The sequence below is a fragment of the Actinoplanes sp. NPDC021490 genome, from assembly GCF_055562135.1.
On the sequence record NZ_JBVHFW010000006.1, the window covers coordinates 1 to 54434 of the forward strand.

The following is a 54434-nucleotide window of genomic DNA, read 5'->3' on the forward strand; positions in this document are numbered from 1 at the left end:
GTATTGAACGCCTTCGCCATCACTTTCGGTGACCGCTGGCCGGCCGCCGAGAACTACTGACCGAACGCCAGAAACACCGTTCGCGTTACGGACCCGATTCCGGCGGTGTGCTCGACGCGGTAGTGATGGTGGTGCCCTGTTTCGGCGAATCACCGCGCTCAGCGATGGCCGGGTCCTCTTGGATCCGGGTCCGCTGGATGGCACCGATCCGTACTGGCGGTTCTGATCCTGGACTGATTCGCCGAGGACTCGATCGCGGTAATGATGGTGGTGCCCTGTCCCGGCTAATCACTGCACTCAGCGCTGGCGGGGTCCTCTTGGATCTGACTCCGCTGGATGGCACCGATCCGTACGGGTGCTTCTGACCCGGACTGATTCGCCGAGGGTTCGATTTCGGCGGTGTGCTCGGCGCGGTAGTGATGGTGGTGCCCTGTGTCGGCGAATCACCGCACTCAGCGATAGCCGGATCCTCCTGGACCTGACTCCGCTGCAGGGCACCGAGCCGGACGAGCGCTTCTGACCCTGACTAAATTCGCCCAGGCCCCAACTCCGCCGCCTTTCTCAACGCGATAGCGGCGGGCCACTCATCGCCGCGTCAGCGCTGGCCGAGTCCTCCTGGACTTGACTCGGTCGCACGGCATCGACCGTTACGAGCGGGACTAATCCGCCCAGGGCCCGACACCGCCGACGTTCTCGACGCGATACCGAACGATGTACCCCGGCCCCTTCGGAGCGGGAAACGTCTGCCCCTCGCCCATATAGATCTTGGCCAGCGCGTCGAGCACGTCCCAGGCGTCGTCGCTGGGCTCGATCGTGGCGTGGGCGCGCACCACCGCGTACGGATTGAGGAAAACCCCGGGAGAGCGCGGCGCGTCGAACGACAGCACCACCCGCGGATCACGCGCGATGTTGCGCAGTTTCGCCTGTTGCCGCAGATGCGCACTGACCAGCCCGTCCCCGTCGGCGCCGACCCAGATGACGCTCACCTGTGGGCTGCCATCGGCATTGATCGTGCTGAGGTGACACATCGGTCCCGTGGCGAGCAACTCCCGCAGAGCGTCGGACAAAGCCATGTTCTGAACCTACCGACTGTCGTTCCTGGACGGGCACCCCATTCCAGTCCGGTGTCGTCTTGGCGCGTACTCGAGTTTCCGGCTCCAGCCGGTCGGGTGCCTTGGACCTGCACTCGCGTTCCGGTTCCAGTCGGAGGGGTGACGGAGGCCCGGGTGGTGCTGGGCCCGCTCGGTGTTGGCCGACCTGGTCGCTCACCCGCATTCCGGCTGCAGCCGGTCGGCGTCGGTCGGGTGACGAAGGCCCGGGTGGTGCTGGCGGTAGGTCCGCTTGGTGTTGGCCGACCTGGTCGCGCCCGGGCGTCCCCACCCGCCCAGCAGCTGACCCACACCCGCATCCGGTATGTCCCGACGGCATCGTCGCCGGCGGCCCTCAGGTGACGAACAAAATCACCGCTACGACCAGGGCGAACACCACGATCGTCCAGCGCAGCACCTCGGACGGCAGCCGCCGGGCGATTCGCGCGCCGATGACGCCGCCGACGATGGTGGCCGGGGCCAGCACCGCGACAATGGCCCAGTTCACCGGCCCGAAGACGCTGTAGGTGAGCACGGTCGTGACGCCGACGACGGCCGAGAATACGTTCTTCAGCGCACCGATCCGGCGCAGCGGCTCGTCCAGCACCAGCGCCAGCGCGGCGATCAGCAGCACGCCCATGGCCGCGTTGAAATAGCCGCCGTAGACCCCGCACAGGAAAACCGAGATTTGCACGTACGCCGTGGAGCCGCCACCCGCCCGATGCCCGGCCAGCGCCTTCAGCTTGTTCTGGAAGGCCATCATCGCGGCCGCGAGCAGCAACAGGAACGGCACCACGATGTCGAAGACCGACCGCGGCGTGAACAACAGCAGCGAACTGCCGCAGAGCGTGCCCACGACGATGGTCGGCACGATCGACCAGATGCGCCGCCCCTGCCCGGCCAGGTCGGGCCGGCTGGCCACGGCGCTGGCCGCATACCCGGGCGCCACCGACAGCGCGTTGCTCACGTTGGCCGCCACCCCCGGCAGCCCCAACCCGACCAGCAGCGGAAACGTGATCAGCGATCCACCGCCGGCGACGGCGTTGACCGTGCCCGCCGCCAGCCCGCCACCCAGCAGCGCGAACACTTCCCAGAGCTCCATTGAATGATCATGCTAGCTGCGCGTCAGTCCTCGTCGCCCTTCTTCTGGTCGCGCTCCAGCGCGAGGTCCAGCGCGAGCACCGACCCGATGATCAGCAGCGCCGGGACACCGGCCGCGACCTGCACCGCGTACGTGTCCCGGATGGTCAGCCACCGCTTCGAGACAACGGCGACTTCCTCCCCGCCGCGCTCGATCACGTATTCGTGGCCGAGCAGGTCACCCTTCATCTCCAGGTCATCGGGCCCCGGCACGTCGATGGTGAACTTCTCCCGGAACGGCGTGAACAGCTTCTTGCGCACCTCGGCCGCCTTCTCACCACCGATCCGGATCTCGTACGTCGGCCGCAGCGACACCAGATGCCGGTGCAGAGTCGCCACTTCCTGCCCCGACGGGTCCTCGATGACCACCTTGTTGCGGACGCTGAGCACCTTCCCGTCAACGTGGAACACCTTGGTGCCGTGCTCATCGAGCACATCGAAGTCGTCCCCGATGGAAAAGAACCGTTCCCTGATCACATACATGCCCCCGATTCTTCCGTGTCGCCCGCCGGACCGCAGACCATAGGACCGGCCGGACCGCAGACCGCAGGCCCACCGGACCGCTCGACGTGTACCCGCCGCCTGCGGTGACTTGCGCGGGACGCCCCTGTACAGCCGAACCGACTCCGACGCCGACGTGCTCGGCCTGCAGCAAGGAGGTACAGGGCTGCGGGTCATCCTGCGGGTCGCCCAACGCATGCCCGCCGCATTGCGTACCTGTCTGGGGGCCTGGCGCCAGCCGGGCGTCACCGCATTGCGTAACCGTCCAGGCCCCGGGGCGGGGCAACACAGGCGGACCTCACTGCGTCGCGTAACCGTCGGATGGCGGGGCCAAGGCAGCGCGACGTCACCGCGTTGCGTAACTGTTTGGAATCCGGCGCGCGACAAGATTGGCCGACTCGCCGCATCGCGTAGCCGCCCGGATCGGGGGCTGCCAGGGCCGGCCGGACGTCACCGCATCGCGCAACCGTCTGGCACCTGACGCGCGCCAAGATGGGCCGTCTCGCCGCAGCACATAACCGTCCGGACCCGGTGCGGCCAAAGGCCAACCGGACCTCGCCGAGTCGAGTAACCGTGCGAAACTCCGCGCGGCCCACCTGACCGATTGGTGCAACTTGCAACGCCTCAGTCCAGCCAAGATCGACCCGAAGTGGCGCTTTGCGGACTCGCGAGCTGTCGGGTACCTGCCTGTGATGGCGTCGATCACTACCTATCGTGACCCGAACTATCGTTAAGTCACGGGGGAGTGACCATGCCACGTCTGGGACACGGACGTTCCATCACCGAGAAGAACATCGACGTCGCCGAGGCCGGGCTGGCCGAGGCCGTCACCCGCGACCCGGCGGCGTTCGCGCTGGTCCGGCGGGTGGACAGCCAGGGGTTCGACTTTCTGTTCCCGGGGCTGCAGGACGACGAGGCCAACCTGCTGCCGCAGAACGCGAACACGCCCGAGCTGCTCAAGCGCCTGGGCAGCGCCATGGTGGACGCCGACGCGGCGGGCGAGGACAGCCCGATCCCGGCCGCGTACACGTATTTCGCCCAGTTCGTCGACCACGACATCACGCTGGAGATTCAGCAGGGGTTCGGCTCGGCGACGATGGAGCAACTGCTCGACCCGAACATGACGCCGCTGGGCGTGGCGGCCATCCGCAACGCGCTGCTCAACCAGCGCACGCCCGCGCTCGACCTGGACAGCGTCTACGGCCTGCCCGCCCCGCACGACCCGGCGGACGGCAACCGGATGCAGCTGGGCCGGGTCACGCTGCTCAACAACCCGCAGCCGCCGCTGGCCCGGCCCGCGGGCACGGAGGGCGACGACTTCCACGACCTGCCGCGCGAACCGGCCAGCCCGGGCAATATCGAGCACGATCGCGCAGCGGTGATCGGCGATCCGCGCAACGACGAGAACCTCATCGTCGCGCAACTGCATGTGGCGTTCCTGCGCGCGCACAATGCGCTCGTCGCTCAGGGGCTGCCGTTCGAGGCGGCGCGGCGGGTGCTGCGCCAGCACTACCAGCACGTCATCGTGCACGACTTCCTCAAGCGCCTGGCCGAGCCGGCGATCGTGGACGACATCGTGGCCAACGGCAACAAGTGGTTCGACCCGCTGTCCGAACCGGCGTTCATGCCGCTGGAGTTCTCGGTGGCCGGCTACCGGTTCGGACACACGATGGTGCGCGCCGAGTACGACTTCAACACCAACTTCGACGCGGCCAGCGGCATCCCGGCCACGCTCGAACTGCTTTTCACGTTCACCGCGCTCAGCGGCGAGGTCGGCGGCAGCCCGACCCTGCCCGAGAACTGGATCATTCAGTGGCACAACATCATCGGCGACGGCGCCGGAGTGATGAAGACCCGCCGGCTCGACCCGAACATCGCCGCGTTCAAGCAGAACGAGTTCCGGGCCTTGTTCGCGCTCAAGAACCTGCAGGGCGAGACCGAGACCCCGGATCTGGCCGCACGATTGGCCGTACGGAATCTGCTGCGGGGTTATCGCCTGCGGCTGCCCACCGGTCAGGCCGTCGCCCGGCACCTCGGTGTCCCGGCGCTCACAAACGAACAGGTTCTGGCCGCCGCGGGCAGTAACGAACAACGGGCCGCGCTCCAGGCCGGCGGTTTCGGATCCCGTACGCCGCTCTGGTATTACGTGCTTGCCGAGGCCAAGCACGTGCACAACGGCGCGCGTCTCGGACCGGTCGGCAGCACGCTGGTCGCCGAGGTGCTGCTGGGTCTCGTACGCCGTAGTCCCGACTCGATCCTGGCCCAGCCCGGATGGGCGCCGTCGCTGCCGTCGGCCCAGCCGGGCACGTTCGAACTGGCCGATCTGCTGCGCCTGGCCGGCGTGCTGCCCGGCGCGCAGAAGCCGCAGACGCACAAGGTGCAGGCGGGCGACACGCTCAGCAAGATCGCCGCGGCCAAGCTCGGTGACGCCAAGCGCTGGCCGCAGATCTACGCGCTCAACCAGGCGCTGATCCGCGACCCCGACCGCATCAACGTGGGCCAGGTGCTCCTGCTCCCGGCGAAGCAGCCGGTCGGCCCGATCCCGCGCCTGCACAAAGTCAAGCGAGGCGACACCTTGACGGCGATCGCCGCCGCCACCCTCGGCGACGGCAACCGCTGGCCGGAGATCTTCGCGCTCAACCGGGCCATTCTGTCCACCCCCGGGCGGATCATCCCCGGCCAGGTCCTGATCCTACCGACCCGCTGACGCCCAACCGCCGACCGGCCCGCGTGGGTGGGCCGGTCGGCGGTTGATGGTGGCGACCGACCGGGTTGCGCGAGCTGGATCGCTCAGTGGCCGATGGTGGCCGCCGACCGGCTCCAGCGAGTGGGCCGGCCAATGGCCGACGGCGATGGTCAGTCGGCTCCTGCGGATAACACGACGCTCGGTTCAATGCCCACCGTCGGCCCGCCTGCGCAAGTGGGCCGGCCGACGGTCAATGCTCACGTGCTCCCTCGTCGGAACGCTCAAGCGGAGGCACGACACAGGTCTGCGCGGGCGTGGCCTGGTGACCGCCCCCGGATCGGCCGCGGAGGGCGCCCAATCTCGGCAGCCCGCCGTGGTTCTAGGCTCGGCCCGCGTTCGTGGCGATGGCGTCGATGATCTGGGGCCACAGGGCCTGCGGCAGGTCGTGGCCCATGCCGGGGATGACCAGCAGTTCGGCCCCGGGGATGGCGGCCGCCGTGGCCCGGCCGCCGCTGACGCCGACCAGCGGGTCGGCCTCGCCGTGGATGACGACGGTCGGGACGTTCACCGAAGCCAGCGCGGCCGTGCGGTCGGGGGAGGCGATGATCGCGGCGTACTGACGTTGCGTGCCCTGCGGGCGGAAGCTGCGGTCGAACTTGGCCGCCGCGCGCTGCTGCAGCCACTCCTCCGAGGCTGGGTAGGCCGGGGAGCCGATCACCCGGGACGCCGCGACCGCGCCGGCCAGGATCTCCTCGCGCGTGGTGGCGGGCGGGCGCATGAGGGCGGCCGCCGCTTCCGGGGTCGGGTGTCCCACCGTACGGTCACCGGTCGTGGACATGATGGAGCAGAGCGAGGCCACCAGGTCGGGGTGGTCGATCGTCAGCTGCTGGGCCACCATGCCGCCCATCGAGGCCCCGACCACGTGCGCCCGTGCGATGCCGAGCGCCTTGAGCAGCCCCTCGGCGTCCGCGGCCATGTCGCTGAGCAGGTACGGAACCGTGGCCTTGTCGCCCGACATGATGGCGGCCGGGTCGGGCATGCCGAGGTCGTCGAAGGCGGTCGACAGCCCGGCGTCCCGATTGTCGAAGAGCACCAGGTAGAAGCCGCGTGCGGCCAGCTGTGCGCAGAAGTCGGCGGGCCAGTCGGTGAGGTGAGCCCCCAGCCCCATGACCAGGAGCATGGCCGGATCATCCGGGCTCCCCACCGTCTCGTAGCGCACATCGATCCCGTTGGCCCGTACGTCCGGCACCCTGGTTCTCCCTTCCTGGCCTTCACGCCAGCATGCCGCACGAAGGTGAACGACGCATCGGCGGAACCACCGACATTAGATCTAGCTTATATAAGCAGTGCCTGATAACGTACGGCTCGTGCACGCGTTCGATGTACTCGGGGATCCCGTACGGCGAAGGATCCTGGAACTGCTCGCCGAGGGTGAGCAAAGCTCCGGGGCCATCACCGGGGTGATCCGGGACCAATTCGGGATCTCGCAGCCGGCCGTGTCGCAGCACCTCAGGGTGTTGCGGGACAACGGCTTCGCAACCGTGCGCCCGCACGGGGCCCGCCGGCTCTATGCGGTCGACGACACCGCGCTGCGCGAGGCGGACGCCTGGCTTGGACGGTTCCGGCGCTTCTGGGCTCCTCACCTGGCCGCCTTGACCACCGAGGTGGCCCGCGGCAAAAGGCAGCGACGACTCGCAGACGAAGGAAGAACCGATGATTGACGTCGACACTCAGATCAGCCAGGTCCGCCGCGAGCTGGGCAGCCGCGCGCTCGAGGCGGGCGAGGCCCGCGTCTCCACGATCAGCCAGGTCTACCCGACCGACATCGACGATCTGTGGGAGGCGGTGACCAGCGGCGAGCGCATCGCCCGCTGGTTCATGCCGATCGAGGGTGAGCTCAAGGAAGGCGGCCACTTCCAGATTCCCGGAAACGCGAGCGGCACGATCACCCAATGCGACAAGCCCCGCTCGTACGCGGCCACGTGGGAATACGCCGGCCAGGTGAGCTGGATCGAGGTGCGCCTGACCCCCGACGGCGACGGCACCCGGTTCGAGCTCGAGCACGTGGCGCACGTGGCCGACGAATGGTGGGACCAGTTCGGCCCGGGCGCGACCGGCGTGGGCTGGGACATGGCACTCCTCGGCCTGGCCGGCCACCTCGCCGACCCGTCCTCGGCCATCGACCCGGCAGTGATGGCGACCTGGCACGAGACGCCGGAGGGCCAGTCGTTCCTGCGTCAGTCCAGCGACCTGTGGGTGCAGGCGTCGATCGCCGCGGGCACCGACCCGACCGCCGCGCGCGATGCCGGTGAGCGGACGTACGCGTTCTACACCGGAACCGGGCCCGGGGCCGAGGGTTAGAGGTAGTCGTCGACGGGGCCGGCAGTGAGCACGCCACTGCCGGCGCCGGCGATCTGACCCGCTGCAGGTTTGAGGGCTGATCGTGCACGTTCGAGCATTGGACGGTCGTTCACTTGTTGCGCGGCGCGCGCAACAAGTGCCCACATTGCTTCGGACAGCAGATCGGCCGGCGGTTCGGGCACTGCTCGCAGGGCGTCCCGCGCCGCGGCCCGATCGCCGCCGGCCAGCAGAAGGAGCGGACGGGCCCACGGCTCGTACGGGCCGAAGTCCTCGTCGACCGGCTGGTCCAGGCACAACAGGGCCAGCGGCAGCAGCCCGTCCTCCAGGCCCGGCATCCCGGCGCCCTCGAGGCGGGCCGCGGCCGCACGGTAAGCCGCTTCCGACGGGTTGCGCATCGCGCGGTACCAGCCGGTGAACACGGCCACGAGCGGAATCTCATGCTGCTCGGCCAGCCGGTCGGCCGCACGCGCATGCTCGTCCGCACCGTCGAAATCGCCCACCGCCGAGCGAGCCTGCATCCGGATCAGACGACCCAGCACCTCGTACGTGGTCAGCCCGTTCCGCCCGGCCAGGCCAACCAGCTCGGCACCGATCGTGTCCCGTTCCGGCGCCAGCCCGCACCGGTAACAGCTCTGCATGAACTGTCCGTTGAGTGCAAAAGCGAGCAGCCCCGGATCGTCCACTTCCCGCGCGATCGTGACCGCTTCTTGCGCGCTTTCCCTCCCGTACGCGTCCCCGCCGCCCCGGCTCTCCAGCGCAATCGTGGCCAGAAGCCGCGCGCGGGCCGCCCCCGACTGACCGCGCAGTGCCCGTCCGGCCGCCGCCACGACGAGCGCCGCTTGCGCGGGATCGTCCGAACGCGTCCAAATGGCCGGCACGTCATAGGCCCCGATCACGCGAGCGGTGAGCGCAAAGTCCCCGAGTTCCTCGGCCGCAGCGATGGCCGCCATCCGATGCCGCCGCGCTGCCTCCAGCCCACCGCCCCCGGTGACGGCCAGATTGCGAAGCAGCCCCACCGTCGACTCCAGCCGCGCCCGAGCCCCCGCCCCCACGATCCGGTCATAGTCAGCCGCCGCCGAAGCCCACACATGACCCGCCGTCAACCGCCCCGCCCCGCCCGCCACCGTTCCCGGCCCCGCACTCTGCGCCAAGGCCCGCAGGTGGCCTGCCGTCGACCGGGTCGTCCCGCCCGCAGTCGTTCCCAGTCCCGCGTTCTCCGTCGGGGCCGGCTGGTGGCCTGTCGTTGACCGGGTTGTCCCGTCCGCTGCCGTTTCCAGTCCCGCACTCTTCGCCGAAGCCGACAAGTGGTCTGTCGTTGACCGGGTTGTCCCGTCCGCCGTTGCTCTCGGCCCCGCGCTCTCGGTGGATGCCGACTCGTGGTCTGTCGTTGACCGGGTTGTCCCGTCCGCCGTTGCTCTCGGCCCCGCGCTCTCGGTGGATGCCGACTCGTGGTCTGTCGTCGATCGTGTTGTCCCGTGCGCCGTCGCTGCCAGTCCCGCGTTCTCCGTCGGGGCCGGCAGGTGGTCTGTCGTTGACCGGGTCGTCCCGTCCGCCGTCACCCCCAGCTCCGCACTCTCCGTCGAATCACGCGTGTCGTCGCGACCACCCGCGCGCCCGCCCGTTTGAGGGCCGCCATATCCGTGCACCTCGCCATGTTCGGCAGAGTGAGCGTTTGTTGTTCGTTTGTGGTCGGGGGCTGGCTGGTCGAGATGGTTAGCCCGGCGGAGGATGTCGGTTTCCAGCTGGGACAGGGCGGGGCCGGGGTCCAGGCCGAGCTGGGTCACGAGCTTTTCGCGGGCGCTGCGTAGCACGGCGAGGGCGTCGCCCTGGCGGTCGTCCCGGTAGAGCGCCAGCGCCAGTAAGCGCCAGGCTTCTTCGCGCCACGGGTGCTCGATGACGTGCGCGTCCAAGTCGGCGATTGCTTCGGCGTAGCGGGACTGCGCGAGGCGCTCATGGGCGAGCAGTTCGACTGTGCGCAGGCGCAGTTCGGTCAGACGTGAGCGTTCGGCGTGGGCCCACGGCTCGGTCGCGAAGTCGGCGTAGGCGGGGCCGCGCCACAGGTTGAGCGCTTCTTGCGCGTTCACGTGCATCAACTGCTCGAAGCGCCACGAGTCGACGTTCGTTGCGCGCAAGGCATAGCCGGGGCCCTCGGTGAGCAGCAGGGCCGGGGGAGTGCGGGGCGGGCGGTCGGGCTCGAGCGCCCGGCGCAGGGCGGCGACGAAAGTCCGTACGGCGGAGACGGCCCCGTCGGGCGGGACCGGCCACAGGTCGTCGACCAGGTAGCCGACCGGAACGACCCGGCCCCGGGCGATGATCAGGCGGGCCAGCACGGCGCGGTGGCGAGGGCCCTTGAGCGGGATCGGCTGTCCCTGCTCGGTCCAGGCCGTGACCGGGCCCAGCACCCCGAAACCGACCGTCACCGCGCAACCGTAACGCTCATCGGTTGCTCATTCGCTCAACGCATGCTCGTCACATGGTTGAGCAGCGCAGTGACAGGGTTGAAAAGCACAGTTACATGGTTCAAGAGCACGGCGACATTGTTGAACAGCACAGCGACAGGGTTGAACAGCACAGAGTGCGCGTGGATGACGACGTCGAACTGTTCGTGGAGGTGCGCGGTTCCGGCGATCCGATCGTCCTGCTGCACGGTTTTCCGCAGACGCACCTGATGTGGCGTCACGTGGCCGCCGACCTGGCCGCCAATCACACCGTGATCTGCCCGGACTTGCGCGGTTACGGCGCCAGCGACAAGCCGGCCGGCGACTACTCGAAGCGCACGATGGCGCGCGACATCGTTCGTCTCGCGCAGGCTCTGGGGCATGAGCGGTTCGCGCTGGCCGGTCATGACCGGGGCGCTCTGGTCGCCATCCGCGCGGGACTCGACCATCCCTCGCACGTCACGCATCTGGCCTCGCTCGACGTGCTGCCGACCCTGGACATGTGGAACGTCATGCGCGGCGAGTCCGCGGCGGTCGGTTTCCACCTGTACCTGATGGCGCAGCCGCCCGGCCTGCCCGAGCGCATGATCGCCGCCTCGGCCGACGACTTCTTCGGCTACTTCCTGGACCTGTGGGTCCGCGACCCGGCCGCGATCCCGCCCGGCATCCGCGCGCAGTACCTGGACGCCTGCCGGGCCGCGGTCCCTTCGATCGTGGCCGACTACCGGGCCTCGGCGGGCATCGACCTCGAACACGACCGCGAGGACCGCGCCGCCGGCCGCACCCTTTCCATGCCGGTGACCGTTCTCCAACAGGACTGGGGTGCGCAGCTGGGCTTCGACGCGGCCGCCCTGTGGCAAGCGTGGGCTCCCGACCTGCGACACGTTCCCGTGACGTGCGGCCACTTCATGGCCGAGGAGGCCCCCGACGTGGTGACCAAGGAGCTGAGGGCGTTGCTCGACCGCTGACCGCTCAGTAACGCCAACTCCTCTGCGCTGCTCACCCACGCGGGGCCGGGTCTGCGCGGGATTGGGTCTTCGTGGGGCGGCCTCGCGCGGGGCCCGGCTTCGCGCGCCGCTGGGCTTGCACCGGGCCGGGCTTGTGCCGGGCCGGGCCTGTGCCGGGCCAGGTCTGTGCGCGGCCCTGTCCAAGGGAGGCGGGTCTGCGCGCGGCCCGGTGCACGCATCGGCCCGGTCCACGCGAGGCGAGGGTGCGCGCGGGCGGGTCTGTACGGGCCGGTTCGCGCGCCGGCCTGGTCCACGTGAGGCGGGGGTGTGCGCGGGCGGGTTTGCACGGGCCGGTTCGCGCGCCGGCCTGGTCCACGTGAGGCGGGGGTGTGCGCGGGCGGGTCTGCACGGGCCGGTCCACGCATCGCGCGGTCTTGCGAGGCGGGGTTCACATGCGGCCGGGTTCTGGTGGCGGAGTCCGGCGAGCCGGGACGCACCGGCATCACCCTTATGCGCCCATTAGCGACAAATCGGATAGGGTGGCGGCCATGCTTCGTAGCTCCGCCTACTTCACTGCCCTCGTGACCGCAGCCCTTCCGGCTCTGCTTGCGCCCATGGCGCCCGCTCAGGCTTCCCCGCCGCTGGAGGAGAGGGTTGCCCCTGCGGCGGCCGCCGGCACCATCGGCGGCAGCGGGGTTCTGGGCCTGCAGTCCGTGGGCCGGGCAGCCGGTCTCCCGTTTGGCGGCGGTGCCTTGTTGAGGAGGTCGGGTGGGGGCGTCGTCCTCGAGGCTCCGGCTGACGACCAACGGGCGCCCGGCAGTGACGTGCTGGATGCGCCGGCTGGCGGCGTACGGGCGCTGGGCAGTGATACGCCGGGCGGCAAAGTCACTGGGCGGGCGGCCAACCCCATCGATCTGGTCGGGCTCGACTTTCAGCTGATCAACGCGGCCAGCAAGTGGTGCCTGACCGCTGGGCTCACCGAGCTTCCGTGTGCGACCTCCGACCCGTACCGGTGGCGTTTCCGGCCGGTTGGCGTCGCCGGGACCTTCGAGATCCTCAACGTCAAGGCCAACCGCTGCCTGAGCATGCCCGGGGGCACGGCGACAGCGGGGGCGCGGGCCGGTCTGGCGCCGTGCGCCGCGGATCCGTCGCGGCGCTGGGATCTCCGTGACTCGACCGGGGACACTGCCAAGGTCGTCAATGCCCGTACGGGGAAATGCCTGCAGATCGAGAGTGGCGTCGCGGTTCAGGACTCGTGTGCCGGCACGCAGGGCAACCGGCGCTGGACCGTGCGTGTGGTCGGTCTGCCCTTCTTCAGCAGGCAGTAAAGGCGAAAGCCATCCCGGGGCGCTAGCGGAGAGTGATCAAGTTGCGCCGGTGAGGGATTGTCGTCAGGGGGATGGATTCCACCGTGGTCTGTTTGGTTGGATGCCCTCTCACCCTTTGACGAGACGGGACGCCGATGCGCCGCGCTTTCACCGCCACGCTTGTTGTGGGCGTTCTCCTGCTCGCGGTGGGGCTGGTGGTCTCGCGGCCGGAGCGGCCCCGGGTGGCGATCGCCGCGGGTGCCGGTGGGGGCACGGCGCAGGCGCCGAGCGGGGAAGAGGCGGGCGCGGCCTTCGAGCAGGCGCTCAACGAGCACGCCAAGGCCCTGGTCAACGGGGACGAGCCGGGGTGGCTGGCCGCGGTCGACGCCCCGCTGCGGACGCGCTACCGCAACATGTTCCGCTCGCTGCGGGCGCTCGAGGTGACCCGCTTCGAGTACGAGACGGGGGTCGCGCACCCGGTCAAGGGCGACGCCACGGCTGTCACCTTCCGGTCCGAAGTCTTCTACTGCCTGGGCACCGACATGTGCCGGGAGCAGGCCGGCAACGACTGGCAGGGGCCGCCGCACATCGAGCAGCGCCTCACCATGCGCAAGCGGGCCGGGCGGTACGTGATCAGTGCCGCTGCGGCGGGGCCCAGTGAGGACCCGCGCCGGCCCGCGCCCTGGGAGAACGGCGAACTGGTGGCGCTGCGCGGCTCCCGGGTCACGCTGTTCGCCGCGCCGGCGCAGCGCCGCTATCTGACCCGGGTGCTGCCCCTGGCCGAGGCCGCGGCGAAGACCGACGACCGGTTTGCGGCGCTGGCCGGCACGCAGCAGTCCCGCTATCGGATCTATCTGGCCGGCGAGCCGCAGTGGCGTTCCTGGTACGGCGGCCAGGAGGACGACTGGGCGATCGGTCTGGCCATTCCGCTCAACATGTACGGCATCGACGTCATGCTGCGGATGAAGGAGCTCGAGGACAACCCGGTCATGCTGCGGGTGGCGCTGCAGCATGAGCTCGGCCACGTCGTGACGCTGTCGGGCGCCTACCGGGCCGACGCCGCCGAGGACACGTGGCTGAGCGAGGGCATCGCCGAGTACATCGGCTGGTCACCGATGAACGCGGCGAAGTCGCTGCGCCGGTTCAGTGTCCGCTGGGCGCTCAACCGCAAGAAGGCGACGTCGATGATTCCGGCCCAGCCGAGCCCGGACGCCGACGGGCGAGCGGGCGACGCGTTCTACGGGCTGAGCCACCTCGCGGTCGACTGCATGGCCAAGAAGTACGGCGACAAGCGGCTCTTCACGTTCGTACGGCTGGTGCTGACCCAGGACAACGAGCTCGACCAGGCCGCCCGGGAGGCGTACGGCGTCCCGTTCGGCCCGGTCGACCGGGCGTGCGTGAAGTGGATCCGGCAGCAAGTGCTATAGCTGAGACATGCTCGTGGACTTCGCCGCCGATGTCGCGGCCACGCCGATCCAGGTCGAGTCAGCCGCGGTGGCCGCGGAGAAGGACGGGTACGACGGGTTCGGTGCGGCCGAGACCAAGCACGACGTGTTCACCGCGCTCACCCTGGCCGCCCGGGCCACCCAACGCATCACGCTGCAGTCGGCCATCGCGGTCGCGTTCGCGCGCAACCCGATGAACGTGGCCGTCCTGGCCAACGACCTGCAGCTGATCAGCGAGGGCCGCTTCCAGCTCGGTCTGGGCTCGCAGGTCCAGGCGCACATCGAACGCCGTTTCGCGATGCCGTGGGGCCAGCCCGCCGCCCGCATGGAGGAGTTCGTGCGCGCGGTGCGGGCCGTCTGGAACGCGTGGGGCGGCGAGCGGCTCTCGTTCCGGGGCGAGTTCTACCGGCACACGCTGATGACCGATTTCTTCAACCCCGGTCCCAACCCGTACGGGAACCCGCCTGTGCTGGTCGCGGCGGTGGGGGAGCGCATGACCCGGACCGCCGGACGCGTCGCCGACGGTCTTCTCGTGCACCCGCTGACCAGCGCGGCTTACCTGCGGGAAAGGACCCTCCCGACGTTGCGTGAGGCCCGCGGCGGCAGCCTCGACGACTTCTCGGTCTGCCTGTCGGCGATGGTCGTGCTGGGGGAGGACGAGGCCGCGCGGTCGCGGGCCGAGCAGGCGGTCAAGGGCCAGATCGCCTTCTATGCCTCCACGCCCGCATATCGCGCGGTGCTCGACATGCACGGCTGGGGCGAGCTGGCCGACCAGCTCAACCTGCTGTCGCGCCGGCAGGCCTGGGGCGAGATGACCGCGCTGATCAGCGACGAGGTGCTCGAAACGTTCGCCGTGACCGGGGGAGCCGGCCTGCGCGAGCGGTTCAGCGGCCTGGTCGACCGGATCTCGCTGTACACGCCCTACGAGATCGACCCGGCGCTCAAGGCCAGCTCGTTGTCGAGCGTCGCCAACGAGCCCTGAGCCGCGGCCGGTTCCAGCGCCGGGCGGCCGCCGTAGAAGCTCCACCGCAGGAACGCCGTCGTGGTCGCGCTGACCGCCGGGAACGCGGCATCGCTGGTCTGGTGGCCGCCCCGGGTGACCGACAGCATCGCCCGGGACCAGGGAACCGCCTCATAGACGGTACGCGCGGCGGCGTACCGGACGGTCTTGTCCTCGCGGCCGTGCACGAGCAGCATGGCCGCGGCGGGCCCGGTGAACGGCGTACCGAGAAAGTCCGTTCCGGCGATCAGGACGCCGGCCGACAACCGCTGGTCGCGGTGAGCGCTGAACAGGCCGGCCGTGGTGATGCCGCCGCCCGAATGCCCGGCCGCGGCCAGCCTGCCCGGGTCGAGCCGTCCGCGCAACGGGCCGCCGCCGGAGGTGTTCCGATCGACGATCCGGGTGAGCACCTCGGACGCGTCCTCGGGCTGGTTGACCAGGTCGTACGCGTTGAAACGGGAGGTGCCGAGCGAGGTGTGCGGATAGGTCGGCGCCGCCACCACGAAACCGGCCAGGGCCCAGCTGACCAGCAAGGCCGCATAGTCGTCGGGCCGGGAGCGCAGGCCGTGGCTGAAAAGCACGACGGGGTAGGGGCCGGGGCCGGCCGGATACCAGACGCGGGTCGGCAGCGCCCGCCCGTCGCGCGCGAACGAGAAGTCGTGGCGCGCGACCGTCCTGACCACGGCGGGAGCCCGGCCGGCCCCCGGCACGTACGGGGAAACCGGGCGTGCCGCCAGCGTGGAGCTTTTCACCGACGACAGCACGGTCCGCTCGGCGGCCGAGGCCTGACCCGCCTTCACCGCGAGTCCTCCGGCCGCGGCCGCCGACAGTCCGAGCAGCAGTGTTCGTCTACGCACCCGTCTCACGCTGCCGCGCCGGGCTGTGTGTTCCCTATGGTCAGGCTGTGACTTCGATCGAGTCGACCCGGTCGGGGTAGAACGCCACATGGTCCTTGATCTCGGCCACGGCCTCGCGCGGGTTCTCGTAGACCCAGATGGCGTCGACGGCCTTGTCCCCGCCGGTCGTGATCGAGTAGTAGGTCGCGTCGCCCTTGTACGGGCAGTAGGTGGTCGTCTCGGTGCGCTCGAGCAGCGACTGGTCGACGTCGCCCATCGGGATGTACGGCACGGCCGGGTAGTTCGACTCCTGCAGCGTCAGCGCGCTGTGGGTGTCGGCGACGACCTTGCCCCCGGCCTTGACCACGATGTGCGCGGTGCTCGGCGTGATGGTGATGGGGTGATCGGGGCCGGGTACGAGTTCGGGCCGGTTCGACATGACAACTCCTCGGTTTCTTGAGCCTGCTCTGGGATCAATCCGCTCTCGTACACCACCATTCCCGGTGCGCATGGCGCATATCGCGAGCTTGACGTCAGCCTCGCCACGGATTTCCGGACGGATATCCCACCCTCCCTCCACCGAACGGCCCAAAGGCCGCTGTTGCCGCATATCGGGCGAGCGGCCGTGATGGTCTGAGGGGGCACAAATCGGCTCGAGGAAGGGTGAACCATGAAAGCGGCAACGCGGATTCTGACACTCGTCGGACTGAGCCTGATGACGGGCGCGACGCTCGGGGCCGCTCCGGCCATGGCGTCGACATCCGCACCAGACCCGGCTGCCCGCACGGCCACGACGACGGCTGATCAGCCCCGTCGCGACCGGGAATGGACCGTCGGTTATTTCGACTCGCGGCGTGAATGCGAGCTGGTCGGCCGGGTCGGCGAACGTCGTGACCGGTGGGACGACTACGACTGCGAATTCGTTCGCTGGGGTCGTCACCGCGGCGACTGGGAGCTGACCGCGGAGAAGGATTGGGACTGGCGCGACCGGGACCACCGGGACCGGGATCGTGACCGGGACGACCACCGTGGCGGCGACCGCGACCGCGGCGGCGACGACGACTGATTTCTCTTGATGCCAGGCCACACCCCGTACGGGTGTGGCCTGACGCTATTTTTGATCACATGACCAATCCCGCCGAAGCCGCCGCCCTCGCCCTCGGCCTGCAGCCCAAGATGCTCCGCCACGGCCCGGTGAGCAGCGTCGCCGAGGCGGCCGAGGCCCAGGGCGTCGAGATCCGCGACCTGGTGAAGACCCTGGTGGTGCGGCGCGCCGACGACGACTACGTGTTCGTGCTGGTTCCCGGTGACCGCTCGATCTCCTGGCCCAAACTGCGCGCGCTGCTCGGCGTCAACCGGCTCTCGATGCCCGACGCGGCCACCGCCAAGGCAGCCACCGGCTACGAGCGCGGCACCATCACCCCGTTCGGCTCGGCTCGTCCCTGGCCGGTCATCGCCGATTCCCGTACGGAGGGACGGACGATCAACCTGGGGGCGGGGGAGCACGGCGTCGGGTTGCAGGTGCCCGCGGACGAGGCGGTGAACGCTCTCGGCGGGAGGTTCGCGGACGTGACCGACGCGGTGGGGTAGGTTTCGTCGCGTGACGAGCGAAGCGATCCAGCCCGACGTACCCCCTTCCGGCACCGGCTGCGTCGAGTGCCTCGACAACGGCGGATGGTGGTTCCACCTGCGGCGCTGCGCCCAGTGCGGGCACATCGGCTGCTGCGACACCTCACCGGCGCAGCACGCCACCGCCCACTGGCGCGAGACCGGCCACCCGGTCATCCAGTCGTTCGAGCCCGGCGAGGACTGGTATTGGGACTTCTCGACCGAGGAAGCCGGGAACGGTCCCCAGCTTGCCCCGGCCACGAGCCGCCCCGAGGAGCAGCCCGTTCCGGGCCCGGCCGGCGCGGTGCCGTCCGACTGGCGCACGAAGCTCAACCGGTAAGCAGGCCACAGGTCCCGCGGTGGACCGATCGCCGGTGCGGGATCCTCGATAGCGTCGTCCGATGAGGATCCTGCACCTGTCGGACACCCATCTCACCGCCGCGCCCGGCCCCAACGCCGACGGCATCGACTCGCGCGAGTCGCTGCGCCGCATGCTGGCCGACTGCGAGCACCTCACCGGTCTCGGCGCCGTGCTGGTCACCGGGGACGTGGCCGACGACGGCAGCCCCGAGGCGTACGAGGACGTGCGCGCCCTGGTCGGCGGGTTCGCGGCCGCGCGTGGCATTCCGGCGCTGTACACCACGGGCAACCACGACGAGCGCAAGGCCTTCGCGGCGGTTCTCGGCGACGACCTGGTCGCGGCGACTGACCTCGACGGCCACCGCGTGATCACGCTCGACACGCTGGTGCCCGGAAAGGCGTACGGGTGGCTCGGCGACGACCAGCTCGCGTGGCTGCGCGACACCCTGGCGACGCCGGCTCCGAACGGCACGGTGCTCGCCTTCCACCACCCGCCGATCGCGCTGCCCGGCGTCGAGGTGCAGCGCGCGCTCGGACTGCTCAACCCGGACGCCCTGGCCGAGGCGATCCGCGGCAGCGACGTCCGGCTAATCCTGACCGGTCATTACCACCTGCAACTGTTCGGCCTGCTCGAATCGGTCCCGGTGTGGGTTACCCCCGGTGTGATCACCCGGATCGACCTCACAGCCATCCCGGGAACAGAGCGGGCCGTACGCGGCGCGTCCGCGACCCTGGTCGACCTGAGCAGCCCGCAGTCGCCGATGATGCACGTGCTGCACGCCCGCGACCCACGCGCCGGCGAGACGGCCCACGAGCTGCCCGCCGACGTGCTGACGGCCGCGATCGCCCAGCTAGGGCGAGACGCTTAGTTCGTAGACGATCTCGAGGCCGTCCTCGTCGTCCCACTGCTCGCCGACCTTCTCGAATCCGTACGGCAGCGCCAGGTTGAGCGAGGCGAGGTTGTCGGGGCGGATGCTGACGCGGACCCGGCGTACGGTGGGCTCGCTCCTGGCCCGGTCGAGCAGCGCCTCGAGGGCCGCGCGCGCGTAACCCCGGCGGCGGAAGGCGGGATCGACGGCGTAGCCGATCTCGACCATGCCGTCCTGGTCGGGCGGGCCGTGAAAACCGGCACGACCAACAGCCTTCCCCCGTACGGAATCCCAGACGTACCCGGTCGTCCAGGCCTCGCTGCCCGGTTCGTCGTGGGCCTGATCGAGCCGCATCCGCCACACACCACGGTTTTCCGGGCCGGCCAGCCACTCGGACGCGGGCACCGGACCCAGCCGGTCGGCGGTGGCCAGGTCACCGTCGGCCAGCGCGCGGAACACCTCGGCGTCCAGGTGCACGATGCGGGTCACGGCCGCACAGCCTAGTCCCAGCTCGCTGATGGTAGAACGACTCATGCGCATCCTCTTCGCCGCCGCACCGTTGCAAGGACATCTGCTGCCGCTCATTCCCCTGGCCGCGGCCTGCCGCGACGCCGGGCACGAGGTGATCCTGGCCAGTGGCCATTTCCCCGCCGACGTGCGGGGACTGCGCACAGAGGACATCGGCGGCGGTTTCAGCCTGCCCCGCAGCGCCATCCGCGTGGCCCTGCGCCATCCCCGGCTTGCCCGCGCCGAGATGCAGGGCCGCGCCGGCCACGGTTTCGTCGGCGAGCTGTTCGGAAGGGCCAACCGGGCGCTGCTCGGCCCGCTGCAGGCCCTGGCCGAGCGGGAACGCCCCCACCTGATCGTCTTCGAGTCGCTGACCGAGGCCGGCGCGGTCGTGGCCGGGCGCCTCGGCATCCCCTCCGTCCTGCAGGAGAACACCTTGTGGCCGGCCGACGAGCTCTATCGCGCGGTCATCGGCAGCTCGTCCCTGGCCGATCCGACGGTTCCCCCGGCGGCATTGACCCTGGCCGTCACGCCGCCCAGCCTCCGCACCCCTGTCGAGGGCGCCCGGCTCATGCGGCCCGAGCCGTTCTCGGGCGGTGGCGAGATCCCCGGCTGGCTGCTCACCGCCGGCGACAGGCCTCGCGTCCTGGTCAGCCGCAGCACCTTGGACGGCCCCAACGACGGCGACCCCGGACCCGCGGTATTGGCGGCGGCAGCCCGGGTCGACGCCGAGTTCGTGCTCGTCCGCCCGGCCAAGACCGGTGCGCTGCCGCCCAACGTGCGCACAACCGGACGCGTTCCCCTCAACGAGCTGCTCCCGTACGCGGCCGGCTTCGTACACCATTCCGGCGCGGGCAGCGTGCTCGGTGGCCTGGCCGCCGGCGTGCCCCAGCTGACCACGCCGGGCGCGGGCGACCGCCGCCACAACGCCGAGCTGCTCGCCGCCCGCGGCGCCGGCCTGGCCGTCGAGGCGAGCGCCATCACCGCCGACGACCTGACCCGCCTCGTCACCGACCCGGGGCTGCGAGCCGCGGCCCGAGAGGTGGCGGCCGAGATCGCCGGTATGCCCGAGCCCGCGTCCGTCGTGCCCGCGCTCGAGAAACTCGCCGCCTGACCGTTTCGGCTGAGGGGGCTACCCGGGCGATCCCCTCCGAGTCGCATCGGCGACCACCGGGGCGCGGCTGGTTCCTGCATCTGGTCGGGTTCGACGCCGTGGGCCTCGCAGACGTCATGGACTGCGAGGCCATCTGGTCCAGTCCGTCTTCTCTCGGGCGCCTTCTCCTGGCCACCTACTCCCGACGGGGCGGCTCCGGACCCGTACGGTGGCCGCGGTCCTGGTCGTCGTGACGGTGACGGCCTATCTGCTGTCTTCTGTCGGCCGTTGGCTTGGACCGTCTTCCGGGCCTCCTTCCTCCGGGGGCCACTCCCGGCTGTTCTTTCGCTACTGCCGGACGACGCGGTCATCGGCGGGTGCGCTGAATCAGGATCACGCATGTCAGGACGACGACCGCGGCCAGCAGGGCGGCCGGGGTGACGGTCTCGCCCAGCAGCAGGGCCGACCAGAGCAGAGTGAGCACGGGCTGCGTCAGCTGGATCTGGCCCACCCGCGCGATTCCGCCCCGGGCCAGGCCGGCGTACCAGGCGAAGAAACCGAGGAACATCGAGACCGCGGTCAGATAGGCGAACGCCGACCAGGCCGCGGTTCCGGCGTGCGGGAAACGGACGGCGGCCGAGATCAGAGTGATCGGCACGGTCGCGGGCAGGGACAGCAGCAGAGCCCAGCAGATCGTCCGGGCCCCGCCCAGCTCCCGGGCCAGCGCGCCGCCCTCGGCGTAGCCCAGCCCGCACAGGACCACGGCCGCCAGCAGGTACAGGTCGGAAACGGCGAGCGCCCCGCCGGCGGCGCCGGTCGCGATCAGGAACGTCAGCACGGCGGTCAGACCGGCCAGGCTGGACAGCCAGAACAGCGGGGGAGGACGCTCCCCGGCCCGCAGCACGGCGAAGACGGCCGTCATGGCCGGCAGGACGGTGACGACAACCGCGCCGTGGGCCGATGTCTGCGTGGTCAGCGCCAGCGACGTGAACAGCGGGAAACCGACCACGACTCCGAGCGCGACGATGGACAGCCGGCGCCACTGCCCGCGGTCCGGCCGGGGTGCGCGGGTCAGCCCGAGGTAGGCCCCGGCCAGGGCGGCGGCCCCGACCGCCCGTCCGAACGCCACGAACCACGGATCAAGGTCGTGCACCGCTACGCGGGTGGCCGGAAGCGACATGCTGAACGCGAGAACGCCGAGCGCGCCCAGGATCAGCCCGCCGGTGGCCGTTATCGTGCCGCGGTCAGTAGCGCTACTGTTGGTCCTCATGAATAACGGTAACGCAGTCGACCGCGTTATCCAAGATCTGCGCGGGGTGGCCGGGGCGGCGGGGGCGGGTGCGCGGCTTCCGTCCGTACGCGAGCTGACCGCGCGGCATCGAGCGTCGCCCGTGACCGTGGCGGCCGCGATCCGTGCGCTCGTCCGCGAAGGCGTCGTCGAGGCCCGACCCGGGCAGGGCACGTTCGTCGCTGCGCGCCGGTCCCGGCGTACGGAACCCGATCTGTCCTGGCAGACCGTGGCGCTCGGGGCTCGCCGGGCGGGCGAGGAAGAGCTCCACGCGTTGCTCGCGATACCGCCCGCCGGGGCCATCCCGTTGTCCGGCGGCTATCTCGACCCCGACCTGCAGCCGTCCGCCGCTCTCGGTGCCGCGCTGGCCCGGGCCGCCCGCCAGCCCGCCGCCTGGCAGCGTGGGCGCGCCGAGGGACGCGCCGACCTGCGGGCCTGGTTCGCGCGCGATCCGGGCTTGCGCGCCGACGACATGGTGATCAGCCCGGGCGGTCAGGCAGCGATCTCGTCGACGCTGCGGGCGCTGTCCGCTCCCGGGGACACCCTGCTCGTCGAGTCGCCCACCTATCTGGGCGCCCTGGCGGCGGCCCGTGCGGCCGGACTGACCGTGATCCCCGTCCCGGCCGACGCCGACGGCGTGCTCCCCGGCCAGTTGCGCGCGGCGTTCACACGCACCCGCGCCCGCCTCTTCTACTGCCAGCCCCTGTACGCCAACCCGACCGGCGCCACCCTGGCCGCGCACCGCAGGAGCGAGGTGCTCAACGCCGTACGGGAAGCCGGTTCGTTTCTGATTGAAGACGACTACGCGCGCGATCTGACCATCGACGGGACAGCGCCGCCCCCGCTGGCGGCCGACGACGCCGACGGCCACGTCATCTATGTGCGTTCACTGACCAAATCGGCCGCGCCGGGTCTGCGCATCGCGGCGATCGGTGCGCGCGGTCAGGCCGGTGCACGTTTGCGCGCGGCCCGTTTGCTCGACGACCTGTTCGTGGCCGGCCCGTTGCAGCAGGCCGCGCTCGAGCTGGTCACGTCCCCGGCGTGGGACCGTCATCGCCGTTCGCTCAGAAAGGAACTGCGCGCCCGCCGCGATTCGCTCACAAACGCGCTACGCCGGCACCTGCCCGACAACACCGGTCAGCCCTCAACCGGAGGCCTGCACCTGTGGGTCCAATTCGACCAGGACATCGACGACGTCGCGCTGGCCACGGCCGCCGCCGCCGAAGGCGTGATCGTCTTTCCGGGCCGCCCTTGGTTCGCGGCCGAGCCCCCGGCCCCCTACCTGCGTCTCACGTACGCGGCGGCCCCGCCCGACTTGATGGACGAGGCCGTAGTCCGTCTGAAACGCGCAATCGACCGGCTCAAGGCTGCACGCTGACCGTCCCGGTTGGCGGATGCGTGGATTGTGGCCGCGCTTCCGTCGCCGGGCTCGGAAATGCGTGGCTCGGGGTCGTGCTCTGCCTGTCGGGTTTGCGATGCGCTACTCGGGGTCCGTGCTCTGGCTGTCGGTTTCGGGATGCGTCGGTCGCGGTCGCGCTCCGACCGTCGAGTTCGCGAGTGGGGGACTCGGGGGTTGCGCTCTCACCGTCCTGTCGCAGACGCGAGGCTCGATGCGCGCATCCTGACCGTCCGTTTGCGAACGCGAGACGGCGGCGCGCGAGCAGTTTCCCGGAGCGAGGGTGCGTTCGATGCGCGCTATCGAAGCGTGCGCAGTGTCGCGTCGAGCGTCGTGAAGACCGTGTCCGAGCCGCCGTCCTCATCCCAGTGGGGCACCGGGTCTGGTTGCCCGGGCGCCGGCGCGTACAACCACCACAGGTTCTGCCACGGGTCGAGCATCCGGCCGAGCGTCGTCTCGCCGTAGAACGGCGTCGGCTCGGTGACGATCGTCGCGCCCCGCTCGGATGCGCGTTTCTGAGCGGCAGCGACATCTTGGACCCACACCTGCAACAGGCCGGGCCGCAGCGGCCAGCCCTCGAGCCGGTCCACAATCATCAGATCGACGGTGCCGAGGCGCAGCTCCGAGTGAATCACTTTGCCGTCGGGCATTTCGGTGTGCGCCTCGGCCGTCTCCCGTACGCCGAAGACCTCGGACACGAACGCGATCAGGCCGGCCGCGTTCTCGACCATCACGAACGGGTTCAGGACAGCGCCGTGCTCAGGCGTGTGCAGAATGCTCATAGCCCGAGCGAACCAGTCATTCAGGCCAGTTCCTGACCGCAAACGCGCCCGCGCTGGCTGTCGGATTGCCTTAGCCTTGACGTCCCTGGCCAAGGAGAGAGAGCCATGGCTTCCACCAACGACGTTCGCCTGCGCGCGGTTGAGCGCTCGGACATCGACATCTTCTTCCACCAGCAGCTAGATCCGGAAGCCAACCAGCGCTCGGTCAATTCCTCACCCTGGAAACGGTCCGGCCGTGGTACGCCGACACCGACATCAGCAATCTCCCGTCACAGCGACTCCTTCAGCGTTGGGACTTCCGTCTGATCGAAACCCCTTCAACTTCGACGGTCCAGTACACCGTGTTCATGCTTGAGTGACAGGCGCGGGCCGGTCATGGACCACACCGCAGCCCTACGGGCGGCTCGCACCAGGCGTGGCAGGATGGCCGGATGGTCATGGCGCCCAAGGACGTGCTGAAGGACTATCTCCAAGGGGCGCGCGATGTGCTGCTCTGGAAACTCGAGGGCGTTTCCGAGCGTGACCAGCGATTTCCCCGTACGCCAACCGGCACCAACCTGCTCGGCCTGGTCAAGCACGCCCTGAACACCGAGGCGATCTATTTCGGCCCCACCTTCGGCCGCGAATGGCCCACGCCGGGCGAGCTTGTGTCCTCCGACGACCCCGACCCGCTGGCCGGCTGGCACGCCACCGAGACCGAAACCGCTGCGGGGATCATCGACCTCTACCGTCGCGTGCAGGCATTCGCCGACGAGACGATCGACAGCCTGCCGTTGGACGCGATCGGGCACGTTGCCCATTGGGGCGGTGAGGCGGTCACGCTCCACGAGATCATGGTCCACAAAACCGCCGACCTGCAGCGCCACGCCGGCCACGCCGACATTCTCCGCGAGCAGATCGACGGCTCGACCGGCCTGCTGCCGCGTCACAGCAACGTCCCTGACGCCGTCGACTGGCCGGCCTACACCCGGCGGCTGACGGCGATCGCCGACCGATTCGACGGACGAGCACGGACGAAGGCTTAGCTGGTTCAGCCCGCAATCGCTGACCATCTAATTGATGGAAGCGGCGAACACCCCCGCCGGGTCGTAGGCCGCCCGGATCTGACGTAGCCGGTCAGTGTTGCCGAGGTAGTAGGCCTCGGCGGGCAGGCCCGGTTCGGGGAAGTTCGGGTATGCGCCACCGGTGCCGTAGGGATGGGTGACCGCGTACGACTCGTCCAGCCATTCGCCGGGCTGCTCGCCTGCCGCCACGGTCGCGGTCTGTTTGAGCAGGAATTGGGCGTCCCGGTGCGGGAAGGCGGTGGCCTCGGCCGCTGTCCGGTTGTAAGCCCCGCCCCATGGCGAGAAATCGAGTTCCCGGTGTTCGCCCGGCCGTCGTTGAGCGTTGAGCCGGCGGATCAGCTCTGCTGCCGGCACTGACGAGCGGAAGTATTCCGAGTGCAGATAGGCAAATCCGGTGTCGGCGGTGTCGTCCCCGGCCAGCCACTGTTTCGCCGCGCGATGGGTGCCCTCGTGACGATGGTCCGAAGCAGGCCGGTGCCCGAGTCGCCGAATCAGATCCTCCACCGTGGCGGTGTCGGGGGCCGCGCCGAAGACTGTCACGGTCGGTGGCTGCGCCGGCTCCGGGGGAGTGGCGATCACAAGGCTGGGCGAGAGCGCGTCGTCGAGCTCGGGTAGCGCGTGCTGCCAGGCGTCCAGCACGTCGGCGGCCGCGGCGGCCGGGTAGGTCAGCTTGAAGGCGGTGGAGCCGGGGGCGGGTACGGTGCGGAAGGTCAGTGAGGTGACCACACCCGGCGCGCCGCCGCCCCGCAGCCTCCACAGCAGGTCGTCGCCCGCCTCCACCACCTGGCCATCGGCGAGGACCACGGTGGCTGCCAGGAGGCTGTCGCAGGTCAGTCCGTGCGTTCGGCCGAGGATGCCGAGCCCGCCGCCCAACGTCAATCCGGCGATACCGACCGTCGGCCCGCAGCCGGCCGGAATGGTGCGGCCCTGCGCGGCGAGCGTGTCGTACACCTCGGCGAGGCGAGTCCCAGCGCCGATCACCGCGCGGTCACCATCGACTCGGACGCCGGTCATCGGGCTCACGTCGATCACCACGCCGGTGGTGCTGGACCGCCCCGCGAAGCAGTGTCCGCCGCCGCGCACAGCCACAGGCCAACCGTCCTCTGTCGCTCGCGCGATCGCGTCCGCCACGCCAGCCGGTGTAGCACAGCGCAGTACGGCTTCAGGACGGATTCCGGCGAAGCGCGCAAGGACCACCACTGGACGATAGACGTCCCCATCAACGTACGTGGTCTGCCAATCTATGGTGCCTTCGTGACGTACGTCAGTGAAATGCGCGCTCTCGTGGGACACCGTCCGTTGCTGCTCGCCGCGGCCGGCATCGTCGTCGTGGATGAGGGGGGCCGCTGGTTGCTTCAGCGACGCGTCGACGACGGCCTGTGGGGCCTCATCGGTGGCGTAGTAGAACTCGGCGAGTCGTTCGAAGACGCCGCCCGGCGCGAGCTGTTCGAGGAGAGCGGCCTGACCGCCAGGTCGCTCCGGCGGCTCGACGTGTATTCGGGCCCTGACTTTCGCCACACCTATCCCAACGGAGACCAGGCGTACGTCGTAGGCGTGACCTTTCTGGCCGAGGACGTAGTCGGCTCTGCTGTGCCCGACGGCCATGAGGGATTCGAACTGAGCTGGTTCGACCCGGCCCATCTGCCCGATCTCAGCGGATACAACATTCTGCTGGCGACTCGGGCCCGGGCGTCACTCGCGACTTGAGCTCGCGCCCCGGCACTCAGGACCAAGGTATCCGCCGGGTCGGCTTCACGTCCTTCCGCGCACAGTCAACCGGCCCGACCAAATTCAGGATCAAAGTCCGGTGACGGGTACGCGCGGCCGGGTGCTCGCCACCACGTTGGCTGCCAGCTGGCCGGAGAACCGGGTCCACCAGCGGGTGTCCAGGCCGGTCGTGGGCGTGACGATCTTCCGGAAGATGTCGTCGGCGACCGGGGCGGGCAGGGCGACCTCCTGGATGGCCCACGCCTGGAGAGCGTCGTCGAGGTTCATGGCTGCTCCACGTCGTCGTAGATGTTCAGGGCTTCGGCCACTGCGCGGCGGGCCAGGGACAACCGGTAGCGGACCGTGCCGGCCGCGACGCCCAGCGCTGTGGCGATCTCGGCGCTGGTCAGTCCGCCGGCCGCGGCCAGGGTCAGGGTGACCCGTTGTTGTTCCGGCAGGCGTTTGATCGTCTCGGCCACCACAGCCACCCGTTCCATGGCGATCACCGAGGTGCTCGCCGGGGCGGCCACGTCGGCGGGTTCGGCCCGCAGGGCGGCGTCGGTGGCGGCACGCGTACGGGCCTGCCGGTGCTCGTCTATGGACAGGTTGCGGGCCACCGTGAAGATCCACGCGCGCTGCCCGTCGTCCGTAAGTCCGGACAGCTCCGCGAACCGCCGCCACGCCCGCAGGAACGTCTCCTGCATCAGGTCCGCGGCGAGCCAGCGGTCGCCGGTGCGCCCGGTGAAGTAGGCGTGGACGGCGGCCCGGTGCGCATCGTAGAGCTTGCGGAACTCAACCCCACGATCCATCATCGACCCGGATCTGGCCCGTGATGGTCGTCGCCAGCACCTGGACGGCCGGCACGGCCCCGGCCGGCGCGAGCACGTCGCCGAGCAGCGCCATGTCGGCCACGTTCTCGCGCAGCAGGTCGGCTGTGACCCCCGCGGTGATCGTCAGGTCACCCAGCACGATGAGGCTGATCGGATGATCGAGAAGGCGGAAGTAGTCCGGGCCGAGTTCGACGTTGTCGAAGAAGACCCGGGGGTCACCGGAGCGGTACCACACTGACTGTCCCTGCACGTCCATCCGGGTCTCGAGCTCCTGCTGCGCCGCCTCGGGGGCGAGCAGCTGCCCGGCGACGAGGATCTGGCTGTAGCCGACCGTTCCCACCTCACCGGTGATGATCACCTGTCCGGCGGCGATCAGGATGTCGCCCGGCTCGCCGGTGTGGTTGGCCAGCGCGGCTCCGGTCAGCCGCACCTGGCCGGTGAGCATCTTGACCTGCGGGCCGTCCTGACCCTCCTGATAGCGGTAGTAGGTGACCGTGCCGACGCCGCCGCCGAACACCCGGCCGAGCTCCGCCTCACTGCCGCGCGGCGCGAACACCGAGCCGACCACGCTGATCCGCCCCGGCACCTCGCCGCTGACCGGACCGTTGATCACCAGAACGCCGACCACGACAAGTATCTCGTCCGGCGCTCCGATCCGGTCGCCACCGACGACCAGCGACCCGACGTGCACCCTGGGCTTCATCCCCTCCGGCACAAAGATGGTCGCACCCACCTCCGAGACCGAGATTGCCGCGTACGCACCAGCCAGTGACTCGGGGACGACCACCGCACCGACCCCGCTGATCCGGGTGATCGCCGCCAGCTCGTCCGCGCTGCTCAGGTGGCTCAGGTCGAGGACGGCCTGCCCCTCGATCACACCACGTTCGCCGGTCATCGCGCCCCTCCCATCACTTCGCGGCCGGCTTCCGGCCACAGCCACCCCGCCACCGCGATCAGCCACCGTGCCAGCACCATCCGAGGCAGGCCCACCGATCGCCCACCGTCCGGCGCCGGCCACCCGCGCCCCCGCCGCGCAAGCTCGGCCTCGAGCCGCAACTCTTTCATCCGCACCTCCGCGAGCAGATACACATCCATCATCCGTCTCACCCCTCTCGCCCAGTACTACGGAGGAGCGCGCCAAGTGTTGGGTCCACCCGGACTTCCCAACTGGCAGCGATCCCGGTTGGCCCGCCCCGGACGATCGGGGTGCAACCATCCATCACTCACGCAACTTGAAAGCGGACGGCCTTTACCGACGCATTGTCATGCCGAGATGAATGCATTCGATCATGAGGTCAGTTCGCGCGTTCACGACTATTCTGGCTGCGCTCTTCGACGTTCTCGGATTGGATCGCCGATTCTTCGCGGATCAGTCGGCTCGACGCGCGCTCGTGCCGATGTGCGCGTCTCTCGGTTTCCAAAGACTTTCCACCGTCATAGGGCGGGCCGGGCGGGCTGACCAGTCTCACATGCCGGTGACGCCGTCGGCCAGCTCGCGCAGGATGTCGAGGTGGCCGTTGTGACGAGCTGTCTCCTCGATAAGGTGCAGGAGCACAAAGCGCATGGTCACGGTCTCCCCGTTGCTCATAGTCTTCTGCGAGCGGGCCTCAAGGTCTACACCCGTGACGAGGTGGCGGTAGCGCTCGGACTGGGCGTCGTAGTCGTCGAGAAGTTGAACTAGAGGCACGTCAAGCGCGATCCGCATCTCCCGGTCCGGATCCTCGTCGGTCCATGGCCCTTGATCTTCATGACCGAGGAACACGACCTCGAACCAGGAATACTCAACCCATCGGACGTGACTCACCAGGCCGGAGATTGTCATCAGTGGAGATGCCGGCAGCGGTGCCTGCCGCGCGTTCTCGGCGGAGAGGCCCTCGCATTTTGCTCGAACCGTTGCCCGAGCGTAGTCAAGCATCGCGAGGAGTGTGCTTCGCTCGTCCCACGCTGCTGGCATGTCCGTTCGTGTCATCCGGCTATCGTGTCGAAGTCCACGCAGGCTGTCGTCCGCTTTACGACCCGCTCTCGCCGATGGACGCACCGACAGCGCTTGATCGACTGTCCGGATCTGCCGCCAATATTGTGCGTTCAATGGCGCACCAGGCGACGACCATGCGCGGGTCGGCGCCGGTAATCCACGAGGACAAGTTAGGGGAACGGCACACCGTAGTGGCCAGAGCTTGGTTGAGTCACTCGTAGATCACCAGCGCCGGACCCTGCCGATACCGATCTCTCCCGGAACCGGCCCACCTATAGAAGTGTCAGGAGCTGGCCACCGGCGGCGAGGATTTGCAGCTGGCCGTCGGACAGCCGGTGCCCTTGTGGCCGATCAGCAGCTGCAGACTTGCCGGCGTTTCCAAGGGTTCGGCGGATCAGCGGTAGACATACCCCAGCCGAGCGGTGTTGAGCACGTCGGCCGGCCGCATTGTCTTCCACGGCGTCATGAGGGTCCTCAGGCCCGCGATGGTACCCATGTCGGGATCCTCAACCGGCTTCTTCGGCAGATAGGGGTCGGACGACGGATGCAAGGCCTGCCACTCGGTCCACAACCGGTCGACGTTGCAGTGGTGCATCCAGAAGACCGGGTCGTTCGGTGAATCGGCGCTGATCATGTGCCCCCCGATGAACACGTGAACGTCACCGTGAGGCCCGTCTTCGAGGAAGGGTTCGAACGTGTCGTAGGTCTGCACGGTCAGCACCGAGGCCACCAGCTGCGCGGTGGGCGGTTGGTCCACCCCGAGTTCGCCGATGTTGCGGTTCAGGAATGGGTGCTCGGTGACCGACCTCTCCACGATCCGGCCCCGGAACTCCTTGGCCGCCTCGGCGACGCCTTCGGTCAGCTCCGCGAACAGCGCGATCGCCTCGTCCTCCGGCAACTCCCGCCAACCCCCCACCTCCCGCAGGCGGCTGATGGTCGGCGCGGAGAGAACCTGCGTCAGTTCCTCGTCCTTGACACCGAACCGGCCGGTCTGGACCTGTCCGACCAACCCCGTGCCGTCACCGCCGAGGAAGCCGCCAGTCAGCGGGGTGACCGAGTGGTCGGTCCAGTCCCAGTACGGCAGCGTGATCCTGGGCCCCCGCAAACCGACTGACGTGGCGTTGAGCGCGCCCTCGAACAGCCGAAGATACTGCCGGTGCCAGGGCAGGAAGACGGCCGTCCGATGACCCATCTGACCGGCGTCGAAGGCCTCGACGTGGATCCCGACGAAGTCCCCATAGATTGTGCCGGTCGTGTTGTACCGGTAGGGGCTCGGCGACTCGGTGGTCTTGAGCTCGATCACCGCGTCGAGGAACCGCCTGCGCTCGGCCGCCGTGAGGGCCTTGAAGTTCTTACGTACGTAGGACATCAGGCGAGCCTCACTTCGGGATCCGGGCAAGGGGAGCGCCACCGAGCCGGTCGACCGCCAGGCGAGCGACCTCACGCAGGTCGTCCCTCGGCTCGAACGCGGCCACGACGCTGACCACGCCGCCGGCATGGTGCATGAGCCGCAGCGGCCGCCCATCGATCAGCACCGTCTGGTGCGCCGCGTGCACCCCGGTGGCGGCGATGCCGGACGGCCCCTGGATTCGTCGCCCTTTGTAGATCTCGTCGAACGACGAAACGGCGGCCTCCGCCCTGGTGCCGGCGGTTGTTCGCATGCCGACGGCAGTCCCTCCGGCCAGTCCGACGGCCGTCAGGGCCAGTAAACGTCGACGTTCCACGTGACACCACCTCCAGCTCGAGAGCCGCCACCATACAGAGGAATCTGTCCATCCGATATGGACTGACAGTCACAAAAGGATGATTGCATCAGGCTGCGATCGCCGGCGGCAAGCGTTGCCGCCGACCCTCCTCCACGGTCGGCCGAAGTGCAACAGGGGAGGGGGCGGCACGATGATGGCCGCCGCGGCATGCGCCGGTACTCAGGTTCCGTAGATGGTCCGCTCAAGGTGCCGACGGTGCCCGATGTCGGCGGTAGCCTCATATCGTGGGCCTTGACGTTGAGCTATTGAGGATCGACCAGGTCGGCACCAGCCCTCGACGATGGCAGACGTCGAGTTGGCAATAGTCGGAGACACGCGCTTCCGGTTCGCGGAGGCGATCGCACGGGCGCAGAACAAAGGGTCGACGCCGATGCTCGACCGCATCGACCTCTACGGAACCCTGGAGCTCTCCTGGGACGAGATGCCGCAGCTCCTTGCTATCCATGCCCGTCGCTATGATCTCCGCCGTCGTCCAAACTGATGGAGAGAACGTGAACTCAAAGCTTCAGGACCGTGCGTTCGGTCTGGTCGCGGACCGTTTGCAGCCCGGCGAGGAGTTCCAAGTCGCCGTCCGCGCGCTGGTAGGCAAGCTGGACGCGTCCCGGTTCGGCACTGTGGTCCGGCGGGGGGCCGTTGCTGGCCTCGCAGGGGCGGCCGGCGCCGCGGTCGACGCGGCGGTGACCGCGGGCGGCAAGCAGTTCGTTGTCGTGACCAATAAGCGAGTCTTCTTCCTGTCCAGACGTTCCTCGGCGGACCAGGAAAGAAGGTCATGGGTGTCATGCCCCGCGAGGAGCTGACACTCGCGGATACCAAGATCGGGACGGTCAGCGTGGTCCGGCTTGCGTTCGTGTCGGGCGGTGGCATCTCGCTGACATTCCCCCGCATCGACCAGGCTGCCGCGAAGCAAATCGCGGCGGCGTTCTGACCTGAGCTGAAGACGTTGTGCGCGGGATGGCCCGGACGGCAGTCCGGGGCATCCCGGCCTTCATCGAGACTGGACCATGATCGGTGCCAACGACCGTTGACGGCCAAGAACGATGGTGAGGACTGTGGTGCCACCCCTCGCGCAATATGCGGATCTGCCGCCGATAACGCGTACTGACAGAGGCTGCTGACATTCGATCTGCCGCGAACAAGGGGCGCTGTCCGATGGTCGGCCGGGCTACTGCCCGAAGGTGTACCGCAGGTTCGCGTTGATCAGCTCGTTGAGCCGCTTGCGGAGGTGTCCGAGCAGGGACGGGTCCGGCACGGGCTCCTCCACCAGCAGGGTCCACCGCAGCTGAGTGCCTGCTGCGCCGTCGGATGCCAGGTCGAAGCGGACCCGGGCGTCGGGCCGCTTCTGCCACAGAGAAGACCAGACGACGGAATGCGGCTTGCGGGCTTCGATCAGATGCGGGGATTGCTCGTCGTCCAGGAGCAGCAGCCATGGCCGGGCTGGATCGCGGCGGGGGTCGGTCAAGGCCTCGAAGACGACATGGGGTGGAGCTGGCTGACTGCGCTGGCGGCTGCCCGCTTCAAGCATGCCTCAGCCTACGGCGACCGGTTTATGCCGGCGCTGTGGCCCTGTCGGCCGGGGATGAGGCGGGACTATCGTCGCGGCTCTGGCAACCGGAAGGGTGGTCCTGGCCGGGAGTGCTGCCAGCCGGACGCTGTTGCCTCTCTGATTCGGGCGGCGGCGGTCGCCGGCAGAATCGGCTCGCTCGGCAAGCCCAACCAGTTGCCTGGATGGGCGCACGGCATCGACACCACCAGCGGTGCGCCAGGATGGTGCATTCGCTCGACGACGAAGTTGAGTGGTGACCAGCCGTTGCCCTGACAGTAGGTGGGGTGGCGTCTGACGAACCAGCGGTAATGGACCCCGTCGACGGAGATGTGCCGGGATCCTCTGCTTGGCAGCATCATTCGTGCCTCACCGTCACTCGGGACCTGTGAGCGACGACAGCAGTGAGACGCCGCCGCTCGTGGATACCGATTTCCGGCAAGCCGACAGGTCGCGGGCAACCGTAGAACTCGACCCGTTCCGATCTTGAGAAGGGCAAGGGAGACAGACACTCAGCAGTGTCGTGGGTCGCCACGCCACACCGACGTTCGAGGCTGGACGATGGGCGCGTGGAGATTGTCGAACAGTTCGTGCTGGGTAAAGCTGGGGATCCGCGGGTGTGTGAGGACGCGATTGTCGTTACCGGCGGGCATGTGGCGGTGATCGACGGGGCCACCGATGTGAGCGGCCGGGACTATGCGGGTGTGGCGGGCGGGCTGTGGGCGATGGCGGCCTGTCGCGATGCTCTTCGTCAGCTGCCGGAGGACGCGGATGCGGGCGCGGCGGTGGCGGCCATGACGGCGGAGCTGGCGGGCCGCCTCGAGCCTGGAGTGGACGTTGCGGAGCGGCCCAGCGCGGCGGTGACGGTTTATTCGCTTGCTCGCCGGGAGGTCTGGCAGGTCGGCGACGTGGGGTTTGCGTATCGGGGGCTTCCGGCTGCGGTGGGGCAGCCCCGCAAACTGGTTGATCACGTCGCGGCGTCGTTTCGGGCTGCTGTTCTTGCGGCCGAGGTGGCGGCGGGGACCATCACGAAGGACCGTGTGGTTGACGTGGATCCGGGACGGCTTGCGGCTCGCGCTCTGATCCGGCGGCAAGGGGCCCTGCGTAACAGCATCGGGCCGTACGGGTATGCCGCCATTGACGGGCAGCCGGTTCCGCCTTCGCTCGTGGTGGTGCATCCGGTGCCCGGTCATGTCGGTGAGCTGAGGATTGCCAGCGACGGCTATCCGGTCATCGGCGAGACACTGGCCGGCTCGGAGGCGGTGCTGGCCGGACTGCTGGAGAGGGATCCGTGGTGCGTGGGCGAGCTTCTGGGCACGAAAGGTGTCCAGCCGGGTCAGGTCAGTTTTGACGATCGTGCGTACGTGCGCGTGCGCCTTTGACTTGAAGGCCGGTCACAGTTGCCGGTAGAGGGCGAGCAGGCGGCCGAGGTACAGCTGGGGCGTGTAGGCCTCGGCGGCTTGCCGGCCGTCTCGCGTGACGTTCGCTCGTAAATCGTCATCTTCGAGCATTCGGGTCAGTGCGGCCGCGAACGCGGTGGGGGTGGGTTCGCAGGTGAAGCGGGGCGGGCCGCCGCCGGGGCGGGACGCGAGGGCGGGATCGGCCACCACGACGGGCAGACCGGCCGCTTCGGCTTCGGCCAGCACCAGGCTTTGCGTGTCCGTAGTGGAGGCGAACGCGAGCACGTCCGCATCACGGTAGAAGTCGGTCACCTTTGCGGGCGGGACGGGAGGCAGCACCTCCACGTGGTTCGACAGACCGGCCGATTGAATGAGCCGAGCCAGTCTGGCGCGGCCCAGCCGGACGCCGAGGAGAACCAGGCGCGCATCCGGCTTCTGCCGTTGCAGCAATGAGAAGGCGTTCAGGAGCAGGTCCGGATTCTTCTCGGTGGTCATCCGGCCGACGGAGAGCACGACGTTGCCGCGTCGCCTCGGGGCAAGTGGCCGGGACGCCTGAACCGGCGTCGGCAGTACGTGAACCGGCGGCAGTTGACCGTCGGAAGCGAACTCTTGGAACCCGGCCGCGGTCTTGTCCGACGGCGCGATCGCGGCCGCCATGCGGGCGAACATTCCCTGCCCCAGAACGACCAGGCGGGCACGCCGTACGGGACCGGGGCGGGCCAGTTCGAGGAAGTCGCGGGCCGACCAGCCGAGCCGGAGCTGAAGCGCGCACCAGGACGCGCCGATCGGGATCTCGGGGTACGCGTCGCCGTACGCGACCAGGTCGGTGTGCCAGGTGACGACCAGCGGAACCCGCCAGGCCGCGGCCATCCGGAAACCGGCCATGCCGATCGGACCGGTCGTGTGGGCGTGGACGATGTCGGCCGGGCGGCACCGGAACCAGGGGAAGCCGACGCGCACCTGCCGGCCGGGAACGGGCAGGCACGGAACACTGGCCGGATCGTAGAAGTCGACCTCGCAGCCGGCCGATCGCAACAGGCCGACGGTCAGGGCGGCCGACCGGGACACGCCGTCGGGGCGACCCGCGTGGCTGTCACAGAAATGGGCGATCCTCACGGTGCGGTCAGCGCGCTCGCGATCGATTGGCGAGCCAATTCCTTCAGGGTCGCGACGTCGCCTTGCGGCGCGATCGGCGGCAGGACCTCCACGTGCACGTCGACGTGGTCACGCAAGACGAGCCCGTGCCGGGGAAGGGCCCGGCGGGTGCCGTGAACCGCGATCGGAATGACCGGCACTTCATGGCGTACGGCAAGCTCGAAAGCGCCGTCCTTGAACGGCTGGAGCTCACCGTCCGAGGTGCGCCGGCCCTCCGGGAACATCATGACCGGCGAACCGGCGGCCAAGAGGCGATCGCAATGCTCCATCATCCGGCGCACCGATTCGGCGCGGCCGCGCACCAGCGGGACGTAATCGTTGAGCCGCATGTTCCACCCGATCAGCGGCACGCGGAAGATTTCCTGCTTGGACACCCATTTGAACGGCCGGAACAGCGCGAACAGCACCAGAATGTCGATGAGCGACGCGTGATTGGCGACCAGAACCGCCGGGCCGTGCCACGGCACCAGATGCCGGCCGGTGACCCGCAAGCGCCACAGCGGGTTGACATAGACGTAGAACGACGCCCAGGCCGACGAATACAGGTGCAGGACGACGCGCCGCCGGTCGAACGGCAGCGTCACCAGCCAGACGACGACCGCGCCCACGAAGAAGACGACGCAACTGACCCCGATGAAAGCCCAGTACGCCACCGAGAAGACCCGCAGCATGGCCGACATCGTAGAGACAAACGCACGCTCGCGGGCGATCGCTAAATGCATGGCGGCCGGTACGGTTCGCCGGGAGACTGCGCGGATGACCGTTTCCGCCGCGCCCGGACTGCTTCGGCCCCGGGCCCTCGCCCCCGGCGATCTCGTCGTCATCGCCTCCCTGTCCGGGCCGGTGCAGACCGCGTACGAAGCCAATCTCGACCTGGCCGTGGACGTTGTCGAGCGAATGGGCTTCCGGGTGCGCCGGGCGCCGCTGCTTGAAGCCGGACGACGCCGATGGTGGAGCGCGGCCCGTCCGGACGAGATCGCCGCCGAGTTCAACGAGCTGCTGCGCGACCCCGAGGTGCGGGCCGTCATCGCGCACGACGGTGGGCAGACCGTGCTCGGCTATCTCGACCTCATAGACGTGGACGCGATCGTGGCCGATCCCAAGCCGATCCTGGGCTACAGCGACATCTCCCTGCTGCATCTGGTGCTTCATGCGCGTACGGGACTGGTCGGTTTTCATGCCGACATGGCGACACCGGGGCTCGGCGGGTCGTGGACGACGGCACCCGCGACGCGCCGGGCGGAACTCGAAAGGCTCTACTCGACGCTGCTGACCAGCACCGAACCGCTCGGCGACCTGCCCGCCGGCCCCTCGTGGGAGTGCTGGCGTCCCGGCCGGGCCGAAGGCCACCTGATCGGCGGGGTGATCAACCGCATCGTGCTGGCTCAGGCGACGCCGTACGGGCTGCCGCTCGAACGATTCGACGGCGCGGTGCTGTTCTGGGAGGAACTGGGCGGTCAGGCGTCGTACGTGTGGAGCTATCTGCACGTGCTGCGGCACTGCGGCATCCTCGACCGGATCGCCGGCATGGTCGTGGGCATCCCGCAGGCGATCGAGGGGCTGGGGCCGCCCGACGGTCCGTCGTTGCGCGAGATCGTTCTCGACGTGCTGGGCGACCGGGACATGCCCGTGCTCGGCAACGTCGAGATCGGGCACGCCGGTCCCAACCTGCCCATGCCGGTCGGTGTGCGCGCCGCCCTCGACGCCGGGACGCGGAAGTTGTCGCTGCTTGAACCGGCCGTACGGGCCCGGGTCGGCTGAGGGGGCTTTGTCAAGGGCCCGGCCCGAGCTGTGGACAACTCCGGAACCCGCTCGACGGCGCGCCCTCGCCCTGTGGACAACGAGGGCGGCCCGCCGCCGAAGCCGCGTAAGGTCGGGCACACCCCCAGGGCGGGGGGTGGGTGCGGAGGTGGGTCAGGGGTGCCGGTGTACGACAAAGAACCAGGGGCGGGTGCTGCGATGGACTTTCCCCGGCTCATCCGGTCGATCCCGGAAGCACCCTGGCTGCCCGCCGGCGCCACCGCCGAAGTCTGGGTCGGCGAAGACCTCGACATCCCGCGCCCGACGGTCATCGTGCGGCTGCTCCTGACCCGCGAGCCGGGCGAGATCTTCTGTGTCCCCACGGCCAAGGGCCTCGACATCCCGACCACCTTTCTCGGCACCGGGAACGGCTGGACACCGGCCGTGGAGGGCGTGGCCGCTCTGTGCCGCGACCACCTCGGCGAGGAGGTGGCCACGCGATGTGTGGGCTACGTGCGCAACATCGTGCCCGAGCCCGACGAAAGCTATCGCTTGCCGGTGCCGGCCGCGAACGTTCTGATCTTCACGCCTCGGGAGCCGGCGCCAACGCCGAGCGGTGACCGAGGCACGTGGGTCGGCCGCGAGGAGGCGTACGGGGTCCTGGCCGAACGCCACTGGTGGCTCATCGCCTGCGAAGCGCTCGGCTGGAGCTGACGGAGGATGGGCATGGAGCAGGCGGTCACGGACTGGGTGCAGGACGTCGCGTTGCCGGGGCGGCGGGTGGTCGCGGCGCGGAAGCTGACCGGCGGCTACAGCAACGAGAACACGGCTCTCACGACGGACGACGGCGGCCGGTACGTGCTGAGGCGCTATCTGCGTCACAACCGTTGCGAACTCGAGCGGGCGCTGGCCGAGCGGCTGCGGGGCGTGGTGCCGGTGCCCGAGGTGGTGGCCGCGGATCCGGCGGGGGAGCACGCCGGGGAACCCGTTCTGCTGTCGGTCTTCGTCGACGGGCGGCCGGTCAACGAGATCCTCGCGGAGCGGGACGAGGCCGGGCTCGGGCGGGAGGTCGGCGCCACGCTGGCCCGGATCGGCACGGTCGAGTTCGACGCGCCGGGCTTTTTCGGGGACGGCCTCGAACCGGACGGCAGCGAACCGATCGAGGGGCTCGACTACTTCGTCGACCGGTGCCTGCGGGAGGGCAACGCCGCCGGCCACCTGACCGGGGACGAGCAGGAAGCCCTTCGCCGGTACGCCATCGAGGCCGGCCCGGAACTGGCCACGCTCAAGGGTTCCCGGCGGCTGGTCCACTCCGACTACAACCCGAAGAATCTGCTCGCGGCCCGGTCGCCCGACGGCAGCTGGCGGGTCAGTGCCGTGCTCGACTGGGAGTTCGCGTTCAGCAGCAGCCCGCTTGTCGACATCGGCAACATGACGCGCGATCCCCGGCCGCCGGCTTTCCTGGACGCCTTTCTCGGCGGTTTCCGTGACGCGGGCGGCGACCTTCCGCCGGACTGGCGCCGTCTGAGCCGGGCCCTCGACCTGTTCGCGCTGGCCGACTTCCTGACCCGGCCGGTCGACCACCGCTACTTCCGCCGTTCGATCGACCGGATCAGAGACCTGCTCCACGCCTGACCCGGCCCGAGCCGCGGCAAGAAACGCAACCGCGGCCCGGGCGCGGCGGCGGCAAAGCAACCCCGACCCGGGCGCGGCGGCGGCAACGCAACCGCGACCCGGGCCGCGGTGGGAAGCGGCCGAGTCAGGTGCCGGAAGAGCCCATCGCCCCGTCCGGCTCGAACGCCAGACGGGCCCGGATCTGGCGGAAACCGGCCCGCCGCAGGTCGTCAATCGTGTCCGTGCGGGTCGACACGACGTCGGCGACCACCTCTTCGGCGCCGCCCGCTGTAAGGGCCTGGAGCGCGCCCGCCAGCAGGGCAGGTCGGGTCCCAGGGGCCGCACCGGGCAGCACGCCGAGATAGACGAGCATCGGCCAGCACGCGTCCCCCGCCGTTCCGGCCAGGCCACCGCCGTCGAGCACGTGCCAGGCCGCGGCCGGGCCGGTCACCCAGGGCCCCGGATTTCGCGCGAGGTCGAGGCCGGCCACGGCAAGTGCGGTCTCCGAACCGGTCAGCACGTCCGGCTCGGCGATGCGGGCCACCAGGGCTCGCACCTCGTCGGGCCCGGTGGCCGCGCGTACGGGAGCCGGCCCGGCGGGACCCTCGGCGCGGCGGAAGCGTCGCCGCTCGACGGTCGGGACAAGACCGGACAGGCGGGCGGCCTCGGTCACGCGGTCGTCGGCCGGCAACGTGACGTAGTAGGGGCGCGGCCCGCCGAATGCCTCGTGAGCGGCGCTCAATAGGGCGGCGCCGACCGCGGGGGAGTCGACCAGGTCGAAGTGCTCCAGCCACGGGCCACCGACGGCGCCGGGCGGCAGGACCCACGCGGCTCGGGCCACGACCTGGCCGTCGCGCAGCGCCACCCACGTACGGGACGGGTGAAAGCCGCCCCCGGCGAGACCGTCGGTATAGGAGATCGGGGCCATCGGGCCGAGGGAATCGAAGACGGATTCCTCGCCGGGCAACAGGTGGCGGTAGACGAGAGAGCTCATGCGGAACCTCCGAGGCGCTTCAGCTGCGCCCCGGGATCAGAACCGCGGGGACGCCGGGCCGCGGAAAGGGCGCAAGATGTGGGACACGATGCGACCTCCTTCCGGGCGAACGCGCGAGGCGTGACGGCGTACGGGAAAGAACTTAGCAGAAGGATCCGATGGCGATGGTCAGGCGGCGAGCAGCCTCGATCAGCTCGGCCGGGGCAAGGCGCGAGAAGCTCAGCCGGATGCGGTCGGAGCCGCCGCGCCCGTCGACGTGGAACGCGGGCCCGGGCACGAACGAGGTGCCGTGACGTTCGGCGACCGGCAGCAGTGACCCGGCGTCGACACCGTCGGGCAGTTTCAGCCAGACGAACCAGCCGCCGTCCGGAGCGGGGCAATCCATCGCGTTCGCGAGCGCGTCCCGATGCGTTCGGTAGCGGTCCCTCAGCAGAGCCACATGCTTCCCGTACGCCCCGGAGCCGCCGAACACCGCCATGGTCATCGCCGTCGTGTGGTTGACCCCGCCGCCACTGTGCACGTATCCGAGCCGGGCCAGCCGCGCGATCAGCTCGGGCGCCGCGTTGATCCAGCCGAGCCGCAGCCCGGGGGCGACGGTCTTCGAGAACGAGCCGAGCCGGATCACGTTGGTGCCGCGGAAGGCGGGCGGCGCCGCGGAGTAGTAGAGCTCGCGATAGGGATCGTCCTCGACCACGGGCAGTCCCAGCGTGTCGAGGGCGTGCCGCTGGGCCGGCGACAGGCTGCGCCCGGTCGGATTGCCGAACGTGGGCACCACGTACAGGAAAGCCGCCCGATGCTCCCGTGCCGCCCGGGCCACTTCGTCCGGCTGCTCCGCCCGTACGGGGAGAAGCCGCACGCCGAGATCGGTCAGAATCCGGAACGCGTAGTGGTAGGTCGGCGAATCGACCAGGACGACGTCGCCCGGCGTCGTCAGCACCTGGGTGACGAGGGCCAGCCCGTGCGAGGCGCCCGCGGTCACGAACGTCTCCGCCGCGGTCGCGTCACCCACCTGATCGGCGATCCACTCGCGCAGGGGAGCGGGGCCCGGCCCGTGCCCGTACGTGAGCGCTTTCCACCCGTACGTCCGCAGGGCCGTCGCTCCGGCCTCCGCCCACGCGCCCGCCGGAAGCAGCGAAGGCAGCGGATGCCCCCAGCCGAGATCGAGGATTCCGTCACGGTGCTCGAACTGAACGATCGTCACTGAACCAGAATGGGGGACATGAAGCTTCTGCTGCCCGACAGCGTCGACCTGAATCCCGAGCTGCCCGCCGGCGTGACCGCCGTGCGTTATGCCGTCGACCGCCCGATCCCCGACGAGCACACCGACGCGGAGGCGCTGGTCGTCTGGAACAACACGGGCGACCAGATGCGTGACGCGGCCCAGCGGCTCAAGCAGTTGCGCTGGGTGCAGACCCTGGCCGCCGGGCCCGACGCGGTGGTGGCGGCCGGTTTCCCGTCCGAGGTCGTCATCACTTCCGGCCGCGGCCTGCACGATCAGACGGTCGCCGAGCACACCCTGGCCATGACCCTGGCCGCCGTACGCCACCTGCACGTGCTCGTCCGGGCCCAGATCGGCCATCACTGGGCCGACGAGATGCGCGAGCTGCAGGCCGCGCCGAGGACGGCCCGGTTCTACACGCTGCGCGACGCGCACGTCGTGATCTGGGGCTTCGGGGGCATCGCGCAGGCGCTCGCGCCGCATCTGACCGCCCTGGGGGCGCGGGTCACCGGGGTGGCCCGCAGCGCCGGCACCCGCGCGGGCGTCGAGGTGGTGACCGAGGACGACTTCGAGACGCTGCTGCCCACGGCCGACGTGCTGATCGGCATCCTGCCCGCGACCCCGGCCACGGAACACGCGCTCAACGAGGACGTGTTCGGCCGGCTGCCCTCGCACGCCTGGGTGGTCAACGTGGGCCGGGGCGCGACGCTGGACGAGGAGGCCCTGCTCGACGCGCTGCGCGAGGGGACCATCGGCGGGGCGGCGCTGGACGTGTTCGAGACCGAGCCGCTGCCGTCCGGTTCGGGGCTGTGGAACGAGCCGAACGTGATCATCACGCCGCACGTGGCCGGCGGCCGTCCGCTCGGGGCGTCCGCGCTCATCGGCGAGAACTTGGTCGCATTCCGGGAGGGACGTTCGCTGCGCAACGTGGTCGAAGGCTAGCGTGGCCGGACTGAGGCGTCCCGCGGACCGTGGAGTGTTTATGACGAGGGTGATCGGCAGCGAGGCGGAGCTGCGGGAGTTCGTGGCCCCGCCGCCGCGGTTCATCGCCGAGAAGGGCATCGACCACATCGACCCGGAGTCGCGCCGGTTCATCGAGGTCAGCCCGTTCTTCCTGCTCGCCACCGCGGCCGCGGACGGCACCTGTGACGTCTCCCCGCGAGGCGACCCGGCGGGCAGCGTGCTGGTGCTCGACGACCGCACGCTGGCCTTCGCCGACCGCAAGGGCAACGGCCGCCTCGACAGCCTGCTCAACATCCTCCAGCAGCCCCGGGTGGGTCTGCTGTTCCTGGTGCCGGGTTCGGGCGACACCGTACGGGTCAACGGCCGGGCCCGGATCGTGGCGGACGCACCCTATCTGGACCGCATGGCCCGCAAGAACGTGACCCCGGTGCTGGCCGTCGAGGTGGTGGTCGAGGAACTGTTCCTGCACTGTGCGAGGGCCTTCACCCGCTCGCGTCTCTGGGACGTGTCGACGTGGCCGGCGAAGGGCGACGTGCCCAGCGCGGGCCTGATCGCCAAGAGCATCTCCGGCACCGACACCGCGGCCAAGGTCATCGACGACGCCCTGGAAGAGGCCGCGCTGGACGCCTACTGACGGTCAGCGGCGCACCGGGTAGCGCAGGTGAAGCACCCGGGTGCCCGGCACCATGTCGGGATCGGCCAGCAGCTGCTGCGCGCCGACCGGCCCGAAGTAGCGCTTGCCGGAGCCGAACACGACGGGTGCGACGTCCATGCGCACCTCGTCGACCAGGCCCGCGGCCAGCGCCTGGCCTCCGACGTCACCCGCGGCGACCTCGACCGTGCGGTCACCGGCAAGCTCACGCGCCTTGGCCACGGCCGCCTCGACGCCGCCGACGAAGTGGAACGGCGTCCCCGGGTCCCAGCCCTCGGGCGGCGGCCGGTGCGTCACGACGACCACGTGGTCGATCCCACTGGGCGGCTTTCCGTCCCAGCCGTCCGTCAGGTCGAAGACGTGGCGGCCGCAGACCGTCGCCCCGATCTGGTCCCAGTACGGCCGGATGTAGTCGTAGGACGCCTGCGACACCTTCAAGACGCCGCTCTCGTCCAACGGGACGTCCCCGCCGGTCAACCAGTCGAACAGCGGTCCGGGCTGGTCGTTCTCGTCGGCGATGAAGCCGTCCACCGACACCGAGGCGTACATGACCACCTTGCCCACGGGGCTCTCCTCTGCTTTTGGTGCCCCCAAATTAACGTGTCGCGGGCCGTCGCTCTTGTAAGAAATCAATCGGCCGGCAGCGGCCAGCCGTCCAGCGTGTGGCCGGGATGGTCACGCAGGAACCGCCGGCGCACTTCGGCGTACCGGGTCGGCGTGAGCCCGGTGAACGCCCGGAACTCGTGGCCGAAGTGGGCCTGGTCGAAGTAGCCGGCGCGGGCGGCGAGGTCGCCCCAGTCGATCGGCCCGGCCGGGTCGATCGTGAACATTGTGGTGGTGAAGCGGTAGCTGCGGGCCAGCCTCTTGGGCGGGACGCCGATGAGTTCCTTGAACCGCTGGGCCAGATGGGTGCTGCTGACTCCGGCGGCCGCCGTCAGGTCGCCGATCGCCACCGCTCCGCCGGCCGCCGCGATGACGCCGCCCGTATGCCGGACCAGTCCCAGACCGGCGGGCTCGCGCAGCCGTCGCATCAGCTCGTCCTCGAGCAGCGTCAGCATCTCGTGCGGCCCGTCCGCCGCAGCCAGCCGGTCCCGCAGGACAGCAGTGGGGGACCGGCCCCAGACCTGCTCGATCGTCACCGGCCGGTCACACAGCTCGGCCGCGGGCATCGGCAGGAACGGCGCCGGCCCCCACGGCTTGAAGTGCACGCCCACGGACCGGGTCCAGGGCGGGTAGCCGAACTCGAACGCGCGGGTCGGCATGGTGATCACGCAGCCGTCGGCGTACTCGGCCGTCTCGAGGTCCAGGCCGGCGCGGATGCGGAACGGCGCTCCGAGGTTGACGATGAGCAGCGCCGCCGGACTGGCCGGCAGTGTCAGCCGGGCGTACGGCGGCGCCCCCTCCAGGTAGTAGAGGTCGTCGATCAGGCCGTTCAGCGGCGGTCGCGGCACTCGGGACACGTACTTCACGCCCCCCAGCATCGCGCGCCGGGATGGCCGGCGGCGGCCGGGGGGCGTGCGGGTTCAGAGGACCGAAGCGGCCAGCTTGTCGGGGTTGCCGAAGCGGTGGGCGGTGATGCTCACGGCCTGCTCGTGCAGGAACGGCAGCAGTTCGACGCGGCCCGCCTCGGTGACCGGGCCCGACCAGACGGCCAGGTCGGGGCGGCCCTCGGTGGCCCGGGCCAGGGCCTCGAAGGAACCACCGATCAGGCGCACCCGGGTGGCCGAGCCGAGTCCGGCGGCGAACGCGGCGTCGTCCTCCACGCGGAGGTCGGCGGGGATGGCCGCGGCCAGGCCGGCCGGCAGGGGCTCGGGCACCGAGACCGTGATCGGCGCCCCTGCTTGCAGGGCGGCGGCGACCACGCGCACCAACTCGGCTACCGGGGAACCGGCCGACAGGCGCACCTCGACCGGGACCGGCAGGTAGCGCAGCACGTTGCGCTCGGCCCAGAGGCCGGAGACGTCCCGGGCCGGCCCGAAATGCCCGGCCCAGGCGGCGGCGTCGCTGCGGGCCGCTCGCGACAGCATCTCGGCGCCCGGAAGTCCGGAAGCGGCGTCGAGCAGCGTGCGGACCGCCGGGTTGCCGATGGCGGCCTCGGAGGTGGCCGGCTCGGAACGCCAGCCGGTCAGGCCGGCCAGGTAGTTCGGTCCGCCGGCCTTCGTGCCGGGGCCCACGGCCGAGCGCTTCCAGCCGCCGAAGGGCTGCCGCCGCACGATGGCGCCGGTGATGCCGCGGTTCACGTACAGGTTGCCCGCCTGCACCCGCTCCAGCCAGGTGGCCAGCTCGGCCGGGTCGAGGGAGTGCAGGCCCGACGTCAGGCCGAAGTCGACGTCGTTGACCAGGTCGATCGCCTCGTCCAGGGTCGCGGCGGTCATGACGCCGAGGACCGGGCCGAAGTACTCCGTACGGTGGAAGGCCGAACCGCGGGCCACGCCGTCGCGGATGCCGGGGCTCCACAGGCGGCCGCTGTCGTCCAGGGAGGTGGGCCTGAGCAGCCACTTCTCGCCGGGTTCGAGTTTGGTCAGGCCGTCCAGCAGCTTGCCCTCGGCGGGTTCGATGACCGGGCCGACCTGGCTGCGCGCGTCCGACGGCCAGCCCACGGTCAGCGACGACGCCGCGTCGAGCAGCTGGTGGCGGAACCGCTCGGACCGGGCGACCGAACCGACCAGGATGACGAGCGAGGCGGCCGAGCACTTCTGACCGGCGTGGCCGAACGCGGAGAGCACCACGTCCTTGACGGCCAGGTCCAGGTCGGCGCTCGGGGTCACAATGATCGCGTTCTTGCCGCTCGTCTCGGCCAGCAGCGGCAGGTCGGAACGGAACGAACGGAACAACTGCGCGGTCTCGTACGCCCCGGTCAGGATCACCCGGTCGACGAGCGCGTGCCCGATCAGCTTGCGGCCCAGCGTGTTCTCCTCGACCTGCACCAGGGTGAGCAGGTCGGGGTCGGGCAGCACCGGCTTGATGATCTCGGCCAGCAGGGCGCCGCAGCGTTCGGCCGGGCCGGCCGGCTTGAGCGCGACGGCCGAGCCCGCGGCCAGCGCAGACAGCACCGAACCGGCCGGAATGGCCACGGGGAAGTTCCACGGCGGGGTGACCAGCGTCAGCTTCTCGGGGACGGCCACCGCGCCGTCGACGTCGTCCAGCTCGGCGGCCAGTTCCGCGTAGTAGTGCGCGAAGTCGACCGCCTCGGACACCTCGGGGTCGGCCTGGTCGGCGGTCTTGCCCGTCTCCGACGCCATCACCTCGATCAGGTCGGCCCGCCGGGCCTCGAGGGCCTCGCCGATCCGGTGCAGGACCAGCCCCCGGGAAGCGCCCGGCAGCGAGCCCCAAGCGGCGGCCGCGGCCACCGCCGCGCCGAGGCGGTCGTCCAGGCGGCGCTCGTCGGCGACGCGTGCGGCGTCGATGGTCGACACGCCGAGCCGGGAGGTGGGCACACGGCCGAGCACCTCGCGCACCATCGAGCGGTTCGACGCGACCGACGGGTCGGTGTCGGGAGTGTTGCCGAAGTGCCCGGGGGAGGACACGGGCACGACGGCGTGCCGGTCGGCGATCCGGTTCGGCGCGGGAGCCGCCGTGTCCAGCGCCGCCAGCGACGCCAGGAAACGGTCACGTTCGCGCGCGAACAGCTCGGAGTTGCTGTCCAGTTCGAACACCGCGGACATGAAGTTGTCGCTCGACGCGCCCTCCTCGAGACGGCGGATCAGGTACGCGATGGCCACGTCGAACTGCTCCGGGCGTACGACCGGGGTGTAGAGCAACAGCCCGCCCACCTCGCGCCGGACCACCTCGGCCTGGCCCTCGGCCATGCCGAGCAGCATCTCGAACTCGATGCCCTCACGCACCCCGCGACGACCGGCCAGCAGCCACGCGTACGCCACGTCGAACAGGTTGTGCCCGGCCACACCCAGACGCACGTTGCCGATCCGCGACGGCTCGAGCGCGTAGTCGAGCACCCGCTTGTAGTTCGTGTCCGTCTCCTGCTTGGAACCCCAGGTGGCCAGCGGCCAGCCGTGCACGGTCGCCTCGACCTGCTCCATCGGCAGGTTGGCCCCCTTGACCAGGCGCACCTTGATGCCCGCGCCGCCCCGCTCGCGGCGGACGGCGGCCCACTCCTGCAGGCGGATCATCGCGGCCAGCGCGTCCGGCAGGTAGGCCTGCAGCACGATGCCGGCCTCGAGGTTGTGCAGCTCCGGCTTGTCGAGCAGGCGGGTGAAGACCGCGATCGTGAGGTCGAGGTCTTTGTACTCCTCCATGTCGAGGTTGACGAACTTGCGCGTACGCGCGGTCGCGGCCTGCGTGAACAGCGGCGTGAGCTGCTCGACGATCTCGGTGACGGCCTCGTCGAACGCCCACGGGTTGTGCGGGGCGACGGTCGCCGACACCTTGATCGACACGTAGTCGACGTCGTCCCGGCCGAGCAGGCGCTCGGTCTCGCGCAGCCGGCGGGTCGCCTCGCCCCGGCCGAGCACCGCCTCGCCGAGCAGGTTGACGTTCAGGCGTACGTCCCGGCGCTTGATCCGGGCGATGGCCCGGCCCAGCTTGGCGTCGCTGGCGTCCACGATGAGGTGGCCGACCATGCGGCGCAGGACGCGGCGGGCGATCGGCACCACCACGCCCGGCATCACCGGCGCGAGCAGGCCACCGGCGCGCACCGCGGCCCGCAGCGGAGCCGGAAGGAACCGCGGCACGTCGGGCGCGAGGGCGGCCAGGGCCCGGGCGCTGACCCGGACGTCCTCCGGCCGCACCACGCCGTCCACGAAACCGACCGCGAAGGCCAGTCCCTTGGGGTCGCGCAGCACGCCGGCCAGTTGCGCGGCGGAACCGGTGGTCTTGATCGCCGAGGCCTCGTGGAGCCAGCGGCGGACCAGGTCGATCGCTTCGTCGGCGATCTCGGGTTGACCGGCCGGGGTGGTGGCCGGCGACTGGACGACGTCAGACATGACGAAAGTGTCCTTCCGCGATCCGTTCAGGAAAAGCAACGGTTTCCGACGAGTACTCTTCAGTTCTTCTTAACGTTTTCCGGAGGCGGGCCATGCTGGAGATCCGGCGTCTGGTGCTGCTGCGCGAGCTAGCGATCCGCGGCACGATCGCGGCCGTCGCCGAGGCGCTCAACTTCTCCCCGTCGGCCGTGTCGCAGCAGCTCAGCCTGCTCGAGAAGGAGGCGGGCCGGCCGCTGCTGCGCAAGTCGGGGCGCGGGGTGCAGCTGACCCCGCAGGCCGAGGCGCTGGTCGAGTCGGTGGGCGAGATCCTCGACAGCCTGGAACGGGCCGAGGCCGGGCTGCGGGCGTCGAGCACCGGGGTCAGCGGCCGGGTGCGGGTCGCCGTCTTCCAGTCGGCCGCCCTCGCCCTGATGCCGGCGACGCTCCTGGCCATGGCGTCTCGCTTTCCCGACGTACGGGTCGAAATGGTGCAACGCGAGCCCGAGGAGGCGTTGCGCGAAACGTGGGCCCGCGACTTCGACATGGTGATCGCTGAGCAATACCCGGCCCACGCCGCGCCACACCATCCCGGCCTCGACCGTCGTCCGCTGACCACCGACGCGATCCGCCTGGCCCTGCCGTCGGCCGGGGCCGCCCTGCATCCGGTGGCCTCGCTCGACGAGGCCCGGCACATGCCCTGGGTGATGGAGCCGCGCGGCACGGCCTCCCGCCATTTCGCCGAGCAGCTCTGCCGTTCCACCGGTTTCGAACCCGACGTCCGCTACGAGACCGCCGACCTGCAGGCCCACATCCGGCTGGTCGAGTCGGGCAACGCGGTGGCCCTGATCCCCGACCTGCTCTGGCTCGGCCGCGACACCTCGTGCCGGCTGCTCGACCTGCCCGGCCTGCCCCGCCGCACGATCTTCACGGCCCAGCGGGTGGCCGGCGCCGCGTCCCCGACGGCCCAGGCCCTGCGCGAGACCCTCGAGCGGGTGGCCACCGACCTGCTCCGCCCGGACAAAGATCAGCTTCGATCATAGTCTTCCGATATCTCCTATCGATTAGATAGAGTCTGGCCCATGCGTCGATGGCTTGCGGTGGTGGCGACCATGGTTCTGGCTGTGGCCCTGGGTGGCTGCGGACACGATGAGGAGGCGGCGTCCGGCGACGGTGGCCTGCGCGTCGGTTATCAGCGGTTCGGCGGGCTCAGCCTGGTCAAGGCGCGGGCGGACGCGCCCGGCGTGACGTGGTCGCTGTTCGAGAGCGGGCCCGCGCTGACTGAGGCGCTCAAGGCCGGCGCGATCGACGTCGGGCAGACCGGCGAGGCTCCGCCGATCTTCGCGGCCGCGGCCAAGACCGACTTCAAGATCGCCGGGGTGGGCGCGCCGTCGCCCGAGAGCGAGGCCGTTCTGGTCAAGGCGTCCAAGGGCTACAAGACGTTCGCCGACCTCAAGGGCCGGACGGTCGCGCTCAACAAGGGTTCGAACGTGCACTGGCTGCTCGTCAAACTGCTCGAGGCGAACAAGATGACGCTGAGCGACATCAACGTCAAGTATCTCAAGCCGGCCGAGGGCCGTCCCGCCTTCGACAACGATCAGGTCGACGCGTGGATCATCTGGGACCCGTATTTCGCGCTGGCCGAGCAGCCGGGCGTGCAGGTGCTGGCCGATGCCACGGGGCTGGCCAACAACCGCGAATACCTGCTGGTCAGCAAGAGCGCGGCCGACAAGAAAACCGACCAGATCAAGAGCTTCCTGCAGACGTACGAGAAAACGACGGCCTGGGGGATCGCACACCCCGACGAGCGGGCGGCCGTCCTCGCGCCGGAACTGAAGATTGACGAGCCGACGACGAAGCGGGCGCTGGCCCGCGCGGCCCAGCCGGTCGACGCGCTCGACGCCGAGATCGGCACGGAGATCCAGACGATCGCCGACGGGTTCGCCGACCTCGACCTGATTCCCGGCCGGGTGGATGTGAAGTCGCTGGTCGACGAGCGGTTCGCCGAGGCCGCGCCGTGACGCTGGTAGCCGCGCCGGCCACTACACGGCCGCCGGCGCCGCCGGTCCGACGACGAAACATCAGGTGGCAGCGAGCCCTGAGCCCGGTGCTCCTGCTGGCGGCGTGGGAGGCCGCGGCCCGGGCCGGTCTGATCGCCGAGGACAAGCTGCCCGCGCCGACCACGGTGTTCGCGACCGGCTGGCGACTCGCCGCCGACGGCACGCTCGGCGACCACCTGGCCGACTCGCTCACCCGGGCCGTGATCGGGCTGCTCATCGGCGGTAGCCTCGCGCTGGTGCTGGGCGCGGCCGCCGGCCTGCTGCGCGCCGGTGACGACGCCATCGACCCGCCCGTGCAGATGGCCCGCATGCTGCCCCACCTCGCGCTGGTCCCGCTGCTGATCATCTGGGTCGGCATCGGCGAATCCATGAAGATCACGCTGGTCGCGCTGGGCGTGTTCTTCCCGCTCTACTTCAACCTGTACGCGGGCATCCGCGACATCGACGAACGGCTGGTCGAGGCGGCGCGCACGTGCGGGCTCGGCACCTGGCAGCGGATCCGGCACGTGGTGCTGCCGGGCGCGATGCCGTCGCTGTTCCTGGGCCTGCGCCTGGCCATCGGCGCCGCCTGGCTGAGCCTGGTGGTGGGCGAGCAGACCAACACCCAGAACGGCATCGGCTTCCTGATGATGGAGGCCCGCGAGTTCAGCCAGACCGACGTCGTGGTCCTCGGATTGTTCGTGTACGCCGGGCTCGGTCTGCTGTCCGACCTGCTGCTCCGGATGGCGGAAAGGAGGGTGCTGTCATGGCGGCGAGGACTTCAGGCGTCGTGACCGCCCGCGGCGTGCGCCGCAGTTTCGGCCCGGCCGAGGTGCTGGCCGGCGTCGACCTCGACATCGGCGCCGGCGAGGTGGTCGCCCTGCTCGGTGGCAGCGGCTCGGGCAAGAGCACCCTGCTGCGCATCCTGGCCGGGCTCGACCCCGCCGCGTCCGGTTCGTTCACCGTCTCGGACCGCCACGCCGTCGTCTTCCAGGAACACCGCCTGCTCCCGTGGAAGCGCGTGCTCGGCAACGTCGCCCTGGGCGTCGGCGACCGCGGCCGCTGCACCGACGCGCTGGCCGAGGTCGGCCTGGCCGACCGGGCCCGCGCCTGGCCCGCCGAACTGTCCGGCGGCCAGGCGCAACGGGTCGCCTTCGCCCGGGCCCTGGCCCGCGAGCCCGCCCTGCTCCTGCTGGACGAGCCGTTCGGCGCCCTGGACGCGCTGACCCGCCTGCGCATGCAGGAACTGTTCGGCCGCCTGCGCGCCCGGCACGGCTTCGCCGCCCTGCTGGTCACCCACGACGTCGAGGAGGCCCTGCTGCTGGCCGACCGCGCCCTGGTCCTCGACCGTGGCGTCATCGCGGCCAACCTCCCGGTCACCCTGCCCCACCCGCGCACGCCCGACGCGCCCGGCTTCGGCGCCCTGCGCCGTCAGCTGCTCGACCTCCTCGGCGTCCCGCTACCCACCTGACCCGGCCGCCGCCCGAGACCGGATCAGAGGGCGGCGTTGACCGGCAGCAGGTCGGCGAGACCGATGCGGTGAAAGAACTCCTGGCGGACGCGGTCGGCCACCACGGACACCACCTCGCTGCCGTCGCGGCTCGGGTCGATGTGGGTGCGGAAGGGACGCGTCCCGGCGGGCAGCGAGACCACGCGCAGGATCTCGTCGGCCACGGTCTGCGCCTCGCTGCCCGGCGGCACCAGGGCGGCCAGGCGATCGGGCAGCCCGGCCCGCAAGTCGCCGTAGAGTTCCTCGTACGCCTGCTCGCGCTCGTGGTCGAGGGGTGTGCCGGCGTGGGCGAAGTGGTTGGTGCCCGAGGTGAACGCGCCCGGGACGACGATCGTGGTGTCGATGCCGAACCGGATCAGCTCGCTCGCGTAGCTCTCGGCGAGCGCGTCCATGGCCGCCTTGGCCGCGAAATACGGCGCCAGGAACGGTGGGTGCCCGCCGCGCGTGGAAGAGCTGCCGACCCAGACCAGAAGACCTTTCCCGGCCGTACGCAGGAAGGGCAGCGCCGCGCGGTTGACGCGCTGGGCGCCCAGCACGTTGACGTCGTACAGCGCCGCGTACTCCGCCGGGCTGAACGCCTCGGCCGGTCCGAGAACCATGTGCCCGGCGTTGTGCACGATCACGTCGAGCCGCCCGTACCGCTCGAGCACCGTGGCCACCGCCGCGTCGGCCGATTCCTGCGACTGCACGTCGAGCTCGACCGCCAGGCCCTCGAGAGCCGCGGCGGCCGGAGCGTTGCGGCCGCCGATGTCGCGCATGCCCGCGGCCACCTGGTAGCCGGCGCCCGCGAGCGACTCCGCCGTCAGCCGCCCGAAACCGCTCGACGCGCCCGTGATCAGGACGACCTCCCCGGCGGCCATCAGATGATCCCGCCGTTGCTGCGGATGGTCTGGCCGTTGATCCAGTGACCCTGCGGGCCGGTCAGGAACGCGATGGCCTCGGCCGCGTCCTCCGGGGTGCCGAGCCGCTCGAGGGGCGGCTGCTTGGCCATCCGGTCGATCGTCTCCTGGTCCTTGCCGTCCAGGAAGAAGCTGGTCGCCGTGGGGCCGGGCGCCACCGTGTTGACAGTGATGTCGCGGCCGCGCAGCTCGCGGGCCAGGATGAGGGTCGTCGCCTCGACCGCGGCCTTGCTCGCGGCGTACCCGGCGTACGTGGGAATCTGCAGGCCGACGATCGAGGTCGAGATCGTGACGATCGAACCGCCGTCGCGCACCCGGCGGGCCGCCTCGCGGGTCACGACGAACGTGCCGCGGATGTTGGTGCGGTGCATCCGGTCGAGCTGGTCGAGGTCGATGTCGGCCACCGGCGACAGGAACATGATGCCGGCCGAGTTCACGACCGTGTCGACCCCGCCGTACGTCTGCTCGGCCAGGTCGAAGAGGGCCGCGACCTTCTTCTCGTCGGCCACGTCGGCCCGCGCCGCGACGGCCTGGCCGCCCGCCCCGACGATCTCCTCGACGACCTCGCCGGCCAGCTCGGCGTTGCCCGCATAGCCGACGACGACCGCGTCCCCGCGCGCCCCGAGCTGGACGGCGGCGGCCCGGCCGATGCCCCGCGAGCCGCCGGTGACGATTGCTACCCGTGCCATGACTGTCTCCTAGCGTCGATATCGCTGAACCGTAGCGCTGATATGACGACGGTAGCACAATCTCATAACGTCGATAGCCGCGTCACGTATCATTGATTCCATGACGACGATCACTCCCGATGTCCGGGCCGCCATGATCGCCGCGGCCGAACAGCAGCTGGTCGCGTCGCCCGACGGCGACATCGCCACCCGGGCTGTCTGCGAGGCTGTCGGCGTCACCCAGCCGGTGCTCTACCGCCTGTTCGGCGACAAGAACGGCCTGCTCGACGCGCTGGCCGACGACGGCTTGCGGCGCTACGCCGAACACAAGGCGGCCCAGGCTAAAACCGACGACCCGGTGGCCGACCTGGTCGCCGGCTGGGACGACCACATCGACTTCGGCCGCCGCAACCCGGCGCTCTACCAGCTGATGTTCGCCCCGCGCCCGCGATCGCACGCCCAGGCCCGCCGAAAGATCATGGACCTGTTGGAGGCGTCCCTGCTGCGCTGCGCGGCCGTCGGCGCTCTCCGCATCGCCCCCACCGCGGCCGCCCAGCTGATCCTGCCGGCCAACGTCGGGCTGGTGCTGAGCTGCATAGCCCAGCCCGAGCTCTTCGACGACCCGACGCTGTCGGACCGCACCCGCGACGCCATCTTCGCCGCCGTCCTCACCTCACCCGCGACCGGCGCCGCCGCCGACCCGCTGTCCGCGGCCGCCCTGCAGCTGCGCTCCCAGCTGGCCGTCTCCGGCACCGACGCCCTCGAACCGGCCGAGGTGGCCCTGCTCAACCGCTGGCTCGAGCGTCTGTCTTAAGCGGGTGGAGCAACCTCGGGCAGCGACCACTGCCGCCGGAACGAGTTGACCGTCAGCCAGGCCAGCCGCGCATTCACAGCGAACAGGTTACGAGCCGACGCGAGCGCGTCGAACGATCCCCGGCGCGGGTGGAATCGGTCCTCCGTCAGCTCGTCGAACACCTGCAGGATGGTCGCGCAGTAGTACAGGTAGCCGAGCGCCTCCATCTGCAGGTGCAACGCGTCAGCCAGTTCCTCCGGCCGGGCCTCCTCCGCGGCGGTTCGCAGGGGCGGCGCCTCGACAGCCTTCCGGAGCGCGGCGTGATCGGGATCGGTGTTGTCGTTGACGAACTGCATCAGATCGCTGGCGTAGGGCTCGGCGAGACCCCGCCGGGCGATCACGGCGCCGAGTCCGCGGGCCTTCACCCGCAATTCCTCGCCCACGAGCGACCGGGTGACGGCGAAGAGCGACGCCTCCCCGCGGTGGCGGACCATCGAGCGGGTGTATCGCAGCAACTCGCGAGGCAGGCCACCGCCCAGCGTGTGCAGCAACGCGAGGAACGGATCGGGCAGGCCGGCCACCCGGTCCGCGATCAACGCCGTGGCATCGTCGAAGTTCAGATATTCGACCGGGACGACGGCGTCGAACGTGCTGTCGAGCGCGTCCCGGACAGGCAGACCCCGGCGTTCGAAACGGGCCAGCGCGTCCTCCGACACCGAAACGAGGAAGAGACAACCCGGAATCTCCAGGCTGAACAGTGATTTCACGGTGTTGAGGAAATCCTGGACGCGGTCCGGCTCGGACATCTTGTCCAGTTCGTCGAGGACGATCACCACGGGGATCCGGCTCATACCCTCGCCCGGCCGGGCCAGCACGCGGGTCGTCATGGTCAGGAACTTGTGCAGTTCATTGGCGATTTCCGGGTACGGCATGGGATAGCGCTGAAACTCCTGGGCGCTGGTCATTCCGCGTTCGGCCGCGAAGGGCAACCGCACCTTGCCCGTCGCGCCGAACGTCTCCTTCTGCTGGAAGCGGACAGTCCGCAGCCGGCGTTCCGCTCGTCTACCCAGCTCGGCCAGGTCCGCCGGATCGCCTTCGTCGTCGACGAGGTCGTCGGTCATCCGCCGGTGGCCCAGGCCGAGCCCGACCAGGCCGACGAGGATCCCGGTGGCGGCCAGCGCGACCCAGCCGTTGGCCAGCCAGGCCGGAGGCTGGTAGGCCAGACCGGGCCACTTGCCGGTGCCTACGAGCACGGCGACCAGCCAGGTGACGCCCACGATGGCCCCCACGGCAACGTGGCGAGGGCGGTTCGGGATTCGCCGCCCCGGCGCCTCC

The 54434-nt window shown here is 70.2% G+C and carries 60 protein-coding genes (1 of these 60 running past the window's edge); 30 read left to right on the forward strand and 30 right to left on the reverse strand.

The window, feature by feature from the left end; all coding sequences use genetic code 11:
- Positions 1 to 659: 659 nt before the first annotated feature.
- From ACZ3I4_RS17815 to ACZ3I4_RS17830, 4 genes are all read right to left on the reverse strand, one after another.
- A complete protein-coding gene (locus ACZ3I4_RS17815) occupies positions 660 to 1073 on the reverse strand; it encodes a PPOX class F420-dependent oxidoreductase (RefSeq protein ID WP_465383027.1) in 414 nt (137 codons plus the stop codon).
- 192 nt (positions 1074 to 1265) lie between these two features.
- Positions 1266 to 1400 carry a hypothetical protein gene (locus ACZ3I4_RS17820; protein ID WP_465383028.1) on the reverse strand — a complete coding sequence of 45 codons (135 nt, stop codon included), beginning with the start codon at positions 1398 to 1400 and terminating at the stop codon, positions 1266 to 1268.
- A 43-nt stretch (positions 1401 to 1443) separates the two neighbouring features.
- Positions 1444 to 2190: a sulfite exporter TauE/SafE family protein gene (locus tag ACZ3I4_RS17825; protein WP_465383029.1), complete on the reverse strand. Its 747-nt coding sequence runs from the start codon at positions 2188 to 2190 to the stop codon at positions 1444 to 1446.
- A gap of 23 nt (positions 2191 to 2213) precedes the next feature.
- Complete coding sequence (locus ACZ3I4_RS17830; RefSeq protein ID WP_465383030.1) at positions 2214 to 2711, reverse strand: LURP-one-related/scramblase family protein; 498 nt, start codon at positions 2709 to 2711, stop codon at positions 2214 to 2216.
- Positions 2712 to 3480: 769 nt separating this feature from the next.
- Here ACZ3I4_RS17830 and ACZ3I4_RS17835 point away from each other — a divergent pair.
- A complete protein-coding gene (locus ACZ3I4_RS17835; RefSeq protein ID WP_465383031.1) occupies positions 3481 to 5436 on the forward strand; it encodes a LysM peptidoglycan-binding domain-containing protein in 1956 nt (651 codons plus the stop codon).
- Positions 5437 to 5794: 358 nt separating this feature from the next.
- Here ACZ3I4_RS17835 and ACZ3I4_RS17840 read toward each other — a convergent pair whose 3' ends face one another.
- Complete coding sequence (locus ACZ3I4_RS17840) at positions 5795 to 6664, reverse strand: alpha/beta fold hydrolase (RefSeq protein ID WP_465383032.1); 870 nt, start codon at positions 6662 to 6664, stop codon at positions 5795 to 5797.
- 118 nt (positions 6665 to 6782) lie between these two features.
- Here ACZ3I4_RS17840 and ACZ3I4_RS17845 point away from each other — a divergent pair, with 118 nt between their 5' ends.
- Positions 6783 to 7136 (forward strand): ArsR/SmtB family transcription factor, encoded by a 354-nt coding sequence (locus ACZ3I4_RS17845; protein ID WP_465383033.1) that lies wholly within the window; start codon positions 6783 to 6785, stop codon positions 7134 to 7136.
- Positions 7129 to 7776: an SRPBCC family protein gene (locus ACZ3I4_RS17850; protein ID WP_465383034.1), complete on the forward strand. Its 648-nt coding sequence runs from the start codon at positions 7129 to 7131 to the stop codon at positions 7774 to 7776. The genes ACZ3I4_RS17845 and ACZ3I4_RS17850 overlap by 8 nt, the downstream gene beginning before the upstream one ends.
- On the opposite strand, the gene ACZ3I4_RS17855 is transcribed toward ACZ3I4_RS17850, so the two are convergent.
- The gene (locus ACZ3I4_RS17855) at positions 7773 to 10196 is read right to left on the reverse strand and encodes a BTAD domain-containing putative transcriptional regulator (protein ID WP_465383035.1); all 2424 of its coding nucleotides are present in this window, start codon (positions 10194 to 10196) and stop codon (positions 7773 to 7775) included. The two genes, ACZ3I4_RS17850 and ACZ3I4_RS17855, sit on opposite strands and share 4 nt — an antisense overlap.
- A 161-nt stretch (positions 10197 to 10357) precedes the next feature.
- Between ACZ3I4_RS17855 and ACZ3I4_RS17860 the strand changes: the two genes are divergently transcribed.
- From ACZ3I4_RS17860 to ACZ3I4_RS17875, 4 genes are all read left to right on the forward strand, one after another.
- Entirely contained in the window at positions 10358 to 11182 is an 825-nt protein-coding gene (locus ACZ3I4_RS17860; RefSeq protein ID WP_465383036.1) for an alpha/beta fold hydrolase, read from the forward strand.
- Positions 11183 to 11709: 527 nt separating this feature from the next.
- Complete coding sequence (locus tag ACZ3I4_RS17865; protein WP_465383037.1) at positions 11710 to 12489, forward strand: RICIN domain-containing protein; 780 nt, start codon at positions 11710 to 11712, stop codon at positions 12487 to 12489.
- A 134-nt stretch (positions 12490 to 12623) separates the two neighbouring features.
- Entirely contained in the window at positions 12624 to 13895 is a 1272-nt protein-coding gene (locus ACZ3I4_RS17870; RefSeq protein WP_465383038.1) for a hypothetical protein, read from the forward strand.
- Positions 13896 to 13902: 7 nt separating this feature from the next.
- Positions 13903 to 14895, forward strand: coding sequence for a TIGR03617 family F420-dependent LLM class oxidoreductase (locus ACZ3I4_RS17875; protein ID WP_465383039.1), 993 nt, complete (start codon positions 13903 to 13905; stop codon positions 14893 to 14895).
- Here ACZ3I4_RS17875 and ACZ3I4_RS17880 read toward each other — a convergent pair.
- Together ACZ3I4_RS17880 and ACZ3I4_RS17885 are read right to left on the reverse strand one after the other, a co-directional pair.
- Complete coding sequence (locus tag ACZ3I4_RS17880) at positions 14835 to 15770, reverse strand: alpha/beta hydrolase family protein (protein WP_465383040.1); 936 nt, start codon at positions 15768 to 15770, stop codon at positions 14835 to 14837. The genes ACZ3I4_RS17875 and ACZ3I4_RS17880 overlap by 61 nt on opposite strands.
- Before the next feature lie 40 nt (positions 15771 to 15810).
- Positions 15811 to 16188, reverse strand: coding sequence for a DUF427 domain-containing protein (locus tag ACZ3I4_RS17885; protein WP_465383041.1), 378 nt, complete (start codon positions 16186 to 16188; stop codon positions 15811 to 15813).
- 231 nt (positions 16189 to 16419) lie between these two features.
- On the opposite strand from ACZ3I4_RS17885, the gene ACZ3I4_RS17890 reads away from it, so the two are divergent.
- From ACZ3I4_RS17890 to ACZ3I4_RS17905, 4 genes are all read left to right on the forward strand, one after another.
- On the forward strand, positions 16420 to 16815 hold the full coding sequence (locus tag ACZ3I4_RS17890; RefSeq protein WP_465383042.1) for a hypothetical protein: 396 nt from the start codon (positions 16420 to 16422) through the stop codon (positions 16813 to 16815).
- A gap of 59 nt (positions 16816 to 16874) precedes the next feature.
- Positions 16875 to 17339, forward strand: a complete 465-nt coding sequence (locus ACZ3I4_RS17895) for an aminoacyl-tRNA deacylase (RefSeq protein WP_465383043.1) — start codon at positions 16875 to 16877, stop codon at positions 17337 to 17339.
- Positions 17340 to 17349: 10 nt separating this feature from the next.
- Positions 17350 to 17697 carry a UBP-type zinc finger domain-containing protein gene (locus ACZ3I4_RS17900; RefSeq protein ID WP_465383044.1) on the forward strand — a complete coding sequence of 116 codons (348 nt, stop codon included), beginning with the start codon at positions 17350 to 17352 and terminating at the stop codon, positions 17695 to 17697.
- 61 nt (positions 17698 to 17758) lie between these two features.
- The gene (locus ACZ3I4_RS17905; protein WP_465383045.1) at positions 17759 to 18586 is read left to right on the forward strand and encodes a metallophosphoesterase family protein; all 828 of its coding nucleotides are present in this window, start codon (positions 17759 to 17761) and stop codon (positions 18584 to 18586) included.
- Here ACZ3I4_RS17905 and ACZ3I4_RS17910 read toward each other — a convergent pair.
- Positions 18569 to 19120, reverse strand: coding sequence for a GNAT family N-acetyltransferase (locus tag ACZ3I4_RS17910; RefSeq protein ID WP_465383046.1), 552 nt, complete (start codon positions 19118 to 19120; stop codon positions 18569 to 18571). The two genes, ACZ3I4_RS17905 and ACZ3I4_RS17910, sit on opposite strands and share 18 nt — an antisense overlap.
- Here ACZ3I4_RS17910 and ACZ3I4_RS17915 point away from each other — a divergent pair.
- A complete protein-coding gene (locus tag ACZ3I4_RS17915) occupies positions 19119 to 20207 on the forward strand; it encodes a glycosyltransferase (protein ID WP_465383047.1) in 1089 nt (362 codons plus the stop codon). The genes ACZ3I4_RS17910 and ACZ3I4_RS17915 overlap by 2 nt on opposite strands.
- A 346-nt stretch (positions 20208 to 20553) precedes the next feature.
- Here ACZ3I4_RS17915 and ACZ3I4_RS17920 read toward each other — a convergent pair whose 3' ends face one another.
- Positions 20554 to 21456 (reverse strand): DMT family transporter, encoded by a 903-nt coding sequence (locus ACZ3I4_RS17920; protein ID WP_465383048.1) that lies wholly within the window; start codon positions 21454 to 21456, stop codon positions 20554 to 20556.
- On the opposite strand from ACZ3I4_RS17920, the gene ACZ3I4_RS17925 reads away from it, so the two are divergent.
- Entirely contained in the window at positions 21455 to 22852 is a 1398-nt protein-coding gene (locus ACZ3I4_RS17925) for an aminotransferase-like domain-containing protein (protein WP_465383049.1), read from the forward strand. The genes ACZ3I4_RS17920 and ACZ3I4_RS17925 overlap by 2 nt on opposite strands.
- Positions 22853 to 23169: 317 nt before the next feature.
- Here ACZ3I4_RS17925 and ACZ3I4_RS17930 read toward each other — a convergent pair whose 3' ends face one another.
- Positions 23170 to 23652, reverse strand: coding sequence for a VOC family protein (locus tag ACZ3I4_RS17930; RefSeq protein ID WP_465383050.1), 483 nt, complete (start codon positions 23650 to 23652; stop codon positions 23170 to 23172).
- Between the two features lie 105 nt (positions 23653 to 23757).
- Here ACZ3I4_RS17930 and ACZ3I4_RS17935 point away from each other — a divergent pair, with 105 nt between their 5' ends.
- On the forward strand, positions 23758 to 23958 hold the full coding sequence (locus ACZ3I4_RS17935) for a hypothetical protein (RefSeq protein WP_465383051.1): 201 nt from the start codon (positions 23758 to 23760) through the stop codon (positions 23956 to 23958).
- A gap of 125 nt (positions 23959 to 24083) precedes the next feature.
- Entirely contained in the window at positions 24084 to 24677 is a 594-nt protein-coding gene (locus tag ACZ3I4_RS17940; protein ID WP_465383052.1) for a DinB family protein, read from the forward strand.
- Between the two features lie 27 nt (positions 24678 to 24704).
- Here ACZ3I4_RS17940 and ACZ3I4_RS17945 read toward each other — a convergent pair whose 3' ends face one another.
- Positions 24705 to 26009: an FAD-binding oxidoreductase gene (locus tag ACZ3I4_RS17945; RefSeq protein ID WP_465383053.1), complete on the reverse strand. Its 1305-nt coding sequence runs from the start codon at positions 26007 to 26009 to the stop codon at positions 24705 to 24707.
- Between ACZ3I4_RS17945 and ACZ3I4_RS17950 the strand changes: the two genes are divergently transcribed.
- On the forward strand, positions 25971 to 26423 hold the full coding sequence (locus tag ACZ3I4_RS17950; protein WP_465383054.1) for an NUDIX hydrolase: 453 nt from the start codon (positions 25971 to 25973) through the stop codon (positions 26421 to 26423). The two genes, ACZ3I4_RS17945 and ACZ3I4_RS17950, sit on opposite strands and share 39 nt — an antisense overlap.
- A 90-nt stretch (positions 26424 to 26513) precedes the next feature.
- On the opposite strand, the gene ACZ3I4_RS17955 is transcribed toward ACZ3I4_RS17950, so the two are convergent.
- The 7 genes from ACZ3I4_RS17955 to ACZ3I4_RS17985 form a co-directional block, all read right to left on the reverse strand.
- Positions 26514 to 26711, reverse strand: a complete 198-nt coding sequence (locus tag ACZ3I4_RS17955) for a hypothetical protein (protein WP_465383055.1) — start codon at positions 26709 to 26711, stop codon at positions 26514 to 26516.
- Positions 26708 to 27232 carry an RNA polymerase sigma factor gene (locus ACZ3I4_RS17960; protein WP_465383056.1) on the reverse strand — a complete coding sequence of 175 codons (525 nt, stop codon included), beginning with the start codon at positions 27230 to 27232 and terminating at the stop codon, positions 26708 to 26710. The genes ACZ3I4_RS17955 and ACZ3I4_RS17960 overlap by 4 nt, the downstream gene beginning before the upstream one ends.
- Positions 27216 to 28148 carry a hypothetical protein gene (locus ACZ3I4_RS17965; RefSeq protein WP_465383057.1) on the reverse strand — a complete coding sequence of 311 codons (933 nt, stop codon included), beginning with the start codon at positions 28146 to 28148 and terminating at the stop codon, positions 27216 to 27218. Before ACZ3I4_RS17965 ends, ACZ3I4_RS17960 begins: the two co-directional genes overlap by 17 nt.
- Positions 28145 to 28351, reverse strand: coding sequence for a hypothetical protein (locus tag ACZ3I4_RS17970; protein ID WP_465383058.1), 207 nt, complete (start codon positions 28349 to 28351; stop codon positions 28145 to 28147). The genes ACZ3I4_RS17965 and ACZ3I4_RS17970 overlap by 4 nt, the downstream gene beginning before the upstream one ends.
- 367 nt (positions 28352 to 28718) lie before the next feature.
- The gene (locus ACZ3I4_RS17975; RefSeq protein ID WP_465383059.1) at positions 28719 to 29168 is read right to left on the reverse strand and encodes a DinB family protein; all 450 of its coding nucleotides are present in this window, start codon (positions 29166 to 29168) and stop codon (positions 28719 to 28721) included.
- A 454-nt stretch (positions 29169 to 29622) separates the two neighbouring features.
- Complete coding sequence (locus ACZ3I4_RS17980; protein ID WP_465383060.1) at positions 29623 to 30597, reverse strand: tyrosinase family protein; 975 nt, start codon at positions 30595 to 30597, stop codon at positions 29623 to 29625.
- Positions 30598 to 30607: 10 nt separating this feature from the next.
- A complete protein-coding gene (locus tag ACZ3I4_RS17985) occupies positions 30608 to 30952 on the reverse strand; it encodes a tyrosinase family oxidase copper chaperone (protein ID WP_465383061.1) in 345 nt (114 codons plus the stop codon).
- Positions 30953 to 31274: 322 nt separating this feature from the next.
- On the opposite strand from ACZ3I4_RS17985, the gene ACZ3I4_RS17990 reads away from it, so the two are divergent.
- Genes ACZ3I4_RS17990 through ACZ3I4_RS18000 form a run of 3 tightly spaced genes read left to right on the forward strand, consistent with a single transcriptional unit; the run spans position 31275 to position 31919 of the window.
- The gene (locus ACZ3I4_RS17990; RefSeq protein ID WP_465383062.1) at positions 31275 to 31475 is read left to right on the forward strand and encodes a hypothetical protein; all 201 of its coding nucleotides are present in this window, start codon (positions 31275 to 31277) and stop codon (positions 31473 to 31475) included.
- A 10-nt stretch (positions 31476 to 31485) separates the two neighbouring features.
- Positions 31486 to 31791, forward strand: a complete 306-nt coding sequence (locus ACZ3I4_RS17995; RefSeq protein ID WP_465383063.1) for a hypothetical protein — start codon at positions 31486 to 31488, stop codon at positions 31789 to 31791.
- Complete coding sequence (locus tag ACZ3I4_RS18000; protein WP_465383064.1) at positions 31773 to 31919, forward strand: hypothetical protein; 147 nt, start codon at positions 31773 to 31775, stop codon at positions 31917 to 31919. Before ACZ3I4_RS17995 ends, ACZ3I4_RS18000 begins: the two co-directional genes overlap by 19 nt.
- A 237-nt stretch (positions 31920 to 32156) precedes the next feature.
- Here the strand turns inward: ACZ3I4_RS18000 and ACZ3I4_RS18005 are convergent, their stop codons facing one another.
- Entirely contained in the window at positions 32157 to 32453 is a 297-nt protein-coding gene (locus ACZ3I4_RS18005; protein WP_465383065.1) for a hypothetical protein, read from the reverse strand.
- A gap of 650 nt (positions 32454 to 33103) precedes the next feature.
- Here ACZ3I4_RS18005 and ACZ3I4_RS18010 point away from each other — a divergent pair.
- Complete coding sequence (locus tag ACZ3I4_RS18010) at positions 33104 to 33916, forward strand: hypothetical protein (protein WP_465383066.1); 813 nt, start codon at positions 33104 to 33106, stop codon at positions 33914 to 33916.
- A gap of 12 nt (positions 33917 to 33928) precedes the next feature.
- Here ACZ3I4_RS18010 and ACZ3I4_RS18015 read toward each other — a convergent pair whose 3' ends face one another.
- On the reverse strand, positions 33929 to 35050 hold the full coding sequence (locus ACZ3I4_RS18015) for a glycosyltransferase (RefSeq protein ID WP_465383067.1): 1122 nt from the start codon (positions 35048 to 35050) through the stop codon (positions 33929 to 33931).
- On the reverse strand, positions 35047 to 35697 hold the full coding sequence (locus tag ACZ3I4_RS18020; protein WP_465383068.1) for a lysophospholipid acyltransferase family protein: 651 nt from the start codon (positions 35695 to 35697) through the stop codon (positions 35047 to 35049). The genes ACZ3I4_RS18015 and ACZ3I4_RS18020 overlap by 4 nt, the downstream gene beginning before the upstream one ends.
- Positions 35698 to 35845: 148 nt before the next feature.
- Between ACZ3I4_RS18020 and ACZ3I4_RS18025 the strand changes: the two genes are divergently transcribed.
- The 3 genes from ACZ3I4_RS18025 (at position 35846) to ACZ3I4_RS18035 (ending at position 38464) form a co-directional block, all read left to right on the forward strand.
- Complete coding sequence (locus ACZ3I4_RS18025) at positions 35846 to 36850, forward strand: S66 peptidase family protein (protein ID WP_465383069.1); 1005 nt, start codon at positions 35846 to 35848, stop codon at positions 36848 to 36850.
- 198 nt (positions 36851 to 37048) lie between these two features.
- Positions 37049 to 37543, forward strand: a complete 495-nt coding sequence (locus tag ACZ3I4_RS18030; protein ID WP_465383070.1) for a hypothetical protein — start codon at positions 37049 to 37051, stop codon at positions 37541 to 37543.
- 12 nt (positions 37544 to 37555) lie between these two features.
- Entirely contained in the window at positions 37556 to 38464 is a 909-nt protein-coding gene (locus ACZ3I4_RS18035; RefSeq protein WP_465383071.1) for a phosphotransferase family protein, read from the forward strand.
- 124 nt (positions 38465 to 38588) lie between these two features.
- Here ACZ3I4_RS18035 and ACZ3I4_RS18040 read toward each other — a convergent pair whose 3' ends face one another.
- Entirely contained in the window at positions 38589 to 39437 is an 849-nt protein-coding gene (locus ACZ3I4_RS18040; RefSeq protein WP_465383072.1) for an acetyltransferase, read from the reverse strand.
- Positions 39438 to 39579: 142 nt separating this feature from the next.
- Positions 39580 to 40638: an aminotransferase-like domain-containing protein gene (locus tag ACZ3I4_RS18045; protein ID WP_465383073.1), complete on the reverse strand. Its 1059-nt coding sequence runs from the start codon at positions 40636 to 40638 to the stop codon at positions 39580 to 39582.
- An 18-nt stretch (positions 40639 to 40656) separates the two neighbouring features.
- On the opposite strand from ACZ3I4_RS18045, the gene ACZ3I4_RS18050 reads away from it, so the two are divergent.
- Both ACZ3I4_RS18050 and ACZ3I4_RS18055 read left to right on the forward strand, forming a co-directional pair.
- The gene (locus tag ACZ3I4_RS18050) at positions 40657 to 41598 is read left to right on the forward strand and encodes a phosphoglycerate dehydrogenase (protein WP_465383074.1); all 942 of its coding nucleotides are present in this window, start codon (positions 40657 to 40659) and stop codon (positions 41596 to 41598) included.
- Positions 41599 to 41638: 40 nt separating this feature from the next.
- Positions 41639 to 42253 carry an MSMEG_1061 family FMN-dependent PPOX-type flavoprotein gene (locus tag ACZ3I4_RS18055; protein WP_465383075.1) on the forward strand — a complete coding sequence of 205 codons (615 nt, stop codon included), beginning with the start codon at positions 41639 to 41641 and terminating at the stop codon, positions 42251 to 42253.
- A gap of 3 nt (positions 42254 to 42256) precedes the next feature.
- Here the strand turns inward: ACZ3I4_RS18055 and ACZ3I4_RS18060 are convergent, their stop codons facing one another.
- From ACZ3I4_RS18060 to ACZ3I4_RS18070, 3 genes are all read right to left on the reverse strand, one after another.
- Positions 42257 to 42835, reverse strand: coding sequence for a dihydrofolate reductase family protein (locus ACZ3I4_RS18060; RefSeq protein WP_465383076.1), 579 nt, complete (start codon positions 42833 to 42835; stop codon positions 42257 to 42259).
- Between the two features lie 65 nt (positions 42836 to 42900).
- Entirely contained in the window at positions 42901 to 43740 is an 840-nt protein-coding gene (locus ACZ3I4_RS18065) for a helix-turn-helix domain-containing protein (RefSeq protein ID WP_465383077.1), read from the reverse strand.
- A gap of 54 nt (positions 43741 to 43794) precedes the next feature.
- Positions 43795 to 47214 carry a bifunctional proline dehydrogenase/L-glutamate gamma-semialdehyde dehydrogenase gene (locus ACZ3I4_RS18070; RefSeq protein ID WP_465383078.1) on the reverse strand — a complete coding sequence of 1140 codons (3420 nt, stop codon included), beginning with the start codon at positions 47212 to 47214 and terminating at the stop codon, positions 43795 to 43797.
- A 92-nt stretch (positions 47215 to 47306) separates the two neighbouring features.
- Between ACZ3I4_RS18070 and ACZ3I4_RS18075 the strand changes: the two genes are divergently transcribed.
- From ACZ3I4_RS18075 to ACZ3I4_RS18090, 4 genes are all read left to right on the forward strand, one after another.
- Positions 47307 to 48233, forward strand: a complete 927-nt coding sequence (locus ACZ3I4_RS18075) for a LysR family transcriptional regulator (protein ID WP_465383079.1) — start codon at positions 47307 to 47309, stop codon at positions 48231 to 48233.
- 39 nt (positions 48234 to 48272) lie between these two features.
- Positions 48273 to 49211, forward strand: a complete 939-nt coding sequence (locus ACZ3I4_RS18080; protein ID WP_465383080.1) for an aliphatic sulfonate ABC transporter substrate-binding protein — start codon at positions 48273 to 48275, stop codon at positions 49209 to 49211.
- An 86-nt stretch (positions 49212 to 49297) separates the two neighbouring features.
- Positions 49298 to 50023 (forward strand): ABC transporter permease, encoded by a 726-nt coding sequence (locus ACZ3I4_RS18085; protein ID WP_465383081.1) that lies wholly within the window; start codon positions 49298 to 49300, stop codon positions 50021 to 50023.
- Entirely contained in the window at positions 49996 to 50700 is a 705-nt protein-coding gene (locus ACZ3I4_RS18090) for an ABC transporter ATP-binding protein (protein ID WP_465383082.1), read from the forward strand. Before ACZ3I4_RS18085 ends, ACZ3I4_RS18090 begins: the two co-directional genes overlap by 28 nt.
- Positions 50701 to 50723: 23 nt before the next feature.
- On the opposite strand, the gene ACZ3I4_RS18095 is transcribed toward ACZ3I4_RS18090, so the two are convergent.
- On the reverse strand, positions 50724 to 51599 hold the full coding sequence (locus ACZ3I4_RS18095) for an SDR family NAD(P)-dependent oxidoreductase (protein ID WP_465383083.1): 876 nt from the start codon (positions 51597 to 51599) through the stop codon (positions 50724 to 50726).
- Complete coding sequence (locus ACZ3I4_RS18100; protein ID WP_465383084.1) at positions 51599 to 52327, reverse strand: SDR family oxidoreductase; 729 nt, start codon at positions 52325 to 52327, stop codon at positions 51599 to 51601. The genes ACZ3I4_RS18095 and ACZ3I4_RS18100 overlap by 1 nt, the downstream gene beginning before the upstream one ends.
- 100 nt (positions 52328 to 52427) lie before the next feature.
- Here ACZ3I4_RS18100 and ACZ3I4_RS18105 point away from each other — a divergent pair, with 100 nt between their 5' ends.
- Positions 52428 to 53120: a TetR/AcrR family transcriptional regulator gene (locus ACZ3I4_RS18105; RefSeq protein WP_465383085.1), complete on the forward strand. Its 693-nt coding sequence runs from the start codon at positions 52428 to 52430 to the stop codon at positions 53118 to 53120.
- Here ACZ3I4_RS18105 and ACZ3I4_RS18110 read toward each other — a convergent pair.
- A protein-coding gene (locus tag ACZ3I4_RS18110) for a hypothetical protein (protein WP_465383086.1) crosses the window boundary here: on the reverse strand, positions 53117 to 54434 show its 3' portion. The gene runs 1391 nt beyond the window's last position; the window shows 1318 of its 2709 coding nt (coding positions 1392–2709); the start codon falls outside the window, past its right edge — the gene reads right to left on this strand; its stop codon occupies positions 53117 to 53119. The two genes, ACZ3I4_RS18105 and ACZ3I4_RS18110, sit on opposite strands and share 4 nt — an antisense overlap.

Bases quoted from the DNA above. Each gene is read 5' to 3' on its own strand.
- ACZ3I4_RS18000 (WP_465383064.1), top strand. From the start codon at position 31,773: ATGCCCCGCGAGGAGCTGACACTCGCGGATACCAAGATCGGGACGGTC.
- ACZ3I4_RS17905 (WP_465383045.1), top strand. From the start codon at position 17,759: ATGAGGATCCTGCACCTGTCGGACACCCATCTCACCGCCGCGCCCGGC.
- ACZ3I4_RS17935 (WP_465383051.1), top strand. From the start codon at position 23,758: ATGGCTTCCACCAACGACGTTCGCCTGCGCGCGGTTGAGCGCTCGGAC.
- ACZ3I4_RS17825 (WP_465383029.1), bottom strand. From the start codon at position 2,190: ATGGAGCTCTGGGAAGTGTTCGCGCTGCTGGGTGGCGGGCTGGCGGCG.
- ACZ3I4_RS17990 (WP_465383062.1), top strand. From the start codon at position 31,275: ATGGCAGACGTCGAGTTGGCAATAGTCGGAGACACGCGCTTCCGGTTC.
- ACZ3I4_RS17970 (WP_465383058.1), bottom strand. From the start codon at position 28,351: ATGATGGATGTGTATCTGCTCGCGGAGGTGCGGATGAAAGAGTTGCGG.
- ACZ3I4_RS17815 (WP_465383027.1), bottom strand. From the start codon at position 1,073: ATGGCTTTGTCCGACGCTCTGCGGGAGTTGCTCGCCACGGGACCGATG.
- ACZ3I4_RS17960 (WP_465383056.1), bottom strand. From the start codon at position 27,232: ATGGATCGTGGGGTTGAGTTCCGCAAGCTCTACGATGCGCACCGGGCC.
- ACZ3I4_RS18075 (WP_465383079.1), top strand. From the start codon at position 47,307: ATGCTGGAGATCCGGCGTCTGGTGCTGCTGCGCGAGCTAGCGATCCGC.
- ACZ3I4_RS18105 (WP_465383085.1), top strand. From the start codon at position 52,428: ATGACGACGATCACTCCCGATGTCCGGGCCGCCATGATCGCCGCGGCC.
- ACZ3I4_RS17955 (WP_465383055.1), bottom strand. From the start codon at position 26,711: ATGAACCTCGACGACGCTCTCCAGGCGTGGGCCATCCAGGAGGTCGCC.
- ACZ3I4_RS17980 (WP_465383060.1), bottom strand. From the start codon at position 30,597: ATGTCCTACGTACGTAAGAACTTCAAGGCCCTCACGGCGGCCGAGCGC.
- ACZ3I4_RS18035 (WP_465383071.1), top strand. From the start codon at position 37,556: ATGGAGCAGGCGGTCACGGACTGGGTGCAGGACGTCGCGTTGCCGGGG.
- ACZ3I4_RS17835 (WP_465383031.1), top strand. From the start codon at position 3,481: ATGCCACGTCTGGGACACGGACGTTCCATCACCGAGAAGAACATCGAC.
- ACZ3I4_RS17895 (WP_465383043.1), top strand. From the start codon at position 16,875: ATGACCAATCCCGCCGAAGCCGCCGCCCTCGCCCTCGGCCTGCAGCCC.
- ACZ3I4_RS17830 (WP_465383030.1), bottom strand. From the start codon at position 2,711: ATGTATGTGATCAGGGAACGGTTCTTTTCCATCGGGGACGACTTCGAT.
- ACZ3I4_RS17875 (WP_465383039.1), top strand. From the start codon at position 13,903: ATGCTCGTGGACTTCGCCGCCGATGTCGCGGCCACGCCGATCCAGGTC.
- ACZ3I4_RS18100 (WP_465383084.1), bottom strand. From the start codon at position 52,327: ATGGCACGGGTAGCAATCGTCACCGGCGGCTCGCGGGGCATCGGCCGG.
- ACZ3I4_RS17925 (WP_465383049.1), top strand. From the start codon at position 21,455: ATGAATAACGGTAACGCAGTCGACCGCGTTATCCAAGATCTGCGCGGG.
- ACZ3I4_RS17915 (WP_465383047.1), top strand. From the start codon at position 19,119: ATGCGCATCCTCTTCGCCGCCGCACCGTTGCAAGGACATCTGCTGCCG.
- ACZ3I4_RS18070 (WP_465383078.1), bottom strand. From the start codon at position 47,214: ATGTCTGACGTCGTCCAGTCGCCGGCCACCACCCCGGCCGGTCAACCC.
- ACZ3I4_RS18055 (WP_465383075.1), top strand. From the start codon at position 41,639: ATGACGAGGGTGATCGGCAGCGAGGCGGAGCTGCGGGAGTTCGTGGCC.
- ACZ3I4_RS17885 (WP_465383041.1), bottom strand. From the start codon at position 16,188: ATGTCGAACCGGCCCGAACTCGTACCCGGCCCCGATCACCCCATCACC.
- ACZ3I4_RS17865 (WP_465383037.1), top strand. From the start codon at position 11,710: ATGCTTCGTAGCTCCGCCTACTTCACTGCCCTCGTGACCGCAGCCCTT.
- ACZ3I4_RS18095 (WP_465383083.1), bottom strand. From the start codon at position 51,599: ATGGCCGCCGGGGAGGTCGTCCTGATCACGGGCGCGTCGAGCGGTTTC.
- ACZ3I4_RS18040 (WP_465383072.1), bottom strand. From the start codon at position 39,437: ATGAGCTCTCTCGTCTACCGCCACCTGTTGCCCGGCGAGGAATCCGTC.
- ACZ3I4_RS17910 (WP_465383046.1), bottom strand. From the start codon at position 19,120: ATGAGTCGTTCTACCATCAGCGAGCTGGGACTAGGCTGTGCGGCCGTG.
- ACZ3I4_RS17850 (WP_465383034.1), top strand. From the start codon at position 7,129: ATGATTGACGTCGACACTCAGATCAGCCAGGTCCGCCGCGAGCTGGGC.
- ACZ3I4_RS17870 (WP_465383038.1), top strand. From the start codon at position 12,624: ATGCGCCGCGCTTTCACCGCCACGCTTGTTGTGGGCGTTCTCCTGCTC.
- ACZ3I4_RS18080 (WP_465383080.1), top strand. From the start codon at position 48,273: ATGCGTCGATGGCTTGCGGTGGTGGCGACCATGGTTCTGGCTGTGGCC.
- ACZ3I4_RS17920 (WP_465383048.1), bottom strand. From the start codon at position 21,456: ATGAGGACCAACAGTAGCGCTACTGACCGCGGCACGATAACGGCCACC.
- ACZ3I4_RS18090 (WP_465383082.1), top strand. From the start codon at position 49,996: ATGGCGGCGAGGACTTCAGGCGTCGTGACCGCCCGCGGCGTGCGCCGC.
- ACZ3I4_RS17940 (WP_465383052.1), top strand. From the start codon at position 24,084: ATGGTCATGGCGCCCAAGGACGTGCTGAAGGACTATCTCCAAGGGGCG.
- ACZ3I4_RS17975 (WP_465383059.1), bottom strand. From the start codon at position 29,168: ATGCTTGACTACGCTCGGGCAACGGTTCGAGCAAAATGCGAGGGCCTC.
- ACZ3I4_RS18050 (WP_465383074.1), top strand. From the start codon at position 40,657: ATGAAGCTTCTGCTGCCCGACAGCGTCGACCTGAATCCCGAGCTGCCC.
- ACZ3I4_RS18025 (WP_465383069.1), top strand. From the start codon at position 35,846: ATGACCGTTTCCGCCGCGCCCGGACTGCTTCGGCCCCGGGCCCTCGCC.
- ACZ3I4_RS17890 (WP_465383042.1), top strand. From the start codon at position 16,420: ATGAAAGCGGCAACGCGGATTCTGACACTCGTCGGACTGAGCCTGATG.
- ACZ3I4_RS17930 (WP_465383050.1), bottom strand. From the start codon at position 23,652: ATGAGCATTCTGCACACGCCTGAGCACGGCGCTGTCCTGAACCCGTTC.
- ACZ3I4_RS18030 (WP_465383070.1), top strand. From the start codon at position 37,049: ATGGACTTTCCCCGGCTCATCCGGTCGATCCCGGAAGCACCCTGGCTG.
- ACZ3I4_RS17965 (WP_465383057.1), bottom strand. From the start codon at position 28,148: ATGACCGGCGAACGTGGTGTGATCGAGGGGCAGGCCGTCCTCGACCTG.